The 57,067-nt window shown below is 72.9% G+C and carries 47 protein-coding genes, 3 tRNA genes and 1 pseudogene (1 of these 51 cut by a window edge); 20 read left to right on the forward strand and 31 right to left on the reverse strand.

Annotated features, from left to right (window positions below; genetic code table 11):
* Nucleotides 1-298 (reverse strand): annotated as a pseudogene (locus tag ACWEJX_RS16815) (hypothetical protein); the annotation flags it as partial.
* Between the two features lie 236 nt (nt 299-534).
* Here ACWEJX_RS16815 and ACWEJX_RS16820 point away from each other — a divergent pair.
* The gene (locus ACWEJX_RS16820) at nt 535-1,890 is read left to right on the forward strand and encodes a tetratricopeptide repeat protein (RefSeq protein WP_451608192.1); all 1,356 of its coding nucleotides are present in this window, start codon (nt 535-537) and stop codon (nt 1,888-1,890) included.
* Between the two features lie 90 nt (nt 1,891-1,980).
* Here the strand turns inward: ACWEJX_RS16820 and ACWEJX_RS16825 are convergent, their stop codons facing one another.
* Nucleotides 1,981-2,574, reverse strand: a complete 594-nt coding sequence (locus ACWEJX_RS16825) for a histidine phosphatase family protein (RefSeq protein ID WP_451608193.1) — start codon at nt 2,572-2,574, stop codon at nt 1,981-1,983.
* A 145-nt stretch (nt 2,575-2,719) separates the two neighbouring features.
* Between ACWEJX_RS16825 and ACWEJX_RS16830 the strand changes: the two genes are divergently transcribed.
* The 7 genes from ACWEJX_RS16830 to ACWEJX_RS16860 all read left to right on the forward strand — a co-directional run bounded on the left by ACWEJX_RS16830 (nt 2,720) and on the right by ACWEJX_RS16860 (nt 9,023).
* Nucleotides 2,720-3,610, forward strand: coding sequence for a phosphatase PAP2 family protein (locus ACWEJX_RS16830; protein ID WP_451608194.1), 891 nt, complete (start codon nt 2,720-2,722; stop codon nt 3,608-3,610).
* Entirely contained in the window at nt 3,528-4,727 is a 1,200-nt protein-coding gene (locus tag ACWEJX_RS16835; protein WP_451608195.1) for a hypothetical protein, read from the forward strand. Before ACWEJX_RS16830 ends, ACWEJX_RS16835 begins: the two co-directional genes overlap by 83 nt.
* Entirely contained in the window at nt 4,718-6,307 is a 1,590-nt protein-coding gene (locus ACWEJX_RS16840) for a hypothetical protein (protein ID WP_451608196.1), read from the forward strand. Before ACWEJX_RS16835 ends, ACWEJX_RS16840 begins: the two co-directional genes overlap by 10 nt.
* Nucleotides 6,304-7,632 carry an AAA domain-containing protein gene (locus tag ACWEJX_RS16845; protein ID WP_451608197.1) on the forward strand — a complete coding sequence of 443 codons (1,329 nt, stop codon included), beginning with the start codon at nt 6,304-6,306 and terminating at the stop codon, nt 7,630-7,632. The genes ACWEJX_RS16840 and ACWEJX_RS16845 overlap by 4 nt, the downstream gene beginning before the upstream one ends.
* Before the next feature lie 236 nt (nt 7,633-7,868).
* Complete coding sequence (locus ACWEJX_RS16850; RefSeq protein WP_451608198.1) at nt 7,869-8,225, forward strand: hypothetical protein; 357 nt, start codon at nt 7,869-7,871, stop codon at nt 8,223-8,225.
* 119 nt (nt 8,226-8,344) lie between these two features.
* Nucleotides 8,345-8,959 (forward strand): bifunctional DNA primase/polymerase, encoded by a 615-nt coding sequence (locus ACWEJX_RS16855; RefSeq protein WP_451608199.1) that lies wholly within the window; start codon nt 8,345-8,347, stop codon nt 8,957-8,959.
* Nucleotides 8,950-9,023: transfer RNA gene (locus tag ACWEJX_RS16860), tRNA-Lys, on the forward strand. Before ACWEJX_RS16855 ends, ACWEJX_RS16860 begins: the two co-directional genes overlap by 10 nt.
* 57 nt (nt 9,024-9,080) lie before the next feature.
* Here ACWEJX_RS16860 and ACWEJX_RS16865 read toward each other — a convergent pair.
* A complete protein-coding gene (locus ACWEJX_RS16865; RefSeq protein ID WP_451608248.1) occupies nt 9,081-10,346 on the reverse strand; it encodes a M6 family metalloprotease domain-containing protein in 1,266 nt (421 codons plus the stop codon).
* Nucleotides 10,347-10,713: 367 nt separating this feature from the next.
* On the opposite strand from ACWEJX_RS16865, the gene ACWEJX_RS16870 reads away from it, so the two are divergent.
* Nucleotides 10,714-12,672, forward strand: coding sequence for a putative bifunctional diguanylate cyclase/phosphodiesterase (locus tag ACWEJX_RS16870; protein WP_451608200.1), 1,959 nt, complete (start codon nt 10,714-10,716; stop codon nt 12,670-12,672).
* Nucleotides 12,673-12,791: 119 nt separating this feature from the next.
* Here ACWEJX_RS16870 and ACWEJX_RS16875 read toward each other — a convergent pair whose 3' ends face one another.
* Nucleotides 12,792-14,513, reverse strand: a complete 1,722-nt coding sequence (locus tag ACWEJX_RS16875; protein ID WP_451608201.1) for a glycosyl hydrolase family 18 protein — start codon at nt 14,511-14,513, stop codon at nt 12,792-12,794.
* 245 nt (nt 14,514-14,758) lie between these two features.
* Nucleotides 14,759-15,868: an LLM class flavin-dependent oxidoreductase gene (locus tag ACWEJX_RS16880; protein ID WP_451608249.1), complete on the reverse strand. Its 1,110-nt coding sequence runs from the start codon at nt 15,866-15,868 to the stop codon at nt 14,759-14,761.
* Nucleotides 15,869-16,232: 364 nt separating this feature from the next.
* On the opposite strand from ACWEJX_RS16880, the gene ACWEJX_RS16885 reads away from it, so the two are divergent.
* Both ACWEJX_RS16885 and ACWEJX_RS16890 read left to right on the forward strand, forming a co-directional pair.
* On the forward strand, nt 16,233-16,991 hold the full coding sequence (locus ACWEJX_RS16885) for an IclR family transcriptional regulator (RefSeq protein WP_403800997.1): 759 nt from the start codon (nt 16,233-16,235) through the stop codon (nt 16,989-16,991).
* Nucleotides 16,992-17,105: 114 nt separating this feature from the next.
* Nucleotides 17,106-17,179: transfer RNA gene (locus tag ACWEJX_RS16890), tRNA-Lys, on the forward strand.
* A gap of 70 nt (nt 17,180-17,249) precedes the next feature.
* Here ACWEJX_RS16890 and ACWEJX_RS16895 read toward each other — a convergent pair.
* From ACWEJX_RS16895 to ACWEJX_RS16910, 4 genes are all read right to left on the reverse strand, one after another.
* Nucleotides 17,250-18,905 carry an AMP-binding protein gene (locus ACWEJX_RS16895; protein WP_451608202.1) on the reverse strand — a complete coding sequence of 552 codons (1,656 nt, stop codon included), beginning with the start codon at nt 18,903-18,905 and terminating at the stop codon, nt 17,250-17,252.
* 77 nt (nt 18,906-18,982) lie between these two features.
* Nucleotides 18,983-19,573 carry a lytic polysaccharide monooxygenase auxiliary activity family 9 protein gene (locus ACWEJX_RS16900; RefSeq protein ID WP_451608203.1) on the reverse strand — a complete coding sequence of 197 codons (591 nt, stop codon included), beginning with the start codon at nt 19,571-19,573 and terminating at the stop codon, nt 18,983-18,985.
* Nucleotides 19,574-19,741: 168 nt separating this feature from the next.
* Complete coding sequence (locus tag ACWEJX_RS16905) at nt 19,742-21,442, reverse strand: SPFH domain-containing protein (RefSeq protein WP_451608204.1); 1,701 nt, start codon at nt 21,440-21,442, stop codon at nt 19,742-19,744.
* A 1,631-nt stretch (nt 21,443-23,073) separates the two neighbouring features.
* Nucleotides 23,074-24,540: a peptidoglycan-binding protein gene (locus ACWEJX_RS16910; RefSeq protein ID WP_451608205.1), complete on the reverse strand. Its 1,467-nt coding sequence runs from the start codon at nt 24,538-24,540 to the stop codon at nt 23,074-23,076.
* 183 nt (nt 24,541-24,723) lie between these two features.
* On the opposite strand from ACWEJX_RS16910, the gene ACWEJX_RS16915 reads away from it, so the two are divergent.
* Nucleotides 24,724-24,797, forward strand: a tRNA-Lys gene (locus tag ACWEJX_RS16915).
* Nucleotides 24,798-25,083: 286 nt separating this feature from the next.
* Here the strand turns inward: ACWEJX_RS16915 and ACWEJX_RS16920 are convergent.
* The 13 genes from ACWEJX_RS16920 to ACWEJX_RS16980 form a co-directional block, all read right to left on the reverse strand.
* Nucleotides 25,084-25,737 carry a class F sortase gene (locus ACWEJX_RS16920; protein ID WP_451608206.1) on the reverse strand — a complete coding sequence of 218 codons (654 nt, stop codon included), beginning with the start codon at nt 25,735-25,737 and terminating at the stop codon, nt 25,084-25,086.
* Between the two features lie 12 nt (nt 25,738-25,749).
* A complete protein-coding gene (locus tag ACWEJX_RS16925) occupies nt 25,750-26,505 on the reverse strand; it encodes a hypothetical protein (RefSeq protein WP_451608207.1) in 756 nt (251 codons plus the stop codon).
* A gap of 83 nt (nt 26,506-26,588) precedes the next feature.
* Nucleotides 26,589-27,368: an HAD-IIA family hydrolase gene (locus tag ACWEJX_RS16930; RefSeq protein ID WP_403800982.1), complete on the reverse strand. Its 780-nt coding sequence runs from the start codon at nt 27,366-27,368 to the stop codon at nt 26,589-26,591.
* A gap of 80 nt (nt 27,369-27,448) precedes the next feature.
* Nucleotides 27,449-28,987 carry an alkaline phosphatase family protein gene (locus ACWEJX_RS16935; protein WP_451608208.1) on the reverse strand — a complete coding sequence of 513 codons (1,539 nt, stop codon included), beginning with the start codon at nt 28,985-28,987 and terminating at the stop codon, nt 27,449-27,451.
* Nucleotides 28,988-29,180: 193 nt separating this feature from the next.
* Nucleotides 29,181-30,242, reverse strand: coding sequence for a 2-aminoethylphosphonate ABC transporter substrate-binding protein (locus ACWEJX_RS16940; RefSeq protein ID WP_451608209.1), 1,062 nt, complete (start codon nt 30,240-30,242; stop codon nt 29,181-29,183).
* 35 nt (nt 30,243-30,277) lie between these two features.
* Nucleotides 30,278-31,075: an ABC transporter permease gene (locus tag ACWEJX_RS16945; RefSeq protein ID WP_451608210.1), complete on the reverse strand. Its 798-nt coding sequence runs from the start codon at nt 31,073-31,075 to the stop codon at nt 30,278-30,280.
* Entirely contained in the window at nt 31,062-31,904 is an 843-nt protein-coding gene (locus ACWEJX_RS16950) for a 2-aminoethylphosphonate ABC transporter permease subunit (protein WP_451608211.1), read from the reverse strand. Before ACWEJX_RS16950 ends, ACWEJX_RS16945 begins: the two co-directional genes overlap by 14 nt.
* Nucleotides 31,897-33,009, reverse strand: coding sequence for an ABC transporter ATP-binding protein (locus ACWEJX_RS16955; RefSeq protein WP_451608212.1), 1,113 nt, complete (start codon nt 33,007-33,009; stop codon nt 31,897-31,899). Before ACWEJX_RS16955 ends, ACWEJX_RS16950 begins: the two co-directional genes overlap by 8 nt.
* A complete protein-coding gene (locus ACWEJX_RS16960; RefSeq protein WP_451608213.1) occupies nt 33,006-33,698 on the reverse strand; it encodes a phosphonatase-like hydrolase in 693 nt (230 codons plus the stop codon). Before ACWEJX_RS16960 ends, ACWEJX_RS16955 begins: the two co-directional genes overlap by 4 nt.
* Nucleotides 33,695-34,816, reverse strand: a complete 1,122-nt coding sequence (locus ACWEJX_RS16965; RefSeq protein ID WP_451608214.1) for a TIGR03364 family FAD-dependent oxidoreductase — start codon at nt 34,814-34,816, stop codon at nt 33,695-33,697. Before ACWEJX_RS16965 ends, ACWEJX_RS16960 begins: the two co-directional genes overlap by 4 nt.
* A gap of 135 nt (nt 34,817-34,951) precedes the next feature.
* Nucleotides 34,952-35,755, reverse strand: a complete 804-nt coding sequence (locus tag ACWEJX_RS16970) for a GntR family transcriptional regulator (protein ID WP_451608215.1) — start codon at nt 35,753-35,755, stop codon at nt 34,952-34,954.
* 19 nt (nt 35,756-35,774) lie between these two features.
* Nucleotides 35,775-36,695 carry a hypothetical protein gene (locus ACWEJX_RS16975; protein WP_451608216.1) on the reverse strand — a complete coding sequence of 307 codons (921 nt, stop codon included), beginning with the start codon at nt 36,693-36,695 and terminating at the stop codon, nt 35,775-35,777.
* A 250-nt stretch (nt 36,696-36,945) separates the two neighbouring features.
* Entirely contained in the window at nt 36,946-38,040 is a 1,095-nt protein-coding gene (locus ACWEJX_RS16980) for an ROK family transcriptional regulator (RefSeq protein WP_451608250.1), read from the reverse strand.
* A 53-nt stretch (nt 38,041-38,093) separates the two neighbouring features.
* Here ACWEJX_RS16980 and ACWEJX_RS16985 point away from each other — a divergent pair, with 53 nt between their 5' ends.
* Complete coding sequence (locus ACWEJX_RS16985; RefSeq protein ID WP_451608217.1) at nt 38,094-39,164, forward strand: Gfo/Idh/MocA family protein; 1,071 nt, start codon at nt 38,094-38,096, stop codon at nt 39,162-39,164.
* Nucleotides 39,161-39,640 carry a heme-degrading domain-containing protein gene (locus ACWEJX_RS16990; protein ID WP_451608218.1) on the forward strand — a complete coding sequence of 160 codons (480 nt, stop codon included), beginning with the start codon at nt 39,161-39,163 and terminating at the stop codon, nt 39,638-39,640. The genes ACWEJX_RS16985 and ACWEJX_RS16990 overlap by 4 nt, the downstream gene beginning before the upstream one ends.
* Here ACWEJX_RS16990 and ACWEJX_RS16995 read toward each other — a convergent pair.
* The 5 genes from ACWEJX_RS16995 to ACWEJX_RS17015 form a co-directional block, all read right to left on the reverse strand.
* The gene (locus ACWEJX_RS16995) at nt 39,633-41,009 is read right to left on the reverse strand and encodes a choice-of-anchor A family protein (RefSeq protein WP_451608219.1); all 1,377 of its coding nucleotides are present in this window, start codon (nt 41,007-41,009) and stop codon (nt 39,633-39,635) included. The genes ACWEJX_RS16990 and ACWEJX_RS16995 overlap by 8 nt on opposite strands.
* 209 nt (nt 41,010-41,218) lie before the next feature.
* Nucleotides 41,219-42,076, reverse strand: coding sequence for a fumarylacetoacetate hydrolase family protein (locus ACWEJX_RS17000; protein ID WP_403800946.1), 858 nt, complete (start codon nt 42,074-42,076; stop codon nt 41,219-41,221).
* Between the two features lie 157 nt (nt 42,077-42,233).
* Complete coding sequence (locus ACWEJX_RS17005) at nt 42,234-42,980, reverse strand: YidC/Oxa1 family membrane protein insertase (protein WP_451608220.1); 747 nt, start codon at nt 42,978-42,980, stop codon at nt 42,234-42,236.
* A 96-nt stretch (nt 42,981-43,076) separates the two neighbouring features.
* A complete protein-coding gene (locus tag ACWEJX_RS17010) occupies nt 43,077-43,388 on the reverse strand; it encodes a DUF6412 domain-containing protein (RefSeq protein WP_451608221.1) in 312 nt (103 codons plus the stop codon).
* A gap of 89 nt (nt 43,389-43,477) precedes the next feature.
* Entirely contained in the window at nt 43,478-44,011 is a 534-nt protein-coding gene (locus tag ACWEJX_RS17015; protein WP_451608222.1) for a winged helix-turn-helix transcriptional regulator, read from the reverse strand.
* Nucleotides 44,012-44,126: 115 nt separating this feature from the next.
* On the opposite strand from ACWEJX_RS17015, the gene ACWEJX_RS17020 reads away from it, so the two are divergent.
* Nucleotides 44,127-45,533: an MFS transporter gene (locus ACWEJX_RS17020; RefSeq protein WP_451608223.1), complete on the forward strand. Its 1,407-nt coding sequence runs from the start codon at nt 44,127-44,129 to the stop codon at nt 45,531-45,533.
* Here the strand turns inward: ACWEJX_RS17020 and ACWEJX_RS17025 are convergent.
* Complete coding sequence (locus ACWEJX_RS17025) at nt 45,478-46,278, reverse strand: class E sortase (RefSeq protein WP_451608224.1); 801 nt, start codon at nt 46,276-46,278, stop codon at nt 45,478-45,480. The two genes, ACWEJX_RS17020 and ACWEJX_RS17025, sit on opposite strands and share 56 nt — an antisense overlap.
* A 63-nt stretch (nt 46,279-46,341) precedes the next feature.
* On the opposite strand from ACWEJX_RS17025, the gene ACWEJX_RS17030 reads away from it, so the two are divergent.
* The 4 genes from ACWEJX_RS17030 to ACWEJX_RS17045 all read left to right on the forward strand — a co-directional run bounded on the left by ACWEJX_RS17030 (nt 46,342) and on the right by ACWEJX_RS17045 (nt 50,081).
* Nucleotides 46,342-47,346, forward strand: coding sequence for an SEC-C metal-binding domain-containing protein (locus ACWEJX_RS17030; protein ID WP_451608225.1), 1,005 nt, complete (start codon nt 46,342-46,344; stop codon nt 47,344-47,346).
* A gap of 70 nt (nt 47,347-47,416) precedes the next feature.
* Complete coding sequence (locus ACWEJX_RS17035) at nt 47,417-47,818, forward strand: very short patch repair endonuclease (protein ID WP_451608251.1); 402 nt, start codon at nt 47,417-47,419, stop codon at nt 47,816-47,818.
* On the forward strand, nt 47,815-48,786 hold the full coding sequence (locus tag ACWEJX_RS17040) for a DNA cytosine methyltransferase (RefSeq protein ID WP_451608226.1): 972 nt from the start codon (nt 47,815-47,817) through the stop codon (nt 48,784-48,786). The genes ACWEJX_RS17035 and ACWEJX_RS17040 overlap by 4 nt, the downstream gene beginning before the upstream one ends.
* A gap of 65 nt (nt 48,787-48,851) precedes the next feature.
* Nucleotides 48,852-50,081, forward strand: coding sequence for a DNA cytosine methyltransferase (locus ACWEJX_RS17045; protein ID WP_451608227.1), 1,230 nt, complete (start codon nt 48,852-48,854; stop codon nt 50,079-50,081).
* An 11-nt stretch (nt 50,082-50,092) separates the two neighbouring features.
* On the opposite strand, the gene ACWEJX_RS17050 is transcribed toward ACWEJX_RS17045, so the two are convergent.
* The 3 genes from ACWEJX_RS17050 to ACWEJX_RS17060 are packed head-to-tail and all read right to left on the reverse strand — an operon-like array spanning nt 50,093 to nt 54,080.
* Nucleotides 50,093-50,971, reverse strand: a complete 879-nt coding sequence (locus ACWEJX_RS17050) for a DUF6339 family protein (protein WP_451608228.1) — start codon at nt 50,969-50,971, stop codon at nt 50,093-50,095.
* Entirely contained in the window at nt 50,968-51,960 is a 993-nt protein-coding gene (locus ACWEJX_RS17055; protein WP_451608229.1) for a hypothetical protein, read from the reverse strand. Before ACWEJX_RS17055 ends, ACWEJX_RS17050 begins: the two co-directional genes overlap by 4 nt.
* The gene (locus ACWEJX_RS17060; protein ID WP_451608230.1) at nt 51,957-54,080 is read right to left on the reverse strand and encodes a helix-turn-helix transcriptional regulator; all 2,124 of its coding nucleotides are present in this window, start codon (nt 54,078-54,080) and stop codon (nt 51,957-51,959) included. Before ACWEJX_RS17060 ends, ACWEJX_RS17055 begins: the two co-directional genes overlap by 4 nt.
* 538 nt (nt 54,081-54,618) lie before the next feature.
* On the opposite strand from ACWEJX_RS17060, the gene ACWEJX_RS17065 reads away from it, so the two are divergent.
* Nucleotides 54,619-57,067 carry the 5' portion of a DEAD/DEAH box helicase gene (locus ACWEJX_RS17065; RefSeq protein WP_451608231.1) on the forward strand. It continues 2,306 nt past the right edge of the window, so only the first 2,449 of its 4,755 coding nucleotides appear in the window; its start codon is at nt 54,619-54,621; the stop codon falls past the right edge of the window.

Below are 57,067 nucleotides of genomic sequence, written 5' to 3' on the forward strand. Positions count from 1 at the left end.
CGGCACCGCGCTCGGCTCCGACACCCGGGGCCTGGCCACCGAGTCGTGGATGCTCAACGGCACCGGCACCGGCTTCCAGAGCACCGGCACCAAGGCGGTCGGCCCGGCGCAGGATGTCCACGGCCTCCAGCCCCTGCCGGGCCGGCACGGTCACCAGGTCGCAGGCCTGACCGGTCCCGGTGTGGGTCGCGAAGGACGCGCTGGCGTCCGGGGTGGGCGCGTGCCGCTCGGTCGACTGCGACGCGGCCGGCCCGGCGTACGGCCGGGTGACCGGCCCGATGGCTCCGGTTTCCACCATGGAACCCTCCTCGCTCCGAAGCGGGAGACGCGGTCCGGCTGCGCCGCGTCTCCACACCCTGGTTCAACGCCCGTGCGCGTCAACGGCTACGGCGGCACGCCGCCGCAAAGGATGGCAGTTCATGGCAGATCGCGGGCGAGATATCCGATTTGTTGCCAAACCCAGCGTGCGCGGCCGGTCACAGCAGGTACGTTCTTGCCGCCGGAACACCGGCAGCACCAGGAGAGGGCTCGGCCATGGCGTTGTCACGGGCAGTTCCCAACCTCGCCTTCCGCAGACTCCGCGGACAGCGTTCACCGGCGGAGTTCGCCGCGCTCGTCCGCCGGGCGGCGCGGGAGATCGGCGAGCAGGTCGCATGCGACGCCCGCTACATCGGGCGCGTGGAGGCGGGCGAGATCCGCTGCCCGAACTACGCGTACGAGCGGGTCTTCCTGCACATGTTCCCCGGACTGGGCCTTGCGGACCTGGGGTTCTCGGCGCGGGAGGCCGTTCGCGGCCGGCGGTCGGCCGCCGTGGCGGCCGGGGCACCGCCACCCCTCGCCCTCACCACCCGGAACGATGAGGAGAGCGACGTGCTGCGTCGCGCATTCATGACCGGCGGCACCGCCACCGTGGCGACCGCCTCGCTGGGCCTCTGCGGCCCGGCCGCGGCGCTCGCCGCCCCCCACGGCGGCGCCTCCAGGACCGCCGCCGTCCCCGCGGCCACCATCCCGGCGCCCCGCGGCGTCCACCGCGTCGGCGAGGCCGAGGTCCGCGCCGTCGAGGACGCCGTACGGAACATCCGGCTGCTCGACGACCGGCACGGCGCCGACGGCCTCTACCAGCGCGCCACCCAGCCGCTGCGCACCGCCTACGCCCTGCTCGACGCGGGCGTCGCCACCCGCCGCTCCACCGCCGACCGGCTGCACAACGGCGCCGGGGAACTCGCCATCTCCGTCGGCTGGCTCGCCCACGACTCGGGCCGGCTCGACGACGCCCGCTCCCACTACGCCGAGGCGCTCGCCACCGCGCGGGTGGCCGGGGACGCGGCCCTGGAGGCGCACGCCTTCTGCAACACCTCGTTCCTGGCCCGCGACTCGGGGCGCTACCGGGAAGCCGTACGGGCCGCGCAGGCCGGACTGCGCGCCGCCCAGCCGCTCGGCTCGGCCCGGCTGCTGGCGCTGCTCAGCCTGCGCGAGGCCGGGGCGTGGGCCGGGCTCGGCGACCGGTCCGCCTGCGCGCAGGCCCTCGGCCGGGCGCACACCCACTTCGCGCGGGGCGCCGCCGACGAGGACCCCGAGTGGATGTCCTTCTTCGGCGAGCCCGAGATGGAGGCCCTGGAGGCCCAGTGCTGGTCGCTGCTCGGCGACTGGACCCGCGCGGCCCGGCACGCCCAGCGCGCCGTGCTCCTCCAGGACCCGCACTTCGCCCGCAACCTGGCGCTCTACCGCGCCCAGCTGGCGACCGACCTCGCGCACGCGGGCCGACCCGACGAGGCGGCGGCGGAGGTACGGCGGGTGGAGGCGTCCCTGGACGGCGTCGAGTCCGCGCGGATCCGCCGGATGCTGTCGCAGACGCGCCGGCTCATCGCCGCGCACTCAGTCGCGCACTGAGCCACGCGCTGAGCCACGCACTCAGCCGCGCACTCAGCCGGCACTGAGCCGCGTACATCGCCGCGGACGGGCGACTCGCGCGCGAGGGGCCTACTCCAGGTGCCCGGTGTCGTTCCAGCGCTCGATCGCGGGGGCGCCGTACGCCCAGCCCAGCACCGACAGGCTGGTCGGGTCGAGGCGGATGCGGGCGGCGTAGGAGACGTCCTCGCCGAGCCAGCGGGCGCCGATCGAGCGCAGGATGTGGCCGTGCGCGAAGATCAGCACGTCCCGGTCGGCCGAGCGGGCCCACTCCACGACCTGGTCGGCACGGGCCGACAGCTCGGCCATCGTCTCCCCGTCGGGCACGCCGTCGCGCCAGATGAACCAGCCGGGCTGGAGTTTCTGGATCTCGGGCGGGGTCAGGCCCTCGTACGCGCCGTAGTCCCACTCCATCAGCGCGTCCCAGTCCGTCGCCCGCTCGCCGAAGCCGGCCAGCTCGCAGGTCTCCCTGGCCCGTACCAGGGGGCTGGTGCGCACCTCGACGCCGTCGAGTCCCTGCCACGGCCCGCGCGCGAGCCGCTCGCCGAGCAGCTTCGCACCGCGCCGGCCCTCGTCGAGCAGCGGGATGTCGGTCCTGCCGGTGTGCCGGCCGAGCAGCGACCACTCGGTCTGGCCGTGCCGGGCGAGCAGGATGCGCGGTGCCATGGAGGCTCTCCAGGTGTTCACGGGTACGGGTCCCCTTACGGGTGCCCGTCCATCATCGCCCACCCGAATTCCCGGTGACCGGCGGGCAACCTCCCGGCCCCGGACCGCGTCCTCCCACGATCAGGAACGAGTGGGGGGACCTTGCATGGCCGGGCGCAGACCACGCTGGTGGCTGGAGCTGATACTGATCGCCGCGGTGTACGCGGCCTACTCCGCCGGGCGGCTGCTCGCCGCCGGGGACGTCTCGGACGCCGTCGGCCACGGCCTCGGGATCCTGCGGACCGAGGAGTGGCTGGCGATCGACTTCGAGCACCCGCTCAACCGCCTCTTCACGGCGACCCCCGCGCTCGGCATCCCCGCCGACTTCGCCTACGCGTCCCTGCACTACCTGGTCACACCGGCCGTCCTGGTCTGGCTGTTCCGCCGCCGCCCCGCCGCCTACCTGGCCGCCCGCACCTGGCTGATGACCGCCACTCTCCTCGGCCTCGTCGGCTTCGCGCTGATGCCGACCTGCCCGCCGCGGCTGCTCGACCCGATGTACGGCTTCACCGACACGATGGCGCACTTCAGCGCGTACGGCTGGTGGGGCGGGCAGGCGAGCGCGCCGCGCGGGCTCGGCGGCCTCACCAACCAGTACGCGGCGATGCCGAGCCTGCACGTGGGCTGGGCGCTGTGGTGCGGGGTGATGCTGTGGCGGCACGGGCGGAAGCCGCTGGTCAGGGCGGCCGGCGTGGCGTATCCGCTGCTGACCGCGCTGGTGGTGATGGGCACCGCGAACCACTACTTCCTCGACGCGGTCGCGGGGGCGGCGGTGATGGGCGTGGGCCTGCTGCTCACGCCGTACGTGCGCCGGGTCGCGGACCGGATCGCAGACCGTCTCGCGGACCGGATCTTCGGGGGCGAATCCCCGCGAAACTCCCCGCTTGTCAGTGGCGGATGGGAGACTTCCGCGGGTGAGCGCATCCCTGGACAGCGGTCCGCACCGACCGCCGCAGACCACACCGCCGCAGACGACGCTCCGGCATCGGCTCGCTGAGCTGCGCGGACCGGCCACCGTGCCGCGTCCGCTCGACGCGCGCGCCCTGGCCGCCCTGGCCGCGAACCCGGGCTGCAGGCGGCGCGCGATCCTCGACGGCGCCGGAGTGGACAAGACCGCGCTCGCGGCGAAGCTGGGCGCGCCGTCGTCGTTCGGCCAGTCGCAGTACGCGATCGCCCGGGGCAACGCGTTCGAGGCGAAGGTGAAGGCCGACGGCGGCCGGGAGCTGCTCGCCCTGCTCGGCATCACGGAGCCGGGCGCCGTGGACGTGCCGGAGCTGGCGGCGGCCGGGCCCGAGGGCCGGGCGGCCCGCACGGCGCTCACGCTGCGCGAGGCGACGGCGGCGGGCCGCTGGGCGCTGCTCGACCACCCGATGCTGGCCCTGGAGGTGGCCGGCTCCCCGGTCTACCTGGAGCCGGACGCGGTCGTGGTGCACCCCGACGGGCGGTGGACGGTCGTCGAGATCAAGTCCTTCCCGATGATCGACGGCGCGGCGGACGCGTCGAAGGTCGGCGCGGCGGCTCGTCAGGCGGCCGTGTACGTGCTGGCCCTGGACCGGATCGCGGCGCACACGGAGGGCGCGACGGTGGCGCACCGGGTGCTGCTCGTCTGCCCGAAGGACTTCTCCAACCTGCCGACGGGTTCGGCGGTGGACGTGCGCAAGCAGGTCGCGGTCACCCGGCGCCAGCTGGCCCGGCTGACCCGCATCGAGGAGATCGCGGACGCGCTACCGGAGGGCGTGACCTTCGACGTCGCCGAGTGCTCGGCCGAGCAGCTGGCCTCGGCGGTGGAGTGCGTGCCGCACGCGTACGCCCCCGAGTGCCTCTCCGCGTGCGAACTGGCCTTCCACTGCCGGACCCGCGCCCGCGCGGCGGACGCGGTGACGACCCTCGGCCGTTCGGTACGCGGCGAACTCGGCGGCCTGACGACGATCGGCGCGGTCCTGGCGGCGGCGCGCGGCGAGGACGGCGACCCGGACGACCCGACGGTGGAGGCGCTGCGCAGGGCGCGCGCGCTGCGGGCCGAGGCGCTGGAGGCGGCGGGGGCCGCGGGCGGCGCGGAGGTCGCCGGGGCCACGGGAGCCACCGGCGGCGCGGAGGTGTCCGCATGTCGCTGATCTCCGTGCTCGCCCGGATGGAGGCCGTCGAGGCCGGCCGGGCCCAGCCGCTCGCCACCGTGCGGCACCGGCACCTGTCGGAACGACCCCTGGTCTTCGTGCCGTTGACGACGTCGGGCGAGGCGGGCGCACCGCTCGGGGCGTTGGTCGGCACCGACCCGGAGGAGCCGCGGCTGCTCGTCGTGCCGCAGCCGCGCGACCGGGACCTGCGCTTCGCGTTCCTCGCCGAGCTGGCCGACGAGATCCTGCCGTACGTCGACTCCTTCGCCGGTGTCGTCGAGGCGGCCGAGCGGTCCGAGACCGACCCGGAGACCGGCAAGAAGGTCAAGGTCGAGGTCGAACTGTGCGCGGACGCACCGCAGTTGGTGGTGCCGAGCCGGGCCGGCATCGAGTACGTACGCCTCCTCGGGCGGTCGACGCGCTTCCGCCGCACGGCCGAGCAGGACCCGGAGACGCCGTTCCCGGCGCCGCCCCGGGTGCCGCTGCTGGGGCGCTGGCTGACGCACTTCGGCGAGCGGGCCCGGGTGCCGGGCACCTCGCTGCTCGTGGCGGCGACGGACCTGCTGAACCGGCACTGGGCGACCGGCCAGTCGTCCCTGGAAGACCAGCACCTGGGCGCGCTGCTCGCCTGGATCGCTCCCGGCGAGGGAGAGTCCGGGGCGGAGGCGGCACTGCGCGCCGAGCTCGGACGGGACGGACAGGGGCAGTTGCTGTGCCCGCCGGCCGGGCCCGCGACCGATCCCGCCTTCGACAACCGGCTGCTCGCGCCCGCGGTCGAGGCGTACGACCGGGCCCGGCAGGCGCTCGGCGCCGCCGAGGACGGCGGCGCGGCCGAGGACGGCCTGGCCGCGCTGACGCTGGCCGAGCGGGAGATCCGGCGCCTGATCGTCTCCCAGCTGAAGCCGACCTGGTACGCGGTGTGGCGGGCGCTCGACCTGCTGCGCGAGCTGCCGGAGGGCGCGCGGGTCGCCGACCGCTGGACCCGGGACCGCTGGTCGTTCACCGGTCAGCGGGACCGCATCGCGGCGGGCGAGCCGCCGCAGCCGCGCCGTGACGACGCGGTGACGGCGGCGCAGAAGCTGGCGGCGCGCGAGCAGGCGCAGGGCCAGCTGGAGGCACAGGAGGCGCTCGACGACCCGCTGGTGATGGCGGGGCGGCGGCTGGCGGGCGAGGCGTTCGTCGCGGAGATCACGGAAGTCGTGATGGCGCGCACGGAGAAGAACCGCCCGCGTCCTCTCCTGACCGTCCGCACGGACGACCGGCCGCACCTGGCCGAGGGCGTGAAGGTGTACCGCTCGCTGGACGGCAAGCCGCAGACGGCCGAGTTCGCGTACGCGGAGGAGGACGGGTCGCTCGTGCTGCGGCTCCTGGACAAGATGGGCCGGTCGAAGGAGCCGGCGGAGGGCTCGGTGCCGGAGAAGGGCGAGCGGATCGTCTGGACGCTGTTCGAGCACGACCAGCGGCCGGGGGCGAAGCTGCCGGACCCGGAGGACACGCCGTGGACGCACGGCGGCCCCCCGCGCTCCGACGACGCCGCCGCCGAACTGCCCGACGCCGTGACCACCGAGGACATCCTGTGACCTTCGACCCCTCCGCCGAGGCCGCCCGGGCCACGGCCGAGATCCTGGCCGACACCCTGCACGGCACCGCACGTGGCGTGGTCGTGGACTCTCCGCCGGGCGCCGGCAAGTCGACGCTCGTCGTCCGCGCCGCGCTCGAACTGGCCGCTGCGGGACGCCCGTTGATGGTGGTCGCGCAGACCAACGCGCAGGTCGACGACCTGGTGCTGCGGCTCGCCGAGAAGGAGCCGGGGCTCGGCGTGGGGCGGCTGCACTCGAACGACTCGGACCCGTACGACAAGGCGCTCGACGAGCTCGAACACGTACGGAAGTCGTCGAAGCCGGCGGATCTCGCCGGGCTGCCGGTGGTGATCTCGACCGCCGCGAAGTGGGCGCACGTGAAGAACGTCGAGCCGTGGGCGCACGCGATCGTGGACGAGGCGTACCAGATGCGCTCGGACGCGCTGCTCGCCGTGGCGGGGCTGTTCGAGCGGGCGCTGTTCGTGGGCGACCCGGGCCAGCTGGACCCGTTCTCGGTGGTGGGCGCGGAGCAGTGGGCGGGGCTTTCGTACGACCCTTCGGCGTCCGCCGTCTCCACCCTCCTGGCCCACAACCCGGAGCTGCCGCAGCACCGCCTCCCGGTCTCCTGGCGGCTCCCCGCCTCGGCCGCGCCGCTCGTCTCCGACGCCTTCTACCCGTACACGCCGTTCCGCAGCGGTACGGGCCACGGCGACCGGAAGCTCTCCTTCGGCGTGGCCTCCGACGGCTCGGCCCCGGACCGGGTCCTGGACGAGGCCGCCGATTCCGGCTGGGGCCTGCTCGAACTCCCCGCCCGCCACACCCCGCGCACCGACCCGGAGGCCGTGCACGCGATCGCCCTGGTCGTCCGCCGCCTCCTCGACCGCGGCGGCGCGGCCGTCAGCGAACGGTCCCCCGCTCCCGTCCCGCTCACCCCGGACCGCATCGCCGTCGGCACCGCCCACCGCGACCAGGCGGCCGCGATCCGCGCCGCGCTCGCCGACGTGGGCGTCACGGGCGTCACGGTCGACACGGCCAACCGCCTCCAGGGCCGCGAGTACGACGTCACCGTCGTCCTCCACCCCCTCTCCGGCCGCCCCGACGCCACCGCCTTCCACCTGGAGACCGGCCGCCTCTGCGTCCTCACCTCCCGCCACCGCCACGCCTGCATCGTCGTCTGCCGCGCCGGCGTCACCGAACTCCTCGACGAACACCCGTCGACGGAACCGGTCCAGCTCGGCGTCACGGTGAAGTTCCCCGACGGCTGGGAGGCGAACCACGCGGTGCTGTCCCACCTGGCGGAGCACCGGGTGGCCTGGACGCCCTGAGGCCGTCGCCCCCAGCCACGGTGCCGCCGGACGGAGTCCGGCACGCCGCCTGAGTCGGCCGATGAATACGGCCCCCGACGGCTGGGGGGGAGGCGATCCACGCGGTGCTCTCGCACCTCGCGGAGCACCGGGTGACCTGGGCCCCTTGGGCAGGCCCCGTCGGCCCTCTTGCCAGGCGCGGGAGAATGGGAGGTGGCCCGGGTGTCCGGGCCGCGTGTGTGAGGAGGAGAGGGATCATGGCGGAATCCGCGGAGCGGGGCGGGCAGCGGCGGGTCAGGCCGGCGCCGCTGATCTTCGAACCGGCCGAGGCTGCCGCCGACCCGGAGCACTTCTTCGACCTGGAGAGGATCGAGGACCCGCGGGAGCTGCTCGCCCGGGCGACCGAGCTGACGCTGGCGTTCCGCACGGCGACGGACCGGGCGATCGAGTACCAGGCGATCGCGGCGGCACAGCTCGCCGACCCGCGCCGGTTCGACCGGCTGACGGCGGCGGACGTGGCCGAGCGGGCGGAGTGGACCGAGGACTACGCCCGCAAGATGATCGAGTTCGGTCAGGACCTGATCCGCACGGGCGGCCGCGACCCGGAGGAGTAGGCCGGGAGGCTCGACCTCCTGGCATATGCCGGGGCGCAAGATACTCCCCCGGACCCCGCCGTGTCCGGATTTTCGGCAACCCGACGAGACGGCACCGTCACGGCCGGTAGACCTCTGGCATGACGACGTGGCTGAGCGACGAGACGACGATCCTGTACGACATCTGCCGGCACCAGCCGGCGCGGGTCACCGAGGACGGCGCCGCCTGGCTCGCCTCCGCCACGTCCCGCCCGGGCCCCGCGCTCGCGACCTGGGAACGGCATCCCGCCTCCCCCGCCGTACTCCCCTGCGGCACGGCCTTCGACGTGGTGAACGTCGAGCCGACCTTCGGACGCCGGATGCTGGACCGGCTGTGGGCCGAGGGCCCGGGCTGCGGGCCCGTCGCGGTGCACCGGGGCCGGATGCTGCTCTTCGCGGCCCCGGGCACCGCCCAGCGCTTACCGTCCCTGCTCGACTGGGAGGAGTGGGGCCGGGAGGTGCCCCGGCCGCTCTGCCACGGCATCGGCGACGCCGTGACCGTCCCGCCGCTCACCCCGCACGACTCCGCCGGTCCGCGCTGGCTCGTCGCCCCCGACACCCGCAAGCCGTGGCTGCCCGGGCCGGAGGTGCTGCTGTGGGCCTGCGTGCGGGCGGCCAGGGCGGTCCGGACGGTTAGGGCGGCCGATCTGCGGGTATCGATTTTTGCTTCGGCGGATCCGGATGCTAATGTCTACGACGTCAGCAGGCGCCGCTAGCTCAGTTGGTTAGAGCAGCTGACTCTTAATCAGCGGGTCCGGGGTTCGAGTCCCTGGCGGCGCACAGACGGAAGAAGCCCCTCGCGGAAGCGAGGGGCTTCTTCGTTGTGGGGTCGCGCGGTCACCGCACCGGCTGCGGGCCGCTGATCCGCACCGTCCACACGCCCGCCTTCGTCCGCCCGTCCACCTCCACCCGTACGCCCGTGCCCGGCACCGTGTACGACTCGCCCTCGCGCAGCGGCGCATCGGCGAGCGGCGGGTAGACCGAGCGCTCCCAGCACGCCTCGGTGTGCGGGTGGGTGTCGACGACCTCGACGGGGCCGTCGCCGGAGGCCGCCTGGTTGCGGACCCGGTAGAGGAGCACGCCCTCGGTGCAGGTGTCCTTGTCGTTGCCGGTCGCCGAGCGGGCCTCGATCGCGAGGGCGCTGTCCTCACCCGTACGGACCACGGCGAGCCGGGTGCCGACGGTGCCGCCGGAGACGGGGGCGGCGGCGACCGGCTCCAGGCCGACGACGTGCGTGCCCGGGCCGCGTACGCACTTCACCTGGGAGCGGTCGAGCCAGCCCAGCTTCCACTTGTGCCAGGCGAAGAGGTCGGGCGCGAGCCCGAACTGGCTGCCCATGACGTCCCAGTCGCCGACGTAGGTGTCCCAGTCGCCCTTGCCGTCGGTCGGCCGGTGGTAGAGGTCGGGCAGGTCGAAGACGTGGCCGGTCTCGTGGGCGAGCACGTTGCGGTCCGGCGGATGGCGCTCGAAGACCGTGACGACCCGCTTGATCTCGGTGCCGTCGGCCTCCAGGGGGTGTTCGAGGTTGACCACCTTGGTGGCGTCGGAGTCCACGCCGGGCGCGTCCGGGTCGGCGACCAGATAGACGATGTCGTAGCGCGAGAAGTCGACCGAGGCGTCGGCGGCCCGGATCGCGTCGCGCAGATAGGCCGCCCGGTGCTCGGCGCTCCAGTCCCGCCGTATCGCGTACGCGGCCGAGTTCTGCGGCATCCGGGTCCAGCTCTTCTGCGGATGGACGCGCAGGCTGAAGCGGCCGTAGGAGGCGCGCTCGAAGAACTCGGAGGTGCCGGGGAAGTGGTCGGCGGCGAGTTGGGCGGGGGTGGTCATGGGGGTGGAGTCCGGGAAGGACAGGAAGATCATGACCGCGTCGAGGGCGCGGGTCGGGCGCGGGTAGGACCCGTTCCAGGTGTCGAGGCCGAGCGAGTGGTGCGCGGCGGTACGGGGCAGGGCGCAGGGGCCGGCAGAGGGCGCGGCGACGGCCGGGCCGGCGACCAGGCCGGTCGCGGCGAGCGCGGCGAGGGAGGTGAAGGCGGCCGCGCCGGCCCGCAGGCGCGAGCGGCGTACCGGCCCGTGCACTCGCCCGGGTGGCTGCTGACCCTTCACGTGACCCCTCACGTGGACCTCCCGCTCCGGAATGTGCGACACCTCACCCACCTTGTGGTGGTTTGCCAGGTTTCGCACCTTTCCGCTGCCCCGGTCGGGTGAGCGGGACCCACCGGGTCGACGCGACACGTGCACGCGTCAGCTCACGGAAAGTCACATTCGGTCAGGCCCTCGTCGACCCGTGTCAGACCCGCGCAGAAACGATCGGGCGGAGGGTCCGGGTGGGCAGCCTCACAGCCCGCCGAAGGCCCGCGACGGGCCTCGGAGCTGGAACGGCGCCCCGGCCAGCCTCTATGATCGGCACACTTTCCTTGGCCGACCATTCCGACCACATCTGTACGGCCCGAACGCACTACGGGAGCGAGCGGTGAGCGGAACCCCCGAAGGACCAGTGCACCCGTCGGCTGAGCCGACGCTCACGGAGAGTCACCCCCCGGCAGCGGAATCCGACCTCCGGGACCCGCGCGACTCCCGACTCCGCGACCCCGGCCACCGCGACCCCGAACTCCGGGACTCCGGGCCCCGCGACTCCGAACTCCGCGACTACCGCGCCGCGTTCAACGCCGCCCGGATCGCCATGGCCATGGTCGACCGGGACGGCATCGTCCTCGCCGCCAACGACTCCTTCGGCACCCTGCTCGGCACCGACGCCGCCGCCCTGCGCGAGCAGGCCGCCGCCGACCTCGTCGACCTCGGCTCCGACGGCCGCACCTGGCACGCCTACCGCGAGGTGCTGAGCGGCCGGCGCTCCCGCTTCCGCTGCACCCGCCGGCTCAAGCACCCCGACGGACGCTCCCTGTGGGCCGAGGTGACCGTGGCACCCGTACCCGACAGCGGCCGCGTGCTGCTGTCGGTCGCGGACATCAGCGACCGGCGCGAGCTCCAGGCCCGGCTGCGCCACCTCCAGATGCACGACCCGGTCACCCGGCTGCCCAACCGCACCCTGTTCTTCGAGCGGTTGACCGCGGCCATCGAGAACGCCGCCGTCGAGAGCGCCGCGCCCGGCGGTCCGGAACCGGCTCCCGACCGGTCGTACGAGTCGTACCAGTCGTACGGGCATGGCAGAACAGGGCGGATCGGCATCGTCTACCTGGACCTGGACGGCTTCAAGGCGGTCAACGACACCCTCGGCCACCGGGTCGGCGACCGGCTGCTCGCCGCCGTCGCCGGCCGGCTCACCGAGTGCGCGGACGGCTACGGATACACCCGCAACGGCGGCCATCTGGTGGCCCGGCTCGGCGGCGACGAGTTCGCGATCCTGGTCGAGGACTCCACCGGCACCGAGCAGTTGGCCGATCTCGCGCAGTCCGCGCTGACCGCGCTCCAGGAGCCCTTCGACCTGTCCGGGCAGCGGCTCTCGGTCTCCGCCTCCATCGGCGTCGTCGAACGCCCGGCCCAGGGCTCCTCCGCCACCTGCCTGATGCAGGCCGCCGACACCACGCTCTACTGGGCCAAGGCCGACGGCAAGTCCCGCTGGACCCTCTTCGACCCCGAGCGCAACGCCCACCGGATGACCAGGCAGGCGCTCTCCTCCACCCTCCGACCGGCCGTCGAGCGGGACGAGTTCACGCTCGAGTACCAGCCGCTCGTCGACCTCGCCGACGGCTCGGTGCGGGGCGTCGAGGCCCTGGTGCGCTGGCACCACCCGCAGTTCGGGGTGCTGACGCCGAATCGGTTCGTCGGCATCGCCGAGGAGGACGGCTCCATCGTCGAGCTCGGCCGCTGGGTGCTGCGGACCGCGTGCCGGCAGGCCCGGCAGTGGCAGAAGGACCACCCGGGTGACCGGCCGATCTTCGTCAGCGTCAACGTGGCGGTCCGCCAGGTCTGGGACTCCGACCTGGTGGCCGACGTCGCCGGCATCCTCGCCGAGACCGGGCTCGCGCCCCATCTGCTCCAGCTCGAACTCACCGAGTCCGCCGTCATGGGCTCGGCCGGCCGGCCGCTCCAGGCCCTCCAGGCGCTCAGCGACATGGGCGTGCGGATCGCCATCGACGACTTCGGCACCGGCTACTCCAACCTCGCCTACCTCAGCCGCCTCCCGGTCTCCGTCCTCAAGCTCGACGGCTCCTTCGTCCGCGGCTTCCAGGACGAGGCGCACGCCAACCCGGCCGACGAGCTGATCGTCGAGGCGCTCGTCCAGCTCGCCCACCGGCTCGGGCTCACGGTCACCGCCGAGTGCGTGGAGACCTCGGGCCAGGCCGCCCGGCTGCGCCGGATCGGCTGCGACACCGGACAGGGCTGGCTCTACTCGCGGGCGGTGGCCCCGGAGCGCATCGCCGACCTGATCGGCGTCGCGCCCCTGCCCGTGGAACCGCTCCCGGCGTAGCCCGCACCCGCACTCGCACCTGTACGCGTGCCCGTACCCGTACCGCAGGCATGGAACTGCCCCCGGCCGGAGGGACATTCCGGGCGGGGGCAGTGGCTCTCACGGAGCCGGTACGAGGGTCAGCAGGCGCCGAGGTCCTGCCAGACGCCCCACTCGCCGGTCGTGCCCGGCTCCTCGTTCTGCGTCCACCACTTGGCCTTCCAGTTGTGGCCCTTGTGGGAGACGGTCTGGCCGCCGGTGTAGACCTGGCCGGCCACGTACGCCGGGGCGGTACAGGTGCCACCCGTCGGCGTGGGCGTCGGGGTCGGGGTCGTGGTGGTCGGGGACGGCGTCGGCTGCGTGGTGGGCGGCGTCGTCGGGGTGGTCGGCGAGGAGCCGACGGCGTCGACGATCTGGTTGAAGAGCGTGGCGTTGGCGTCGAGGCCGAGCAGCGAGTACATCATCGCGCCGGCGAGGCCGCGCTGGTGGGCGTAGTCGGCGCGGGCCTGGATGGTGCGCTTGTCCAGACCGGTGAAGAACTCGCCGTCCTTGTAGAAGTAGGCGGACTTGGCCTGGTCGTCCCAGAAGGTGGTCGCCGGGTTGTCGACGATGCCGCCGAGTTCCTTGTAGTACGCGATGCCGGCCGCCTGGCTGAGCGGGCGGGCGTTCGAGCCGCCGGTGGCGGTCTGGGCGAGGCCGTTGGTGGTGCCGGCCGGGACGCCCTTCCAGCCGCGGTAGTAGAACTCGTAGCCGAGGGTCAGTTTGTCGGCCGGGAAGCCGCCGGTGATGCCGTAGGCGGGCTTGCCGTCCAGCCAGGAGTCGATCGCGTTGTCGATCGAGTACTTCTCGGTGCCCGGCTTGATGACGTCGGTCGGGTCGTTGCTGCCGGAGTACAGCGGGGACTGGTGGTACGTCGGCCCGTCGCCGTCCCAGGCGCCGTGCATGTCGTACGTCATGATGTTCGCGTAGTCGAGGTACGCGCCGATCTTGTCCGTCTCGATGTTCTTGATCTTGTCCTGGCCGGCCGGCAGCGCGGCGGTCAGCAGGTACTTCTTGCCGCCGTGCGCGGCGCCGTACTCGTCGAGCTGCTTGCGGAACTCGGCGAGGAGCAGCGTGAAGTTCTGCTTGTCCTCGGGGGCGTAGTGGTTGCCGAGGTGGCCGTCGGGCGAGCCGGGGTACTCCCAGTCGATGTCGATGCCGTCGAAGATGCCGGCGGCGGTGCCGGCGCCGCCGAAGCCGCCCTCGACCGGCAGGTCACCCTGGATGTACTGCTTGATGCAGGAGGCGACGAACTTCTTGCGGCTGGCGTCCGTCTTGGCCGCGTCCGAGAAGTACTTGGAGTAGGTCCAGCCGCCGATCGAGATGTTGATCTTCAGGTTGGGGTGCTTCGCCTTCAGTTCCTTGAACTGGTTGAAGACACCCACGATCGGCTGGTCCCACTTGTCGGCCACGCCGTCGACGCTGTCCGCGGCCGAGAAGGACTTCTGGTAGTCGGCGTACGAGTCGCCCGCACCGTCGCCGGCGCTGGGGTTGGCGTCGTCGCCCGCGGCCTTGTTGGCCTCGAAACAGGTGAGGTCGGTCGGGTGGATGTTCCCGAACGAGTAGTTGATGACGTCCAGCTTGGCCGCGATGCCCCGCTCGTCGAGCTGCTTGGGGTAGAAGGCGTTCCCGTACACGCTCCACTGGTCGTAGTACGCGATCTTGACGCCGCCGGTGGACGGCGCGGCGGCGGTGTCGGCGGCCTGCGCGGAGCCGAGGCCGGCGGTCGCGGCGAGGGCGCCGGCGGCGAGGGCCGAGCTGAGCAGGGCGGCGAGAAGTGGTGTGCGGGGGTTGCGGCGAGCGCGGGGGTTGCGGGGGTGCACGTGCGGCCTCCGGGAGGGGTGGCGGTACGGAAGTTGGAGCAGTGATATCCGCCGCGTGAACAGCGCGTCAATGGTCTGAACCAGATTGAGGACTAGACCAATTGCCGGAAGAAAGCCCTTGTCAGAGACGTGCAGCACAACGAAGAACCGCTCGCCACCATGCGTGACGAGCGGTTTAAGGTTCACTTAGGCTTCCCCGGCCGGTCGGTTCGAAGCTGAACCAACGGGCCGGGAAATTCCGCCTCCTACGACTCCGGCGTGAGCTCCGGCAGCCCGTACGCGTCGGCGATCAGCTCGTAACTCCGCAGCCGCGCCTCCGCGCCGTGCGCGTTCGCCGTGAGCATCAGCTCGTCGGCGCCGGTGCGCTTCTGCAGTGCGTCGAGGCCCTCCCGCACCTCGTCCGCCGTGCCGTGCACGACGTTCCCCAGCCAGTCGTTGACGAACTCGCGCTCCGCGAGGCTGAATTCGTACGCCTCGGCCTCCTCCGGCGTGGGAATGAGTCCGGGCCGGCCGGTGCGCAGCCGCAGCATCGACAGGGCGCCGGTGAGCACCTGCCGGCGGGCCTCCGCGGCCTCGTCGGCGGCGAGCGCGGAGACGCCGATCAGCGCGTACGGCGCGTCGAGCACCGCCGAGGGGCGGAAGGACTCCCGGTAGAGGTCGAGGGCCGGGATGGTGTTGCGGGCCGAGAAGTGGTGGGCGAAGGCGAAGGGCAGGCCGAGCAGGCCGGCGAGCCGGGCGCTGAAGCCGGAGGAGCCGAGCAGCCAGACCGGCGGGCGGCCCTTCGGACCCTGCACCGGGCCGGGCACGGCGTGGATCCGGGCGTACGGATGACCGTCCGGGAAGTCGTCGTCGAGGAAGCGGGTCAGCTCGGCGAGCTGCTCCGGAAAATCGTCGGCACCCTCGTGGAGCGTCTGGGTCCGGCGCAGGGCGGCGGCGGTGGCGCCGTCGGTGCCGGGGGCGCGGCCGAGGCCCAGGTCGATCCGGCCCGGGGCGAGGGCCTCCAGGGTGCCGAACTGCTCGGCGATCACCAGCGGGGCGTGGTTCGGCAGCATCACGCCGCCGGAGCCGAGCCGGATGCGGTGGGTGTGGGCGGCGAGGTGGGCCAGGATCACGGCGGGCGAGGAGGAGGCGACGCCGGGCATGGAGTGGTGCTCGGCCACCCAGTGCCGGTGGAAACCGCGGCGCTCGGCGAGCCGGCTGAGCTCGACGCTGGTGGCGAGCGCCTGGCTCGCGGTCCGCCCCTTGCCGACGGTGACCAGGTCCAGCACGGACAGCGGTACGGGCGCGGTGCCGCGCACCTCGCCTCGGATCGCGTCTCCTCGGATCGCGTCTCCGGGAATCGCGTCTCCGGGAATCGCGTCTCGCGTCGTGTCGTCGCTCACCGTGGGGCCTTTCAGACATCAGTGGACGGGGTGGGAGCCGGCGGGATCCGGTGAACGGGGTCAACTGGAGGCTGACTCCGGTTATTCCCTCCGAGCCGCTCCGCCGAAAAAATCTTCACGTCCGGAACGGCATCGAACGGCCGTCCGGACGGCCTCCCGCACGGCCCTGACCTCACCCTCTCCGGCAGGGCTGTGACCATGGCATATGCCAGAGTGGCGCACCCCAGCCCAGGGCCCCTGAGCACCGAATCAATCTCGCCAACAGCCGCCCCGTGGCGGGGGCTTGGCGGCTATCGTGGTACGGAAGCTTGCGGTCACAACCTGGTAGGGGGAAACCGTGGCGCTGAAGCCCGAGCCCACCGCGCCGTTCCACTCGGTGCAATACGCCCTGCGCGTGCTTGAGACGGTCTCACGGCACGGTGGCGGCGTGACGGACGTGCAGATCGCGCGGGAGACCGGCCTGCCCGTCGCCCATCTGTCGTCCATGCTCCTGATGCTCCGGCGCGAGGGATACGTGGAGCAGGTCTCCGACGGCGCCTACGTCATCGGCGACTCCCTGGTCCTCCTCGGTTCCGGCGTCACCCGCCGCGAGGCCCTGGAGCGCAAGCTCCAGGAGACGCTCACCGAGCTGCGCGACTCGGTCGGCGCCGCCGTCTACATCAGCCGGTACATCGACGGCGAGGTGAAGATCACCCAGTTCGCCGACGGCCCGCGCACCCCGAAGGTCAACGAGTGGGTGGACTTCCGCTCGGCCGCCCACGCCAGCGCGGTCGGCAAGTGCCTGCTCACCCAGCTCGACCAGAACGGGCGCCGCGACCACCTCGCCCGCCACAAGATCGCCCGGCTGACCTCCCGGACGATCACCAACGAGAAGATCCTCTTCTCCAAGCTGGACAGCCAGCCGCCGACCGTCCCGATGCTCGACCTCCAGGAGTACGCGGTGGGCACGGTCTGCGCGGCGGTGCCGCTGACGGCGGGCTCGACCGTGGGCTGCCTGGCCCTGTCGCTGCCGATCGAGCACGCGCACCGGCTGCGCTCGGCGGCCGACACGCTGAACCGGCGGGCGGCGCCGGTGGTGCTGTCGCTGGCGATCTAGGGCGATCCGATCCGCAGGGCCGTCCGCAAGGAGATCCACCGGGCGATCCGGGGGCTGACGGCGAGGTGGTCACGAGCACCCCTCGGGACCAGGTAGTATTTTCTCTGTCAGCAGGCGCCGCTAGCTCAGTTGGTTAGAGCAGCTGACTCTTAATCAGCGGGTCCGGGGTTCGAGTCCCTGGCGGCGCACAGACAGAGGAAGCCCTCTCGCGAAAGCGAGAGGGCTTCCTTGTTTTCCGCCCAGGTCATGCGGGTCGGGTCAGCCGGGGAAGGGGCGGTCGTGCTCCTCGTAGGCACGGCGGAGCGTCTCGCGAGCGGTATCGGTGAGGAGCTCGTACGGGGCGGAGGGCGCCGGTCGCCACCAGACCGGGTCGGGGCAGCCGAGGCCGGCGCGGCGCAGGGCGACCCGGTGGATCTTGTTCGTCGCGGTCAGGGGCAGCTCCGGGACGACCCGGACGAAGGCCGGGGGCATCTTGGTGCCCAGGTCGCTCTGGTCGCCCAGGAAGGCGGCGAAGGCGGCCGGGTCGAAGACCGCGCCGGGGCGCAGGGCCAGCGCGGCCATCACCCGGTCGCCGGAGACGGGGTCGGGCACGGCGTAGACGGCGACGCCCGCCGCGCGCTCCCAGCGGGCCAGGATGTTCTCGATCATGGCGGCGGCGAGGTTCTCGCTGTCGACGCGCAGCCGGTCGTCGGTGCGGCCCGCGAAGTAGAGGTATCCGTCGGCGTCCCGGTAGAAGAGGTCGCCGGTCCAGTACCAGCCGTCGCGCAGGCGCGCGGCCTGGGCCTCGGGGTTGCGCCAGTAGCCCTCGAAGGGGCTGCGACCTCGGTTGACCAGCTCGCCGACGGCCTCGTCGGCGTTCAGCAGCACACCCGTGGCCGAGAACCGGGCCGGCGGGCACTCGCGCCGGGTGGCCGGGTCCACCACGGCGAGGTCGTCGCCGGGCGCGGCCCGCCCGATCGCCCCGGCCGGTGTGCCGGGGCTCCGCTGGATCGCGGCCCCGCCCTCGGAGGAGCCGTATCCCTCGACGAGCCGCACCCCGAACCGCGCCTCGAAGCGGGCCGCGTCCACCGCGCCCGCCTCCGTGCCGAAGCCGAGCCGGAGGCGGTGGTCGCGGTCGTGGGCGCTCTCCGGGGTGGCGAGCAGGTACTGGACGGCGCGGCCCACGTAGGTGAAGTAGGTGGCGCCGAAGCGGCGCACGTCGGGCAGGAAGCGCGAGGCCGAGAAGCGGGCGCGCAGCGCGATCCCGGCGCCGGCGGCGAGCGCGGGGGCCCAGTCGGCGATCACGGCGTTGCCGTGGAACATCGGCATGCAGATGTAGTGGGTGTCCTCCGGCCGTATCGAGAAGTGCGCCACGAGCGAGTCGCCGGCGGCGGCGAGCCGGCCCTGGCTGCACACGGCGGCCTTGGGCGCGCCGGTGGAGCCGGAGGTGAAGGAGAGGAGGAAGCGGCTGTCGGGGCGGGCGGGCCGGAGGAAGCGGTCGTCGGGCGTGGCGGTCCCGTAGGGGGCGAGCAGGGCCTCGTACGCGTCGGTGTCGGTCACCAGGATCCGTACGCCGGGCAGCGGCAGCCCGTCGAGGAGCGGGAGGTGGGCGCGCTGGGTGACCAGGAGCCGGCAGTCGGTGTGCCGGATGTCCCGGGCCAGCTCGGCGCCGCGCCGGGTGGGGTTGATCCCGGCGACGGCGGCCCCGGCGAGGGCCGCCGCGCCGAGCCAGAGCGGGTACTCCGGAGTGTTGTCGAGCAGCAGACCGAGGTGCGGCTCGCGCCCCGGCCGGTCGGGCATCAGCTCCGTGAGCAGGGCGGCGCGGGCGGCGGCGCCGGCGGCGACCTGGTGGTGGGTGAGGGTGGTGCGCTCGTCCCTCAGTCCGGTCCGGTGGTCGTGCCACTGGCGTCGTACGAGTTCCGCGACGGTCCTCATGGGGCCGGATGCTAGCTGACGTCACGTCAGATGAGGAGGCCCTGGAACCGGCCTCGGAACCTGCCTCGGAAGCGGCCTCAGAACTGGACGTCCGAGCACGCGTAGAAGGCGTTCCCGGTGTCCGCGATCGTCCACACCGCGAGGATCAGGTGACGGCCGGTCTTGCCCGCCGGGACGGTCCCCGTGTGCGAGAGCGTGGAGGGTGGCTGCTGGCCGCCGTAGGGGACGACCAGGAAGGGCTGGGGGTCCAGGTCGGCCCTGGTCAGGGCCCTGGTACCGGTCCAGCCGTTCCTGGTGATGTAGTAGCGGAAGTCCGTGGTCGCGTGGCGGGCCGTGAACTGCCAGCGGAAGGTGTAGCTCTGGCCCGCGGTGAGCCTGGTGGTGGGCCAGGCGCCGCCCCGGGCGTCGTCGAGCTGCGCGAAGCGGGAGTTCCCGCCCGCGCAGATCCTCCCGTCGGCGGGCCCGGCGGCCGGGAAGCCCTTGGGCCCCTCGACCGACTGCGGCTCCCACTGGATGTCGCCGCAGTTGGTCACGGTGCCGTTGGCGCAGAGCTTCTGCCGGCTGATCGGCGAGTCGGTGTAGCCGTGGCCGCTCGCGCTGGTGGTGGCGAGGAGGGAGGCGGCGGCGACGCCGAGCGCCACGGCCGCGATCCCTGTCTTCTTTCGCATGCTGTCGCTCCAGGAGAACGTGGGGAGTTCTGTTGGGCTGTGCTGCACGCGTGCGGGTGGGGGTTTCGAGCCGTCGGCTCTAGGTCTAGACCAAGCTCCAAGGTAGGGACGGAAGTTGGCCATGTCCATACCGACGGCGGCGGTACGGGAGCGGGACGCGCCCCCGCGTCAGGCACCCTCCCCGGGGGCGCTACGGCCCGTGTAGAACGCCACGGTCAGGTCCTTCACCAGCGCCTTCTTCTCGTAGTCGTCCAGCTCGACCAGACCACGGGAGGTCAGCCGGTGGACCACGTCGTCCACCGCATCCACGACCGAGGTCAGCACGCTGTCCCGGTGCTTCGCGTCGAGCGCCGCGATCCGGCGGCGCTGCATCGCCGCGGCGACCTCGGGCGCGTACTCGATCCGCGTCGGCTGCGCCGAGAACACGTCGATCCCGACCGGCGCGCACTCCGCCGACAGCATCCGCGTCAGGGCCTCGCCGACCGCCTCCGAGTCCCGCAGCGTCGGCGCGTCCTCGTGGAACGCGTCCGCCGGCAGCTGCGAGAGGACCCGCGCCATCGCCGCCTCCACCTGCTCCCGCAGGTACTCCTCGTGCCGGTCCACGCCGAGCGCCGCCCGGACGGTGTCCCGGATCCGCCACACGACGAGGACGACGACGTTCAGCGCGGTGCCCTTCGCGTCCACGGCGGGCAGCGGCTCACTGCGCCAGTGCCGCAGCCGTACGTCGACCCGGCGGCGGAGCAGCAGCGGGCTCACCCAGAGCAGCCCCGTGCGGCGCACGGTGCCGCGGTAGTCGCCGAAGAGCGTCAGCACGAGCGCGTATCCGACCCGGCCGCGGCCGAGACCGCCCAGGAAGAACAGCGCCATGACGACGCCGAGCGCGAGGAGCGCCCACTGTCCGAGCGGGATCCCGTTGTACGGCCGCGCCGGCAGCCGCAGCATCCGCGCGAGCTCACCGGGCACGGCCCCGGCCCACCACACGAGCGCGGCACACCCGAGCAGCGCGACCATCCCACCCACCACCCCGACCCACCCGGCCAGCACCGGCCCCGGCCGCTCGACGAGCTTGGGATCGGCGGTGGGCGCGGGACGGTTGCCGGGGGCGGGGGTCGGCCGCGTGGGCGCGGGAATGCCGGGCTTCTTCGGCGGCGTCGACGTCGCCGTCGCCGTCGTCTTGGGTACGGGCACGGTGGCCGGCCCCCCGTCGTCGCCGCCCTCCGCCTCGTCCCGGAACAGCAGATGCACCGGGATCGAGCCCGTGCCCTCGGTACCGATGACGGTGCGGCGCCGGGGCTGGGGCTGGGGCTGAGCAGTCGCGCTCGCGCCGGTCGGCAACTCGGCGGCCGCGGAGCCGGGAACACCGGCGATCCACCCGAGGTCGACGGCATCGTCGGGGACGGGGTCGGCGGCGGCCGCGCCTTCCGGGCCTGTGGCGATGGAGGCTGCGGGGTGGCGGAGGTCAGGGGCGAGAGCCTGGGCTGCGGTGCCCGACGCCGCCGGACGGCCGGAGCCGGAGGCGGACGCCTGGCCGGCGGTGACGGACGCCGCGGGGCGGCTGGGGCCGGGGGCGGACGCCTGGTCGGCGGTGACGGACGCCGCCGCGCGGCTGGAGCCGGGCGCGGGAGGCTGGCCTGCGGCGGCGGGCGCGGCCGGACGGCCGGGACCAGAGACGGACGCCTGGCCTGCGGTGACGGACGCCGCGGGGCGGCTGGGGCCGGGGGCGGACGCCTCGGCAGCGGCGGCGGGCGCGGCCGGACGGCCGGGGCCGGAGGAGTCTGCGGGCGCGGGATCCGTGCCCTGCGACGCGGAAGCAGCGGAAGTCGGGCCCGGCGTCGCCGAAGCGCGGGCCGGTGCCGGGTCGGTGGCCATCGGGGTGCGCTCTGGGGCGGCTGCTGCGCCTGCCAGGCGGGGCGCCTGCGGAGAACCGGGTGCGGCTCCATGGTCGCGGCCGGGGGTGACACCGGTCGGCGAGCCCATGGCGGACGGCGCACCAGGGCCGCGAGCCGGGGCAGCGGACGCCGCAGCGGGAGCCGGATCGGTGGACACTGACGGACGCCCGGCGGTGCCTGCGCCCGGCGGACGATGCGCCTGAGCCGGACCGGAAGCAGCTCCCTGGTCACGCGCAGGGCCGGCTTCGGACGCCGAGCCCTCGGCAGTGGAAGCCGGCGGCCGACCCGAGGCGGCTGCGCCTGCCGGGCGGTGTGCCTGCGGCGAACCAGGAGCGGCTCCGTGGTCGCGCGCGGGGCTGACGCCGGTCGCCGAGCCCGCGGCGGACGGCGCCTCAGCGGTGCGAACCGGACCCGCGGAGGGCGCCTGAGGCGCATCGGAACTGGCGGGCGGGGGCGCGGAGCGCCCGAGGTCGGTACCAGCGGAAGGAGCGCTCGCGGGGCGAGGGCCCTCTGGGGGCGCCTGCGGCGACCTTGCACCGTCCGCGCCGGCGCGCGTCGGACCGGGGTTCTGCGGTACCGGCCGGACGGCGGCGCCGGCAGGGGCGGGTGCGTTGCCTGAGCCTTCCCCGGCCGTGGCCGGAGCCGTAGGCCCTGAGCCACTACGGACCGCCGTACCCGCACCGGACGGCCCCCTGACGGCCTGGTCCGCCGCGGGCCCGAGGCTGGACGAGCCGGGGACCACCCCGCCGGATCCGGCGGTACGCCCCGGCCCGGCCGCCGAGCCAGCGCCAGGGTGGGCGGCCGGGCGGCCGGAGGCAACCGAACCAGAGCCCGCGCCCGCTGCGGGCACGGAAGTCTGCCCTGGGTGGGACGCGAGACCGGGACCGCCCGGCCCGGCACCGGCAGGGGCCGAGCGACCGACGTCAGGCGAGCCCTGCGCTGCGGCGGACACGGCCGCAGGCCCCGGGTGGGACGCGAGACCGGGACCGACCTGCCCGGATGCGGTCGGAGCCGTCGGCCCGGTGCCGGCGCCGGCCACCGGTCCCGCGCCCGACGGCCCACTGACGGTCCGGGCCGCCGAGGGCCCGGGGCCGGGTGCGGGGCCAGGGTCCTGTCCGGCGCCGGCCGGCGCCGGGTGACCGAGCCCGGACGAACCGAGCGGCTGCGCCGCCGAGCCGTCGGCCGAGCCGGCCTGCGACCCGGCGTCGTGCCCCACGGTGGGCCCGCCCGTGCCAGAGGTTCCGCCGGGCGCGGGGCCGGGCCCCGTCGGCACGGCCGCAGAACCGGCGGCCGGAGCCGTCGGGTGGCCGGGGCCTGCCTCGACCGCCCCTCCTCCCCCGGTCGCTGACGACACGGCAGACGCCCCGCCCGGAACCGCCGGTGCACCGGCACCGGGCTGAACGCCCGTCCCACCCGCGCCCGCCGGCGTGCCGGCACCGTCCACCGTGGTGGGCGCGCCCGCCCCCACACCCGGCGGCCCCGCAGGGCGTAGGCGGCCGTCGGTGAGGCGGCGGGCGGTGCGGGCTGCGTCGCGGGTGGCGGCGGGGCCGGAGTCGGAGGGGGTCGGGGGGGTCGATGGCGTCATTCGGTCGTCACCTCATGTTCTCGGGGTCATCGGAAAAGGCGCCGCCAGGTCTCCGGGCCCGGGTAGCCGTCGGCCGCGCCGCCGCGCCAGCCCTGGGCCCGCTGGAAGGACTCGACGTTGCGGCGGTCCGCCTCCGTCCACCGCGGACCGGGGCCCGACGTGTAGTGCTTGCCGTAGCCCCGCTTCACCAGTTGTTTGCCCAGCTTCTCCACATATGCGTTGGATTGGCCGGGACGGAAGTAGCCACGCCCGGGGAACCCGCTCGCAGATGCGCTCGATCCGCCCGAACCACTCGAACCGCCGATGTCCCTGCCCTGCCCCGTCACGAGCAGCGCCCAGGTCTGCGGCCCCGGCAGCCCGTCCGCCGCGGCGCCCTGCCAGCCCTGCGCGAGCTGGAACGCCTGCGTGGCGCGCCGGTCCGCCTCGCCCCAGCGCGGTCCGGGGCCCTGGCTGTAGAACTTCGCGCCGCCGCGCGCGACGAGCAGCCGGCCGAGCTGGGTGACGTACGCGTTGTTCGCGCCCGGCCCGAACATCGCCGCCCCCGGGAACGGGGTCGACACCGCCCCGGACCCCGACCCGGACCCGGACCCGCCCCCGCCGCTCACCACGCCCTTGTAGCGGTACGCGAGGTAGCGGTCCGAGTTCTCCCAGTACGCGAGCGGCGTCGCCTGCTTCCGTGTGTGGGGCTTGGTCTGCTCGTACGCGATGTACGAGGCGTGCGTGTAGTCCGTCCACCCGCCGAAGATCGTCACGTGCGAGCCGCGCGTCGGGTTGTCAGGGTTGTGGAAGAGCAGGATGTCGCCGGGCTGCAGGTCGGCGCGGTCGATCCGGTCGGCGAAGCGGTCGAGGCTGCCGGTCCACTCGTTGGAGCGGAGGTTCCAGGCCATCGAGATGTAGCCGGAGCAGTCCTGGCGGTAGCCGTCCGCCCAGTACCGCTCCATCGAGTACGGGACCGCCGCCGTGACCCACGTCTTCGCGCGGTTGATGATCTCCGCCCGGGTGGTCTTCCGCAGGGACTCGGCGGAGATCTGACTGGTCGTCGGGTTCGCTCCCGGGGAGGGTGCCGATCCCGGTCCGGGCGACCCGTGGAGGGGGCCCCGGCCGCCCTGCGGGGTCTCGGGCCCGGGCCCGGTGGCGTTCTCCGAGAGGGCGCGGCCCACCCCGGCCTCGGTCGCTACGGCCACCGCGCCCACCGCTTCCGCCTCCGCCGCCCCTATCGCCCTCGCCGCTTCCGCCGCCCCTACCGCTCCCGCCTCTCTCGCCCCCTCCACCGCTCCCGCCACTTCCGCCGCCCCCGCCGCTCCCGCGCCCCCGGCCCCCAGGGCCACCCCCGCCGCCGTCACCAGGACCAGCGCCCTGCGTGCGCCATGGGCCGCAGGGTGGCCGCCCGCGCGCACCGGCAGGCCGAGGGCGAGGTCGCGCCGCTGCCGGGCGCAGCCCGCGCAACCGCAGTCGGCCGCGGGTTCGATTTCTTCGAAGACCGGCACACTCATGCGTTCCCCTCCACACTCGTCAAGATCTTTTGGCGCTCCTGCACGGGCGCCAGTGTCTCAACTGTCTGGACAAATCGCATTTTGACGGATCGAAGGCCCAATACGACCATCCGACAGGCCGGGCGGGACCGGAAATGGTCAGGAGCACGGTCCGGGGTCCTGTAGAGTTATCTCTGTCAGCAGGCGCCGCTAGCTCAGTTGGTTAGAGCAGCTGACTCTTAATCAGCGGGTCCGGGGTTCGAGTCCCTGGCGGCGCACGCGAAGACTGAGGCCCTTCACCATCAGGTGAAGGGCCTCAGTCGTGTCCGGTCTTCCTTTACAGTGAGCGGAACCCGACCTCCCGCAGCGGCTCCGGGCTCCTCCCGCGGTCCGTGAGCCCGCGGTCGAGGACCGGACCCGGCCGGCGGCCGGTGGGTTCCGCCCCCGCCTGCCGGGTCCGGGTCGCTCAGCCCCGCCGGACGCCGCCGGACCTGCCTCTGAGCCCCGCCGGACGCCGCCGGGCCTGTCTCTCAGCCCCGCCGGGCGTCTCTCGACCCGCGTCGCTCACTCCCCTACGCCGGTCACGCCGGTCAGATACGCCGACACCACCACGTTCGCCGTGTACGCGCCCGACGTCCGGTCGAAGCTGCCGCCGCAGGTGACGAGCCGCAGCTCGGCGCGGTCCGGCAGGCGCTGCCCGTACGCCCGGCGCGCGTCGAAGCCGTCCCGCGGCAGGACCTGGACGTCGTCGACCGTGAATTGCGCGACGCTTCCGTCCGAACGGGTCACGGCCACCGTCGCGCCCGGGCGGACCGCGCTCAGGCCGTAGAAGACGGCGCGGCGGGTCGCGGTGTCGACGTGGCCGACGAGGAGGGCGGCCCCGGAGGCGCCGGGGCGGGGGCCGGCGCCGTACCAGCCGACCGTGTGCGGCATGTCGTACGGCGGCGGGTCGATCGCCCCGTCCGCGTCCAGGCCGCGCGCGACGACCGGCGCGGAGATGCCGAGCGACGGGATCTCGACCCGGCTCGGCTCGGCCGCCGCGGCCGACGGCGGGTGCGCCGGGGGCAGCGGGGCGGCGGGCGGGCGGCCGACGGCAGCGATGTCGCCGGTGGCCGGCGCCGGGCCGGCCGGCGGCTCGCCGGTGTCCCGGCCCCACACCCACAGGCCCAGGACCAGGAGTGCCCAGGCCGTCCCGGTCAGCGCCCGCCCGGACGTCACGGGCTTGGTCCCTCAGTCCGAGCCGGGCCCGGATCCGGAGCCGGATGCGGATCCGGAGCCACCATGGCGGCGGGCGCTGCGGAAGGCGACGGCCACCGCGGCGAGGGCGGCCATGCCGAAGCCCAGGAGGGTGTACGGGGTGCCCAGGCCCTCCTCGCTCGCCGTCTGCGCCATGCCGGGCGCGGCCGGGGCGGCGAAGGCGGCCGCCCCGCCGCCGCCCGCGCGGACCGGCGCGACCGGGGAGGCGTGGCGGGTGGGCTGCTGCCGGTCCGCCTGGTGCTGGTCCGCCTGGTGCTGGTCCGCCTGCTGCTGGTTCGCCTGGTGCTGCGCGGGTTCACGCTCCGCGGGCTGCTGCTGCTGCGTCGCGGGCCGGTTCGTCGGCTGCCCGGTCGGCCGGCCCGTCGGCTTCTGGTGGCGCCCGACCTTGATCGTGCCGACGCCGGCGTGGTCGTGGCCGTCGCAGGTCACGCTGACCTCGTACGCCCCCTCCTCCACCCCCGACCGCACCCTCGCGCCGCCGGACAGCGGGTTCTTGCCGCCACCCGCCCCGGAGAGCTCCGCGTCCGCGACGAACGCCGGGGACTTGGCGGCGCCTGTGGCGCCCTCGCAGCCGGTGACCCGGACGTCGATGTCGCCGCCGGGTGCCGCGGCGGACGGGCCGACGGTGACCTGGACCCCGTCGTGGGCGAGGGCCGTGCCCGCCGAGGGCGCGAGCACCAGCACCAAGGCCGCCCCCGCGGCACGCAGAGCGATGGGACCTGAACGCATGGTGACCTCCTGGTACTGGCAGGTTCGCCCCGTTCGGGTCATTTCGCATCCGCAGGGGGCAGACCGGGCCCCCACCTGCCGTTTCAGATCCGCTCGACGAGGTCCGCGATCGACTTCACGATCTTCGACGGGCGGAACGGGTACCGGTCCACCTCCGCCTCCGTCGTCAGGCCCGTGAGCACCAGGAACGTCTGCATGCCCGCCTCAAGACCGGCCAGGATGTCCGTGTCCATCCGGTCGCCGATCATCGCGCTGGACTCGGAGTGTGCGCCGATCGCGTTCAGGCCGGTGCGCATCATCAGCGGGTTCGGCTTGCCCGCGAAGTACGGCTCCTTGCCCGTCGCCTTGGTGATCAGCGCGGCGACCGAACCGGTGGCCGGCAGCGGGCCCTCCAGGGAGGGGCCGGTCTCGTCCGGGTTGGTGCAGATGAAGCGGGCACCGGCGTTGATGAGGCGGACCGCCTTGGTCATGGCCTCGAAGGAGTACGTACGGGTCTCGCCGAGGACCACGTAGTCGGGGTCGTGGTCGGTGAGCACGTAACCGATGTCGTGCAGCGCGGTGGTCAGGCCCGCCTCGCCGATCACGTACGCCGTGCCGCCGGGGCGCTGGTCGTCGAGGAACTGGGCGGTGGCGAGCGCCGAGGTCCAGATGTTCTCGACGGGCACGTGGAGGCCCATGCGGGCGAGCCGGGCGTGCAGGTCGCGGGCGGTGTAGATCGAGTTGTTGGTGAGGACCAGGAAGGGCTTCCCGGTGTCCCGCAGCTTCGTGATGAACGCGTCGGCACCGGGGATCGGCACGCCCTCGTGGATGAGGACGCCGTCCATGTCGGTGAGCCAGGATTCGATCGGCTTGCGCTCTGCCATGGGTGCGGGACTCCTGCCGTACGGACCTGCGGTGTACTGGGGGCGACGCGACGACGCTGTGGCGACGCCCCCAGCCTAGGTCAGGAAGCCGTGACCTTGACCCCGTCGATCACCCAGTACCAGTTGTTGGACCCCGTGTAACGGAAGCGGAAACTGACGTTCGACGCCCCGGCCGGCACGGGGAGCGTCAACGACTGGGGCTGCGAGACGACGTCGGCCGTGTAGCTCCTGACGACCGTCGGCGTGCCGCCGTTGAAGCTCGCGAGGACCTGGGCGGTCTGGGCGCCCTCCTGACGGTAGAAGGTCGTGAAGTCCAGGGTCACGCGGGCGGCGCCGGTGACCGCGTACGCCGGGCTGACCAGCGTGGAGTCGTACGTGCCCGAGAAGGTCTTGTCGGCCCACTCGTCGGAGTCGGCGACGGCGAACACGCCCCGGGCGCGCACGTTCAGCTCGCGCCACTGGTCGCGCTGGGCCCGGGACCAGAACTCGTCGGTCGCGAAGGACCAGCCGCGCCACTCGGTGACTCCGCCCGTGCCCATGGCGTTGTTGACGACCGACCAGCCGGTGGGCGCGGTGTGGGTGAAGCCGAGGACGCCCGCCGGGATGCCGGTCTCGTCCACGCGGCCGGTCAGCGATCCGTACAGGGCGTCGAAGGGGTCCGTGGACCGCTCCTGGATAGGCTTGCCGTCCAGGCCCCAGGCCGGGTCGGGGGTGATGCCGAGCTGGCGGAAGACGGTGGCGGCGACGTCGACGAGCCGGGTGTCGACCGGCCGTGCGCCCGCCGCGATGCCGGGGCCCTGGGCGAGCACGAAGGTGCGCCGCTCCTCGATGGTGGAGCCGCCGTGGCCGCCGGTGTCGAGGTGGCCGTGGTCGGTGGCGACGATGACGGTCCAGCGCTCGTCGGCGTAGGTCGGCCGGGCCTCGACGGCGGCGAGGAGGCGGCCGAGGTAGCCGTCCTGGACGTCGATGGCGTCGGTGTACCTGGAGCTGGCGGCGCCGTAGGTGTGGCCGATCTCGTCGGTCTCGCCGAAGTAGACGAAGAGGACGTCCGGGTTCTGGTTGCGCAGGACGTCCTCGGTGATGTCGGTGATCGCGAGGTCGTTGACCGCGTAGTCGTTGTCGTAGACGAGCTTGGCGTCGGCGCCGGCGGTGACCGTGCCGTACGTGTCGAGTTCGGGCCAGTCGACGGCGGCGAAGAGGGAGAGGTCCGGGCGCACCTGGTTCAGGCGGGCGAGGAAGCCGGGGTAGGTGGCGTAGTCGCGGCCGGTGAAGGTGTTGTCCTTCACGCCGTGCTTGTCGGGCCAGACGCCGGTGGAGATGGTCGACCAGCCGGGGCCGGAGAGGGTGCCGGCCATCGGGTTGGCGTAGAGGAGCGAGAGGCCGTAGGTCCCGTTCGCCATCAGGGACTTGAGGTGGGGGGCCTTGGCGGCGTCGATGCGGTCGTACCGCAGGCCGTCCATGCCGACGAAGAGCACCTTGTCCTGGCTGGTGCCGTCGGGGAGAAGGGGGGCGGTCACCGCGTGGGCGCGGGGGGCGGTGGCCAGACCGGTGGCGGCGAGGGCGGTGGTGGCACCGGCGGCGGCGAGCACGGTGCGGCGGGATATGCCGTTGACGGGCATGTCGGGGTCCTCCGTGATGCGTTGGCGAGGGGCGCGGGCACGGCAACGCCCCTGAGCTTTCAGGGGCGTTGGGCTCGGAAGGTTTGGGCGCGAGCTTTGGTCCGTACCCGTTATCTCTTCGCGACAATCGGGCGCGGGAAAAGGGTCGTGCGGTGAACTCTCGGGGGCGGGCCTGCCGCGGGTCGGCCGCGGCTCAGCTGCCGGTCGCCGACTTCCACGCGTCCACGTACGACGCCAGGTTCTTGTCGACGTCCGCCCAGTCCGGCTCGAACACCTCGACGCCCGTCATCAGCTTCGCCAGCTCGATCGCGTTCGCGTCCGTCGGCTTCACGTCCTTGCGGGCCGGGAAGCCGCCGCCGATGGCGCTGACCTCGCGCTGGGCCTGCTCGCTCAGCATGAAGTCGAGGAGCTTCCTGCCGTTCTCGCCGTGCGGGGCGTTGTTCACCAGGCCGGCGGCGTACGGCAGCGCGAAGGTGGTGGGCTTGCCGCCTTCCCTGGCCGGGAACCAGATGCCGAGGTTCGGCATGGACTTGGCCTGCGCGAAGTTCATCTGGACGTCGCCGTTGGCGACCAGGATCTCGCCCTTGTCGACCTTCGGGGCGAGCTTGGAGGTGGAGGAGGACGGGCCGACGTTGTTGGCCTGGAGCTTCTTCAGGTACTCCATGGCCTGGTCCTTGCCGCCGAAGTCGTGCATGGCCTTGATGACCACGGCGGTGCCGTCGCCCGCGACTCCCGGGGTGGAGTACTGCACCTTGTTCTTGAACTTCGCGTCGAGCAGCTGCTCCCAGGTGGTGGGCGCCGGGGTCAGCTCCTTCTTGTTGTGGACGAAGCCGAAGTAGTTGTTGACGACGGAGACCCACCTGCCGTCGCTCGCCTTGTCGGCGCCGTCGACCTGGTCGGAGCCCTGCGGCGCGTACGCCTGCAGCAGCCCCTTGGAGTCGGCCTGCTGGATGAACGGCGGCAGGGTCACGAGGATGTCGGCCTGCGTGTTGCTCTTCTCGCGGGCGGCGCGCTGGACCATCTCGCCGGAGCCGCCCTCGACGTACTCGACCTTGATGCCGGTCTGCTTCTCGAAGTCCTTGAAGACCTTGTCGTACCAGCCGTCGCCCGCCTCGCCCTTGAGGCCGTCGGCGCTGTAGACGGTGACGACCTTCTCGCCGGCGGCGGCGCCGGAGCCGCCGTCGCAGGCGGTGAGGGTGGCGGCGAGGGCGAGGCTGCCGGTGACGGCGGCGAGCGGCTTGATGTACGTACGCATGACGTCGTTCTCTCCAGGGAGGGTTACGGGCCGGGTTATCTGTACGAGGCCTTGGTGCGGATGCGGGAGACGGCGAGCAGGACGAGGAGCGTCGCCGCCATGAGGACCACCGCGAGCGCGGAGCCCGTGAAGAGCGAGCCGCGGTCGGTGGCGGTGAAGACGAGCACGGGCAGCGGCAGCCAGTCCGGTGGGTAGAGCATCATCGTGGCGCTCAGCTCGCCCATGGACAGGGCGAAGCAGAGCCCCGCCGCCGCGTTCAGCGACGGCAGCAGGAGGGGCAGCCGGACCTTGAGCAGGACGTACGAGGGGCGGGCGCCGAGGCTGGCGGCCGCCTGCTCGTACATCGGGTCGAGACGCAGGATGGCGGCCGAGACCGACTGGTGGGCGAACGCCGTGACGAGAACGGTGTGCGCGAGGATCACGATCCAGCGCGTGCCGTTCAGGAGCAACGGCGGCTGCGAGAAGGCGACCAGGACGGCGAGCCCGACGACCACGGACGGCACCGCGACCGGCAGCATGAACAGCGCGTCGAGGATCCGCCGGCCCCGCTTGCGCAGCGCGGCGGCGGCGAGCGCGGCCCAGGTGCCGACGGTCAGCGCGAGCAGACTCGCGGTGAGGGCGGTGACCAGGCTGGTGGTGAGCGCCTGGAGCGACTCGCCGCGCACGGCGGCGGCGTAGTGGGCGGTGGTCGGCCCGGAGGGGAGGGCGCCGGACCAGTGGGTGGAGAACGAGGCGGCGAGGATGACGAGGAGGGGCAGGGCGAAGAGCGGCACGAAGAGGACCGCGAAGAGGGCCCAGACGGCCCACCTGCCCGTACGGCTATGCACCAGCACGTCGGCTCACCACCCGGTAGAGGGCGTAGAGGCCCACGGAGATCAGGACGTTGACGACGGCGACCACGCACGCGGCCGCGTAGTCGGATTCGAGGATGGCCTTGCCGTAGACGAGCATCGGCAGGGTCGTGACGCCCTTGGCGCCGGTGAAGAGCACGATGCCGAACTCGTTGAGGCACATGACGAGGACGAGGCTGCCGCCGGCGGCGAGGGCCGGGAGCGCCTCGGGCAGGATCACCCGGCGCACGATCCGCAGCGGGCGGGCGCCGAGCGAGGACGCCACCTCCAGCTGCGCGGTGTCGAGCTGCGAGAACGCGGCGAGCAGCGGCCGCATCACGAACGGCGTGAAGTACGTGATCTCGGCGAGCAGCACGCCCCACGGCGTGGTCAGGAACCGGAACGGGCCGTCGGCGGCGCCGGTGACGTCCGTCCACAGGCCGTTGGCCATGCCGACGGTGCCGTAGAGGAAGAGCAGCGCGAGCGTGATCAGGAAGGACGGGAAGGAGAGGAAGACGTCGATGAACCTCGCGACCGCCCGCCCGCCGGGGAACGGCACGAAGGCGATGACGAGCGCGAGGACGAGGCCGAGGACCAGGCAGCCGACGGTCGCGGCCGCGGCCAGCCAGACGGTGGTGACGAGCGCGTCCCGGAAGGAGGCGGAGGCGAGGACCTGGGCGTACGCGCCGGGTGCGAGGGACTCGCGGACGACGAGCGCGAGGGGGTAGAGGAAGACGACGGCGAGGGCGAGGACGGGCGGGAGGGCCCACAGGACCGGTGCGGCGGCGGCCCCGCGCCGTCCGCCTCTCACCGAGAGAGCGGGGCTAGCCATCGGTCACTCCCGCGCCGAGGAGTACGGCGTCCTCCGGCGCGAAGTGCAGCGTCACCTCGTCGCCGAGCGCCGGCGTCTCGCGCAGCTCCCGCACGTCCGCCTTCACGCGCTGGCCGGATCCCACCTCGACGTACAGGCGGTGGGTGGCGCCCCGCCACTGGACCTCGGCGATGCGGCCGGTGAGGGCGTTGGGGCCGGGGCCGAGGCCGACGAGGTGCGGGCGTACGCAGAGGGTGGCGGCGGCGCCCGGGGCCGCGTCCTCGACCGGGACCTTGAGGGCGACACCGTCGGTGCCGTCGAGGGTGACGCCGTCCGGGCCGACCGTCACCGGCAGCAGGTTGGCGTTGCCGACGAAGGAGGCGGTGAACCCGGTGCGGGGCCTGCGGTACAGCTCCTGCGGGGTGCCGCAGTCCTGGAGCCGGGCGCGGTCCATGACGGCGATGCGGTCGGCGAGGGTGAGCGCCTCGACCTGGTCGTGGGTCACGTACAGGATGGAGACGTCGGGCAGCTCGCGGTGAAGCCGGGCCAGTTCGGAGAGCATGCCCGAGCGCAGCTGGGCGTCGAGCGCGGACAGCGGCTCGTCGAGGAGCAGGACGTTCGGCCGGACGGCGAGGGCGCGGGCGATGGCGACGCGCTGCTGCTGGCCGCCGGAGAGCTCGCGCGGGTAGCGCTTGGCGTAGGCCGCCATCCCGGTCATCTCCAGGGCCTCGGCGACGCGGCCGGGGATCTCGCCCTTGGGCGCCTTCCGGGCCTTGAGGCCGAAGGCGACGTTGTCGTCGACCCGCATGTGCGGGAAGAGCGCGTACTGCTGCACGACCATGCCGATCCCCCGCTGGTACGGCGGGAGTCCGGTGACGTCGCGGTCGCCGATGAACACCCGCCCGGCGACCGGCCGGACGAATCCGGCGACGGCGCGCAGGGCGGTGGTCTTGCCGGAGCCGGAGGGGCCGAGCAGGGCCATGACCTCGCCGGGCTCGACGGTGAGGTCGAGGTGGTCGAGGACGGTGTGGCCGTTGTACGCGACGGAGACGCCGTCGAAGCGGATGCCGCTGGTCAGGCCGCCGGGCACGCCGTTGATCAGGCCGGTGGTCATGCCGGTCGTCATGCCTCGTACTCCCCTATCAGTGCGGGGAGTTCGGCGACGGACGCCAGGACGTGGGTGGCGCCGTGGTCCTTCAGCGCCGGCTCGTCGTGGGCGCCGGTGAGGACGCCGGCGACGATCCCGGCGCCGGAGCGGACGCCGCTGAGCATGTCGTACGAGGTGTCGCCGGCGACCACGACCCGGCGGACGTCGTCGACGGCGCCGGTGCGCAGGAACGCGGCGAGCACCATGTCCGGGTACGGGCGACCGCGGCCGCCGGCGTCGGCCGGGCAGAGGGTGAGGTCGACCAGGGCGCGCCAGCCGAGGGCGTCGAGGATGGCGTCCTGGGTGGCCCGGGCGAAGCCGGTGGTCAGGACGACGGTCCGGCCCTGCTCCTTGAGCGTGGCGACGGCCTCGGCGGCGCCGGGGACGGGGGCGATGCGGCCTGCGGCGACCAGCTCTCCGTACGCCTCCTCGAAGGCCACGTTGGCCTGCCGGGCGCGCTGTTCGTCACCGTCGAAGAGGTGGCGGAAGACGGAGATCTTGGACTCGCCCATGGTGGCGCGGACGTAGTCGATCATCGTGGCGGGGTCCTCGCCGAGGCGCTCGGCGGCGGCGGTGAAGGCCTGCTCGACGAGGCCGCCGTCGGCGACGGTGGTGCCGGCCATGTCCAGGACGATCAGGTTCTTGTCGGTGTTGTGCACGGTCTTCACCAGCCCAGTTCGTTCGCGGTGGTCTCGGCGATGGCGGGCGAGCAGGTCATGCCGCGGCCGCCGGGCCCGGTCACCAGCCAGACGGCGTCCTGCACCTGCTGGCGGTGGACGACCCTGCTGGTGTCGGTGCACTGCGCGTACACGCCGGCCCAGCGGCGCCGGATGCGCGGCAGCGGGCGGCCGAGCAGGGACTCGACGACGCGGACGAGGTGCTCGTAGGGCTCTTCGACGGTGTCGAAGGCGAAGGGGTGCTCGTACTCGTGGGTGTCGCCGATGGTCAGCCCGCCGTCGAGACGCTGCACCATGAGCAGCTGCATCCGGTGCGCGGCGGCGGTCGGGTCCTGCGCCTGGCCCGAGTTGAGCGCGTCCAGGGCAGGGGACGCGTAGGCCGGGTAGTAGCGGAACGAGTCGGCGTCGGCGACGGAGGTGGTGAGCGGCTCGCCCAGCGGGTCGGTCTGCATCATCTGGAGCCGGACCCGGCGGACCGGTATCTCGCCGGCGACCTCGCGGACCAGGCCGGAGAGCGAGGCGCCGGTGCACAGGACGACGGCGTCGCCGGTGTGGACGTCGCCGTGGTCGTCGCGGACCGCGTTCCGGCCGACGACCTCGCGCACCTCGCGGTTCGGGAGGAACGCGTAGCGGCCGGAGGCCAGGAGGGCCTGACGCAGGGCGAGTTGGGCGGTGCGCGGTTCGACGGCGGCGTCCCGCTCGCACCACAGGGCGGCGTCGAACTCACCGCGCAGGGCCGGGTTGACCGCCCGCGCCTCGGCCGGGGTGAGCAGCTTGTAGCCGCGGGCGGCGGCGTCCTCGCGGGCCACGGCGGCCTCGGCGACGGCGAGTTCGAGCGCGCCGCGGACCGGGGTCAGCGAGCCGATCGCCCGGAAGCCCAGGTCGGGCACGCGGGCCCCGATGCCCTCCCACAACTCCCGGGCGCGCAGGGCGGTGTCGAGCTCCTCGCCGCCCGCCCGGCCGCTGACCCAGATCTGGCCGAAATTGCGGAGCGAAGCGCCGCGCGCCTCCGCCTCGCGCTCGATGTGGACGACCTCATGGCCGCGTTCGACTGCCTGCCAGGCGTGCATGGTGCCCACGACGCCCGCTCCTACGACGATCACCTTCATGGCGAATACGGTCGGGGCGACGGGTGACCCGGGCCGGACCGGTTGGCGACGGGCCGGTGAACGGCCCGCCAAGCTTGGACCAGACCCGTTATCTTCTCGCGATCTCCATAGCGACTCGAACAGGGACGTAACGGGTCAGTCCTGGCGGCCCAGGTGCGCGGTGAAGCTGAACCGGTCGCCGCGGTAGAGCGTGCGCACCCGTTCCAGCGGGCGGCCGTCGGTGTCGCGCGAGACGCGGTGGATGAGCAGCATCGGCAGCGCGGGCGGCGTGCCGACGAGCAGCGCCTCGCGCGGGGTCGCGAGCACCGTCTCGATCCGCTCGTCGGCGTCCCCGAAGACCACGCCGAGGCGGTCGTGGAGATAGGCGTAGAAGGAGGAGTCCGGGTCGAACTCGGTGTCCAGGCGCGGGGCGCGGGCCTCGGAGACGTACGTGGACTCCAGGCCGACCCGCTCGTCGTCGGCGAGCAGCACCCGCTCCATGTGCCAGACGGCCTCACCGGGCGCCACGCCGACCTCGGGGGCCAGCGCCTCGGGGCAGGGGAAGCGGTCGAGGGAGATCAGCGCACGGCCGGGGCGGCGGCCCTGGCGGCGCACGCCCTCGGTGTAGCTGGCGAGCGACAGCGGCTGCTCCAGCTTGGGCCCGGCCACCACGGTCCCGCGTCCCTGCCGCCGCAGCCGCCCCTCCAGGAGCAGTTCGCGCAGGGCCTGCCGGACGGTCTCCCGCGACACCTCGTACCGCACGGCGAGGTCCCGCTCGGTCGGCAGCAGTCCGCCCTCGCCCAACTCGGTGATGAGCGCGGCGACTTTGGCCTTGACCGCGTAGTACTTGGGGATGCGGCCGTGCTCCGGGATGCCGGAACGGACGGGGGCGCCGGGGGCGTTGCCGGGGTTGTTGCCGGCGTTGTTGCCGCGGTTCTTCTCGTTGTCCACGTTCTCCACGCGGTGATCGTCGCAGACGTCAATGAACGGGAGGGTGTACGGAGCGTGACCCGCGGGTGCGCCGGCGTCGGGCGAGCAGCACGAGCGCGGCGCCGGTCGCGAGGAGCGCGGCGGAGACGGGGGCGAGCCGGAGGGCGTACTGACGTCCCGTGTGGGCGAGTTCGGGAAGGCCGGGGAGTCCGGTGAGGCCCGGAGTGGTGCCGGTGCCCTTCCCCGTGCCGGGGTCGGCGGGGCCGGCGGAGGACGAGGGGCGCGGCGCCCCGGTCGGAGTCGGGTCGGCGCGCGGGACGGTCGGGAAGGTCTCGTCGTGCGGGTCGGCGGGGCCGATCGTCAGCCGGTAGTCGCCCGACTCGCCCACCCAGTCGCCGTCGTCGCCCCGCTTCTGCACGACCGCCGCGTTGACCACGACCTCGTCGGGCGCGGTGTCGGCACTGAACGAGAGCCGTACGGGGACGGTGAGCGTACGGCCCGCGGGCACCGCGAAGCCGGGGAAGGCGGGCGTCCCGTCGAGGCCGGTCCGGCTCGCGTCGAACACGCCGACGCTCTCGGCCTGGTCGGTGCTCTCGAAGGCCACCGGCCGCCACACCCGGGCCTCCGCGTCGTAGAACTCGGCCCTGATCTGCGTCGGCAGCAGCGCCCGGTCGCGGTCGGTGAGGACGAGCACCGGGTGGATGTCCCGGCAGGCCCGGGCCGTGGTGTTCGTCAGGTCCAGGTTCCAGGTGCGGAAGGCGCCGCCCGCCGGGTAGGCGTCGGGGCCGCCGTGGATCCGGGTGGCCAGCGGAAAGTCCGGCGCGTTCACCGCCCCGCACGCGGGCGCCACGGCGACGGCCGCCGCCTGCGCCTGGGTGGCGGGCGCCACCAGCAGGGCGACGGCCGTGGTGGCGGCGGCCGTGGTGGCGGCGAGGGCCAGGGCGTTGCGCGGTCGCAAGGGGGCTCGCATGAGGGCTCGCATGAGGGGCCGGTGCCTTTGCTGCTCGCGGACGTGCGGATCGCCCGCGACGCTGCCACGCGGGGCGGGTCGGGTCGGGGAGTGACGCGGCCGGGCCGTCCGTACGCGCTCCGGATTCCGCCCGATCAGCCTATTTCCCGATGAGATGACCACTCGGAGGGCTGGGACGGGGCCGGGGAGACCGGGGCGGAGCCGGGAGGCCGGGACGGGCCCGAGGCCCCCAGAGGCCCGGGGCCCCGGGTCACTTGCCGAACAACGGCGCCAGGATCAGTTGCGCCGCGCCCTCCGCGACCGCGTACGCGCCCGTCGCCACCGCCACGTCCGCCGGGAGGCCGAGGCCCTTCAGGACTTCGCGCGCGCCGCGTGCGTACGTCTCCGGGGCGGCAAGGACCGCGCGGCCGCCGAGGAGTACGCGCTCGATGTCGAGGAGGCGGACCAGGTTGGCGGCGCCGGTGCCCAGGACGCGGGCGGCCTCGGCTTGGTCGCCGCGCGCGAGGGCGCCCAGGCAGAGCACCTCCAGGCAGCCGCGCCCGCCGCACCCGCAGGGCGGTCCGTCGAGCTGGACGGTCTGGTGGCCGAGCTCCCCGGCCCCGGTCCTGCCGCCGCGCAGCACCGCGCCGCCGAGGACGAGGCCCGCGCCCAGGCCCGTACCGAGGTGGACGTAGGCGAAGGAGTCCGGCGCGCCGGGGCGCAGGGCGAGGCCGAGGGCGGCGGCGTTGGTGTCCTTGTCGAGGGCGACGGGCAGTCCGAGCCGCCGGGCCAGTTCCTCGCGGAGCGGGAAGCCGTCCCACTCGGGAAAGCCGGTGACACGGCCGGGCGTGCCGGTCCGGTGGTCCAGCGGCCCCGGCATCGCGACCCCGACGCCGAGGATGCCACCGCCCTCCGCGTGGGTGAGGGCGGCCAGGGCGGTCAGCGCGGCGACCTCGGCGTGGGCCGCCGCGAGGACCGCTTCGGCGCCGGCGCCCAGGTCGAGCGGCGCGTGACGGGCGGCGACCCGCTCGCCCGCGAGGTCGAGCAGGACGGCGGTGAGCTCGTCGCGGTCGAGCTGGAGCCCGATCGCGTACGCCGCCTCCGGCACGAGCCGCAGCACGGTGGCCGGCTTTCCGCCGGTGGAGGCGCGGCGCCCGGCCTCGGCGGCCAGACCCTCGGCGCGCAGCCGTGCGGTGATCTTGCTGACGGCCTGCGGGGTGAGGCCGGTGCGGGCGGCGAGTTCGAGGCGGCTGATGCCCGCCTCCCCCGCCGTGCGCAGCAGATCGAGCACCAGCGCCGCGTTGTGGCTGCGCAGCGCCGGCAGGTTCGCGCCGCCGCCTGCTCCACCGTTGTCCCTCTTCACCAGGCCATTGTGCCCGTCGCTTGCACTTCGGCAACAGCGTTGCCAAAGTGGAGGGCATGACTTCCCCGCTCCGGGTCGGACTCGTCGGCTACGGCCTCGCCGGTTCCGTCTTCCACGCCCCGCTGATCGCCGCCTCCCCCGACCTCGTCCTCGACACGGTCACCACCGGCAACGCCGAGCGCGCCGCCCAGGCCCGCGCCGAGCACCCCGGCGTGCGGGTGGCCGCTTCGGCCGATGAGCTGCTCGCGCGGGCGGACGAGCTCGACCTGGTCGTCGTCGCCTCCCCCAACAAGACCCACGTCCCGGTCGCCACCGCCGCCCTGCGGGCCGGCCTGCCCGTCGTCGTCGACAAGCCACTCGCCGCCACCGCCGCCGAGGCCCGCGCCCTGGCCGCCCTCGCCGACGAGCGCGGCCTGCTGCTCTCCGTCTTCCAGAACCGGCGCTGGGACAACGACTTCCGTACGCTCCGGGCCCTGCTCGCCGACGGCGCCCTCGGCGAGGTGCAGCGGTTCGAGTCCCGCTTCGAGCGCTGGCGCCCGCAGCCCAAGGGCGGCTGGCGCGAGTCCGGCGCCCCGGAGGAGATCGGCGGGCTCCTCTACGACCTCGGCAGCCACGTCGTCGACCAGGCGCTCGTGCTCTTCGGCCCGGCCGTCCGCGTGTACGCCGAGTCCGACGTCCGCCGCCCCGGCGCCGAGGCCGACGACGACACCTTCGTCGCGATCACGCACGCCGGCGGCGTCCACTCCCACCTGTGGGTGTCCGCCACCACCGCCCAGCTCGGCCCCCGCTTCCGGGTCCTGGGCCGGAAGGCCGGCTACGTGAAGTACGGGCTCGACCCGCAGGAGGCCGCCCTGCGCGAGGGCCTGCGCCCCGAGCCCGGCACCGCCTGGGGCGTCGAGCCCGAGGAGCTGTGGGGCCGGCTCGGCGCGGGAGAGTCCCCGGTCACCGGCGGCGGCACCCCCGTCGAGACCCTGCCCGGCGCCTACCCCGCCTTCTACGCCGCCGTCGCCGCCGCCCTGCGCGGCACCGGCCCGAACCCGGTGCCCGCGTACGAGGCCGCCGCCGCGCTCGACGTCCTGGAGGCGGCGCGGAAGTCCGCGCGCGAGGGCGGGGCGGTGACCCTGTGAGTTCCGTCGACGAGTTGGCGGAGTTGACGGCCCAGGAGGCCCGCCTCGTCCTGCCCCGCTTCACGTACGAGGACGCCTGGACGCTCGGCACGATCCTGGTCGACCTCGCACGCGAGCGCCGGGCCCCGGTCGCGATCGACGTACGGCGCGGCGCCCAGCAGCTCTTCCACTGCGCGCTGCCCGGCTCCAGCGCCGACAACGACGCCTGGATCGACCGGAAGCGGCGGGTCGTGGAGCGGTACGGGGTGAGCTCGCTGCTCGTCGGCACCCGCTTCCGCGCAAAGGGCACGACCTTCGAGGAGTCGTCCCGCCTGGACCCCGACCGGTTCGCGGCGCACGGCGGCTCGTTCCCGATCGCGGTGGCCGGCACCGGGGTCGTCGGCGCGGTCACGGTCTCGGGTCTGCCGCAGGTCGAGGACCATGCGCTGGTGGTCCTCGGCCTGGAGCGGCTGCTCGACGCGTACGGCGTCAGATAGCCCGTCGCCGGCGGCGGCGGGCGACCGACACGAGGACGCCGCCGCTGACGGTGAGGGCGAGGGCCATGGCGCCCATGACGACCTTGCCGGCGGCGGATCCGGAGCCGGCGCGGGGGAGTTGGCCGCTGCGGGTGGCGCTGCGGCCGGTGGCGCCGTGGCCGCCCATGACCACGGCACCGCCGCCGAGCGACCCCTTGGCGTCGTCCGTCGGTGTCGAGACCGTGGTGGGAGTCGGGGGCGGAGTCGGGGTCGGAGTCGGTGTCGGGGTCGGGGTCGGTGGCGGCGTCGTCCCGGGTTCCGCGCAGTCGGGCAGTTCGCCGTCGAACGGGTACGCGTGCAGCTGCTGCCCGCCGCTTCCGCCGATCCGCGAGGTGTGGGTGAGCGAACCGCTCGTGAAGAAGCGCCCGTTCATGCCGGGGACGGTCACCGTCGCCATGCTGTTCCGCTCACCGATCAGCACGCTGCCGTCGAGCGGGCCGGTCCCCTCGAACGTCACCGCGGACGCGTCGGGGAAGTTCCACAGCAGCCGCTCGCGCAGCCCGCTAGGAAAGCCGCCGACGCCGGTGCCGACGCCGGTGTCGACGGTCCGGTTCGCGCCGCGGACGTTGACCAGGACGGTCGCGTCGGCCGGGACGCCGGTGAACCGGATGCCCTGCCGGCCACCGCTCTTCGACTCCAGGTCGAAGTCGACGTCGAACACCTGGAGCGCGGACGTGCCGTCGCCGGTGAAGAGCGTCTCGCCGCCGCGGTTGACGGCGGTGCCGGTCGCGGTGCGCGGCTTGCCCGCCACGTACGCGTAGCAGCGGCTGGCGGTGCTCAGCCGGTCGCGCAGCTTCTTGTACGGGTCGGCCGCGCCGGGATCGGCCACCGCGGCGGGGCTGACCGTGCCGGTGAGGCCGCCCCCGCTCCGTACGACTCCGTGCGCCGTGCCCTCCTCGGCGAGCAGGCGCTGGCCGGGGGCGACCGTGACGTCGCCGCCGGTGGTGAGGAAGGCGGTGCCGTTGTCGGGCGGGACGCGCGAACCGACGCCCGCGGCGCCGACGTTGTAGACCTGCGGAACGCCCGGCCGCTTGTCCATGTCGAAGCCGCCGAGGACCACGACCTTGCCCTCGGCCCCGGCCGCCGCCTCGCGGACGCGGAAGTCGCCGCCGACGAAGACGTTGATGTTGTCGTCGCGGCCGGCGACGGAGCCGTTGCCGGCGTCCGGGTAGGGGGAAGGGCAGCTGCCCGGCAGGCAGGGGCCGAGGCCGCCGGGGAGCGGGTCGGCGAGGGCGGGGAGGGCGAGCGGGCCGGTGAGTGCGGCGGGACCGGCAAGTGCGGCGGCTGCCACCCACACCAGAGGTGACCGATTCATTACATGTGCGCGCATATGCGGCAATATGCAGAACGCCACCGCCCGAGGCGACGCCCCACGCGCACCGCACGCCCGGCGTCGCCCGAACGACTCAGAAGCCCTTCGCCCTCAGACGCCCTTCGCCTCGGACGCTCTTGCCCCTCAGGCGCCCTTCACCTCGGACGCTCTTGCCCCTCAGGCGCCCTTCGTCCCCAGACGACCTCACCCTCGGACGCCCTTCACCCTCAGGCGTCCTTCAGCTCCTGGCGCTGCCGGCCCAGGCCCTCGACCTCCAGCTCGACGACGTCGCCGGCGCGCAGGTACGGCTTGGGCTCGGGCTGCCCCATGGCGACGCCCGCCGGCGTGCCGGTGTTGATGATGTCGCCCGGGTAGAGGGTCATGAACCGGCTGACGTAGCGGACGACCTGCGCGACCGGGAAGATCTGGTCGGAGGTGTGGCCGTCCTGCTTGAGCTCGCCGTTGACCCACAGCTTGAGCCCGAGGGCCTGCGGGTCCGGGACCTCGTCGGCGGTGACGAGCCAGGGGCCGAGCGGGTTGAAGGTCTCGCAGTTCTTGCCCTTGTCCCAGGTGCCGCCGCGCTCCAGCTGGAACTCGCGCTCGGAGACGTCGTGGGCGACCGCGTAACCGGCGACGGAGGCGAGGGCCTCCTCGTCGGTCTCCAGGTAGCGGGCGGTGCGGCCGATGACGACCGCGAGCTCGACCTCCCAGTCGGTGCGGGTCGAGCCGCGCGGTACGAGCACGGTGTCGTCCGGGCCGACGACGGTGTCGGCGGCCTTGAGGAAGACGACCGGCTCGGCGGGGGTGGCCTGGCCGGTCTCGGCGGCGTGGCCGTGGTAGTTCAGCCCGATGCACACGACCTTGCCGATGCGGGCGACCGGCGCACCGATCCGCAGCCCGGCCGGGTCGAGCGCGGGCAGCACGCCCGCGCCGAGCGCGGCCCGGATCCGGTCGAGGGCGGCACCGTCGGAGAGCAGCCCGCCGTCGATGTCGTCCACGAGGGCGGACAGGTCGCGCAGCGTCCCGTCCTGGTCCAGGAGGGCGGGACGCTCGGCACCCGCCGGACCGACACGCAGCAGCTTCATGGTCTTCTCCTCTGGTTCCTCTGGTCGAGGTGGCCCGTCGGCAGGTCGCCGCGCGGGCCGTGGTGAGCCCCGGCCGATGGAGTGCGGCCATCGGAGGATTGGCCGATCCTCCAAGAGAACGGGTCAGTCTGCAAGACCCCGTTCACACCCTGGACCCTTACGCGGCGGTAACAAGGTGCTGCGCGGTGGGCATGTCCCGGTAGAGGAAGGCGCGCTCGACGGCGGTCCAGGTGGTGCTGGTGACGATGTAGAGCGCGGCGGCGAGCGGGACGACGGCGACCGAGATGAGGGTCGCGAAGGAGAGCAGCGGCAGGTACTTGGTCATGGCCGCGGCGGCCCCGGCGCCGGGCTGGCCGGCGGCGACGGGGGCGACCGGATTGAGGGCCTGCTGCCGCTTCGTACGCAGGTAGGTGTACGTGGCGACGGCGCCGACGATCGCGAAGAGGGCGACGTAGACGAGGCCGGCCGAGCCGAGCAGGCCGCCCTTCCCGAGCGCGTCGGCGAAACGGCCGCCGAGCGGGGCGCCGAGGAGGCTGTGGTCGGCCATCCGCCCGCTGGAGAAGACGTGGAACATCAGGAAGAACGCGGGCGCCTGGAGCAGGCTCGGCAGGCAGCCGGCGAACGGCGAGACCTTCTCCTCGGCGTGCAGCGCCATGACCGCCTTCTGCAGCTGCTCGGGGTTCTTGGCGTGCTTCTTGCGCAGTTCGGCGAGTTGCGGAGCGAGCCGGGTGCGGGCCTTCTGGCCGCGGGCGGCGGCGCGGGAGAGCGGGTGGACGGCGAGCCGTACGGCCATTGTGAACAGGACGATGGCGGCGGCGGTGGAGGCTCCGGCGAAGAGCGGGTCGAGGAGGTCGGCGAGGTGCTCGACCAGGTTGGCGAAGCCGTCGAAAAGGGACTGGAACATGGGAGCCCTCCGTGGGGTCTCGTCGTGCCGGGGAAAGGTGCATATCGGCAGGACGGAGCGCGTGGAGGGGCGGGACGGACCGGGGTCCGGGTGCCTCTACGCGGCCGTCGGGAGGGGACGGCCGGGTGCCCGGGGCCTGCGGCGGCCCGCGGCGTCGGGGTCGCGTTGCGGCAGGAAGGCGGTGCGCCGGGCGCGTTCGCGCAGGGCGGTGCGGACCCGGGTGGGCGGTACGGGCAGGGCCGTACGGGCACCGACGGTGAAGGCGCAGAGGAAGGCGGTGGCGGCGACGGCGAACGCGGCGGAAAGGCCGCCGCCCATGCCGCCGGCGCTGTCGGAAAGCAGCAGATCGGCGAGGGCGAGGAGGAAGAGGAGCGGCGCGAGGACGCGCAGCAGGAACTCGCGATTCACACCTTCCTCCTTCCATGCCGCTCGAAGCGTGCCGCTCGAAGCCTGCCGCTCGAATGTCGTACAAGCCGTTATACAGGACGCCTCTGGGGCTACGAGAGTTCCGCGGGCTCCAGGGGGACGAGGAGCCGGCGCGGCCTGAGGAGGGCGCGGCTGACCGGGTCGACGGGGTCCGGGTCGACGCCGGCGCCGGGCCGCATCTCGATGTCGGCGGGGTGGACGGGGATCCGGCAGGCCGGGCACTCGCCGTACGAGCCGAGCTCGGCGCCGCAGTCGACGTGGTGGAAGTGGCGTACGGGCACGGCGCCGGACAGCTCCTCGCGCCCCCACCGCCCGAGTGAGCGCAGGACGGGCCACAGGGCGATGCCGCGCTCGGTGAGCACGTACTCGTCGCGCGGCGGCGACTCCTGGTAGCGCCGCTTGTCCAGGATCCCGGCCTCGACGAGGGCCTGGAGGCGGGCGGCGAGGACGGCGCGGGGGGCGCCGAGGTGGACGAGGAAGTCGTTGTAGCGACGCACGCCGTAGAAGGCGTCGCGCACGACGAGGAGGGTCCAGCGCTCGCCGATGACTTCGAGGGCGCGAGCGATGGAGCACTGCTGGGTCGCGTAGTCCTTGCCGAGGGCCATGGGTACGAGTGTACCGGGGTGGGTTCAGTGATTGAACCTGTGCTGCTACGGTGGTGCTCCACTCAAGGTTCAGTGAACGAACCTAGGATGCTCTACGGAAGCCTGAGGTCCTGCCATGCCCGAGCTCGCCGCGCGGACCACCGAGTCCGTGGCCTCCTCAGTGAGAGGCCCGAAAGCGCACCGCCCCGGCGCGACCCTGGCCGTCACCAGCGCCGCCACCGCGCTCACGCTGATGAACTACACGGCCCCGATGCTCACCCTGCCCGGCATGACCCGGGCCTTCGGCACCCCCGCCTCCGCGCAGGCATGGCTGCTCAACGGCACCCCGCTCGGCCTCGCCGTCCTCCTCCTCGTCGCCGGCAGCCTCGCCGACGACCACGGGCGTCGCCGGGTCTTCCTGCTCGGCACGCTCGCCCTCGGCCTCACCACCGCCCTCGGCGGCTTCGCCGGCTCCACGCTGACCTTCACCCTCGCCCGCGTGGCGCAGGGCGCGGCGAGCGCCGCCGTGCTCGCCGCGAGCCTGGGGCTGCTGGCCCACGCGTACCCGGCCGGCGCGGACCGGATCCGGGCGACCGGGGTGTGGGGCGCGTTCGTCAGCGCGGGCATCGCGCTCGGCCCGCTGCTCGCGGCGGGCCTGAGCAGCCTGGCCGACTGGCGGCTCACGTACGAGGTCCTGGCCGCGGGCACCCTGCTGGCCGCCGCGCTCGGCACCCGTACCCTCGCCGAGTCCCGCGCCCCGCGCGCGGGCCGCCCGGACATCGCGGGCGCGCTCACCCTGGGCCTGGCCCTGGCGGCCGCGCTGACGGCGCTGACCCTGGGCAGGGACGGCTGGCTGAGGCTTCCGGTGGGTGCGCTCGCCGTCGCGGCCGTGCTGCTCACCGCCGTCTTCGTCGTGGTCGAGCGACGGAGCCGGACCCCGATGATCGACCTGTCCCTCTTCCGCCGGCCGGCGTTCCGGGCGGCGACGGCGGGCGCGCTCTTCACCGGCCTGGCCGTGATCGGCTTCTTCAGCGTGCTGCCGGCGCTGCTCCAGCGGGGTGCCGGGCTCGCGCCGCTCGCGACGGCGTGGCTGTTCCTGCTGTGGTCGGGCACGGCGTTCGTGGTGGCGCTGCAGACGCGACGGCTCGCGGGGCGGATCTCGGCGACGTACCAACTGGCGCTGGGGTTCGTGCTGTCGACGGCGGGCGTGCTGGGTCTGTTCGGCGCCGTGGAGGGCGGTTCGATCGTCCGTCTGCTGCCCGGTCTGGTGGTGGCGGGGGCGGGCAGCGGCCTGCTGAACGCGGCGCTGCCGCGCCTCGCCGTCGATTCCGTGCCGCAGGAGCGCGCGGCGATGGGCTCGGGCGCCAACAACACCGCCCGCTACATCGGCTCCTCGGCGGGCGTGGCCCTCGCCCTGGCGCTGTCGACGACGGGCGCGGACACGGCGCTGGTGGTGTCGGCGGTGCTCGGGGTGGCCGGGGCGGCGGTCACGCTCTGGGCGGGAGCAGCTTCGCCCACACGACGAGCCGGTAGCGGGAGGTGAACTCGGGCGTGCAGGTGGTGAGGGTGAGGTAGGCGCCGGCCTGGTCGTACCCGTAGGCGGGCCGGTAGAGGGAGCGGGGCACGGGGGCGATGACGCCGGTGTCGCGGGGCGAGGTCTCCGGGAGGATCCGGTCGACGCGGTACTCGTACGTCCCCTCGCGGGTGCGGACGGAGACGGTGTCGCCGGGCCGGAGCCGGTCGAGATGGCGGAAGGGCTCGCCGTGGGTGTTGCGGTGCCCGGCGAGGGCGAAGTTCCCGGTACGGCCGGGGGCGCCGGTGCCGGGGTAGTGCCCGACGTAGCCGTGGTCGAGGACGGAGCGCTTGCCGACGCCGGGGGCGATGGGGACGGTGAGGGAGAGACGGGGGATGCGGAGGACGGCGTAGGGCCCGGGACCGGGTTGAGGGGTGCCGGAGGACTCGGGAGCGGGTGCCGGCACGGGGGCCGGAGACGACACCGGCGCTGAGGACGCCGCCGGATCCTGGGACGGGACCGGGGTGCGGGGCGGAACCGGGGGTGAGGAGTCCCACTCCCGCTCAAGGTTGCGTACCTGCTCCACGGCCTGGGCGCGGGCCTGCTGGTTGGTCCACCAGAGCTGCTGGACGACGAAGAGCAGAAGTACGACTCCGCAGGTCACGAGGGCTTCGGCGGAGGTGACGAGCACACGGGCGACCGGCCCGCGCCGGCGCCGCACCCCGCCGCGCACCTGGACGAGGACCGGAGCCGGGCCACGCACGTTCGCTCGCACGGCGGGCACGATAAGTGCTGACGCGCCAACTCTCCAGGGGAGTACCGCAGTACGGTAAAAGGCATGCGCCCCGACACGCCTGCCGATCACACCACCGAAGCCGAGCGCCTGCTCCGCACCGCGGGGCGGTACCCGGAGGACCGCGAACCGCTGCTGCTGCGCGCGGCGGCGCATCTGGAGCTTGCGGGCGACCGCGAGCGAGCGACGGGTCTGTACGACGACCTGCTCGCCGGGGAGCCCGGCGACCCGCTCCTCATCAGGTCCCTGAAGGCGTCGAACCTGTGGGAGTACGGCCACGAGGCGGAGGCGCGGGCGATCATCGAGGGCGTGCGGAGCGCCCGCCCGGCGGAGCCGGCACCGTGGGAGATCGTGGCGGAGACGCTGGAGGCCCACGACGAGCTGGAGGAGGCGGAGGCGACGTTCACGGAGGCGGCGCGCCTGCTGGTGCCGTCTTGCGACGCGGACGACATCTCGTACGCCCTCCAGTCCCTCCTCACCAGCCGCCACCGGGTCCGCCGCCTGCTGGCGCTCCCGCACGACACGTGGGACACCCTCGCGGACCGCCTCCACACGGCGGACGTCCCCCTGGACGAGCTGCACGACCCCAAGCGCCTGTGGTCCCTCGGCTCCTCCGACCCGGCCGAACTCCAGGCCGAGATCACCCGCCTCCGCTCCGAACTCGGCTCCTACCGCACCGCGCTCTCCCGCCCCTTCCCGGTCGCCGTCCTCCACTGGCCGGAGGCGGAACTCGACGAGCTCCTCGCCGCGTACCCCGAGCTGGAGTCCGAGTACCCCACCTACCGGGCCCACCTCACCGACATCGAAGCCTCCCTCCGCGAACTCGCCGCCTCGGGCACCCCCAACCTCGGCATCGTCCCCGCCACCGTCCCCTCGTACGAAGCCTTCGCCGCCTCAGAATCCTCCTCCCCCGCCAACGCGGACCTCCTCCCCCAGTACGCCACGACCCTGGCGGCCCGAGGACGAGCGACGGCGTGGCCGCCGGCGCGGGGGGCGGAGTGCTGGTGCGGGTCGGGGAGGACGTACGGGGAGTGCCACGGAGGGGAGTGAAACCCGACCGGTCCGGCAGAATGCAGATGTGACCGAAGCAGTTCCGTCTTCCCCCGGCGTATCGGCCCGCATGCGCCGGCAGGCCAGCAAGGACACGGCCGCCGAGCTCGCGGTCCGGCGCCTGCTCCACGCGGCCGGACTGCGCTACCGCGTCGAGTACCCGGTGCCCGGGATGGCCCGCAGAAGGATCGACGTGGCTTTCACCTCGGTCAAGGTGGCGGTGCTGATCGACGGCTGCTTCTGGCACGGCTGTCCCGAGCACGCGACCCATCCGAAGGCGAATGCGGACTGGTGGCGGCAGAAGCTCGACCGCAACATGGCCCGCGACCGAGAGACGACCGAGCACCTCACGGCGTCCGGTTGGGAGGTACTCCGCTTCTGGGAGCACGAAGAGCCGAAGGACGTGGCCCTGCGCGTCGCCGCCGCGGTGAAGCGCCGAAGAGCCTCAGCGGAAGGGAGAGGAAGACGATGAGCGGGCTGACGTTCGTCGATGTCTGTGCGGGTGCGGGCGGGCTCGCCCTGGGGCTTGAGCGGGCCGGCTTCACACCGACCCTGCTGCTCGACGAGGACGCGGACGCCTGCCGAACCCTCCGGGCCAACCGACCGTATTGGAACGTCCTCCAGGCGGATCTTCGGGACTTCGACCCGAGCGAGCACCCGGAGAGCCACGACGTGGACCTGTTGTCCGCGGGGCTACCACGGGTGAAGTCCAACGCCACGACCACCCGAGCCGGATCGAGCGAGGAAGAACAGTTGCTGCGGGCCACCGTCTATCTCGCCCACGCGGTGCGGCCCCGGGCCTTGATTGTCGAGAACGTGCCGACGCTGATCGACCCGGACGGTTTCCGCGACTTCCACGAGTTCGCCCGCGCAGAGCTGCACCATCTCGGGTACGAGTTCAGTTGGTTCCTCCTCAACGCCGCCGACTTCGGCGTGCCCCAGGACCGTAAACAAGGGGTCCTCGTGGCGATCGAGGAGAAGTCGTTCAAGGCGTTCCGGCCCCCGGCTCCTACTGTGACGGACCACGTGTCCGTCGGTGAGGCGCTTGCGCCGTCCATGCGTTCGCGAGGGTGGAAGGACGCCGACCGCTGGGCGGCACAGGCGATCACGGTGGCTCCCACCCTGGTCGGCGGGTCGAAGAACCGCGGTGGAGCGGACCTCGGACCGACCGGGTCCAAGCGAAAGTGGGAAAGGGTGGGCGTGAACGCCCACACGTTGGGCGACGAGCTTCCGGGGGCGGACTTCGTCTGGGACCCGAGCCTCGGCCGAGAGGGCCTGGTGAAGATCACTGTGGGCCAGGCGGCCTTGCTCCAGGGATTCCCGGAGCGCTGGCAGATCACCGGCAGGAAGACGGCCCGCTATCGGCAGGTCGGCCACGCCTCGCCGCCGCCGGTGGGCGAGGCCCTCGGACGTGCCGTGGCCCGCGCACTTCGCTCCTGAGCATCCACAGCAGATCCTGCAGACCGGGCGATGATCATCTCCGGCCGGCTACACTGCCCCTCATCATGAGCTCAGCACCCCACCTGCGCAATACAGACAAAGCGCCCTATATTGTCGACCTTTTCGCAGGTCCAGGCGGTCTGGACATCGCGGCCGAAATGCTCGACCTGCCCACGATCGGGGTGGAGTGGGAGCAGTCGACCCGCGAAACCCGGCGAGCCGCCGGCCTCCGCACCACAGCGATCCGCGACGTGGCGAAGGTGAATCCGCTCGACCCTGAAGTGGCCTCGGCCCGCGTGCTCACCGGAGGACCGCCGTGCCAGACCTACTCCGTGGCCGGCAACCGCGAGGGCCACAAGGCCCTCGACGAGGTGAAGGACCTGGCCGAGCTGGTCGGGCTGAGCAAGACGGTCGGAGAACTGGAGAAGGCCTGGGCCATGGTCGAGGAGCGGGCACGCGTCCTCGAGTGGACCGATGAACGCACTGGACTCGTGCTGCAGCCGCTCCGATGGATCGTCGAGAAGCGGCTCAAGAGCGAGCCCTACGACGCGGTGGTGCTGGAACAGGTTCCGACGGTCCTGCCCGTGTGGGAGACGTACCGCGACATCCTCCGAGAGCTCGGCTACGACGCGGAGCGCGGCATCCTGCACACCGAGGAGTACGGCGTGCCGCAGACCCGGCGGCGAGCGGTGCTGATCGCCCGCCGTCGAGGCGGCACGGGGCAGAGCCTCGACTTCCCGGAAGCAACCCACCAGCGCTATCGCAAGGGAGCGCAGCGGCTCCCTGTACAGGACCCTGCGGATCAGAATCGTGAGGATCCACAGAACTCTCTCTTCGAGGTCGACGGACGAGAGCGCCCGAAACAGCCTTCGGGATGGGTCTCCATGGGTGACGCGCTCCGGGAGTCGCGGACCACCGACTTTGTCGTCCGCTCCAACTACGGATCGGGGGGCGACCCCTCGAAACGGGGCATCCGCACCTCGGAGATGCCGTCCGCCACCGTCACCGGCAAGGTGCGCCGGAACAAGGTGTTCACGCTCAAGCGTGTACACAAGAACGGTGATGTCGAGCTGGGTTCCGAGCAGGAGCGTTTCACACCGCGCGAAGCCGGTCTGCTGCAGACCTTCCCAGCCGATTATCCCTGGCAGGGCACCGACATCGCGCAGCAGATCGGCAACGCGATTCCGCCGCGCCTGGCTGTCCACATCCTGTGCACGGCACTGAAGCTGGACGAGACCAGGAAGCAGCGGGCCATCGATGCCTTGAAGGCCTGGGTTCCTCCGCGCCGCCCATAGGAGGAGGACGGTCAGTCGGTCTCCTTCTCCTCGTCCTCTTTCCTGCCTCGGACCGGGGCGTCGACGAACAGCTCCTCGAAGGTGTTCGCCAGGAGCTCCACCGCATGTTCGGGGGCGGGTTCTTCGGACGGACCCGCAGGAAGAGGGCGGTGATGAACGGTGAGCCCGGCCTCTCCCTCGTCGATCCACATCCGCACTGCGCCTTCGTCTCGCGGCACGTCCGGTGCGATCACGTCGTAAAGCACGGTCGCGGCCGCCGTGTTGACCACCTTTGCCAGGGCGTTCGCATCCCGCCCCGTCCGTACAACGCCCCTCTGCAACAGCCGGACCAGGGCCTGGGCCGTGGGGCGGTGGTCGATGACATCCAGCCTCAACACCGTGTTGAGCATGTCCTGATTGCCGCAGGCGACGACGACCGGCTCATAGTCGGGCCCGTTCCGGAACAGTTCGGCGGACCACCAGAGCCGGGCGAATGCCTGCTTGTAGTGAGGTCCCTTGAAGTACTGGGCATTGACGACCTTGGACGTCTCGGACCGATGCCTCCAGACCACGAAATCGGGGGCGACCCCCAGAGCCAGATAGTTCCACAGCGCAGGGTCCGCGGCTTCGGCGCGCGTCAGACGAAGGATCGCGTGCAGACGGGGGGCCAGCCAGGCGTCAGCCTGCGTCGGCCGCTCGTCACGGTGGATGTACATCGCGTCGTCGACAAGATCGCGGATGGCGCGGAGACGCCGGCGCGGACTCTCGGGCATCGGCTCGGTCGCCTGGTTGAGGGCGATGGAGGGGACATTGTCCTTCCCGGCGAGCAGGCCGTCCGTGATGAACCGGGCGGCCTCCTCGTCGGCGAGCCGAGCCAGATGCTCCGGCAGGTGATCGGGCTTCTCCGTCATGCCTCGTCCTCACGATTGAGCTTGTCCAGGCCGCGCACGGTCTCCGACAGCACCCGTGGCACCTCCGCCCTGCGCATCGCGGCGTACTGGATCCGCGGTTGCAGCTCGGTCCATCCTGGGGCACCCATCCGTCGACGGTGCACCTCGCGCAACGCGTCCTCGACGGTCCGCTCGGGCACCACGTCCGGCAGCATCTCGCGGAGGACCTCGCCCTGCCAGCCATGCGGGAAGAGCGGGGTGCCGTCGTCCTCGATCTCCAGGTCACCGATGGCCGAGTGGAACACGGCCGTCCACACCTCGGCGGCCATCTGGGAGACCAGCATGGCATTGACCAGGCCTTCGGGCCTTCCTCCCTCAGCTCCGAGGACATCGACCATGCCTTCGAAGTCCGTGTTGATGTGGACGGTGGGCACGGCCCCCGAGGCGTTCACGATCCATGGTGCCTCGCTGAAGCTCTGCAGCCAGCGCGGTCCCTTGGCGAACCCGACCTCCCTGATGTCGAAGCTCTGCTCCCGGGTCGGGACGTCGCTGCGCACATCGACGATCCAGTCCTCGGTGGCTTCCCCGACGATACGTCCGGGCACCCCGTCGACCGTGGCGATCACCTGCACTGTCAACACGGCACGGTCGTGGAGGTCACAGCGCAGCAGCGGCAGCTCACCGCGCCAGTCCCGACCGTCCTCCGTCTCCCGAGCCAACATCGACGTGACACGAGTATTGGTCGTCCGGTCCGTCAGCACCGCCACCACCACGACCTCGGACCATGGCCCTTCCGGATCAGTGGCCTTCGCGGGAATCGTCGCCGACACGGTGAGCGTGGCGGTCTCCCAGTCATCCGTTTCTGCGGCACCGAGCGCCACGACCCGTTCGATCACGGATCGCGCACGGGAGTCGAGCTGTTCACGAGGCTGGGCCGGGGCCTTCACCCGCGCGGAATCGACCCGAAGGGATACCGCGCCTCGCAGACGAGGGTAGGGGAATACCTTCACGACGACTCCCCTTCTCCGGTGCGCAGTTCGACGACGAGGCCACTCAGGCTCGTTCTGACGGCATGTGTGGCGGGGTCGGTCACGCCGCGGAACGTCGCCGAGCGGGCGCCGTCGGCGAAGCGCAAAGTACCGTCCACCACCTGGCAGTTGTCCACACCCACGACCTCGGCCCATCCGATCGCGGGGCGAGGGCCTGATCGCACGTCGAACTTGGCGACCGGGACGAGCCTCCATTCCTGACCACCGGGAGGAATCCTGATCTCCCCTATCACCTGCCAGGCTCCGCCTTCGACGACCTGCGCGTCGAGTTCCTCCAGGACCGGCATGCTCACCACGGACAGGCGACGCTTCTTCCTCCCCGAGCCGATGGTCAGCTTCGGGGCCAGCCGACCGCCTCCCTGCTTGGCCCCCTGCCGGGGACGTACCACCAGCGACTTGATCGCCGCGTTGGTCTCCCGGGTGAGCCCGTTGATCCGCCGATACGCCGAGGGCGAATAGGTGAGTGTCAGTTCCTCGGTCTGCCCCCACTTGTTGTGCTCAGGAGGTTCGGCAGCACGCAGGAACTCCTCGGCCTCGGCAGCGAACGGAGCCTGCGCACCGGCAGCGGTACCGGCGAGCAGCACGGCCTGGAAGGGGTTGGCGGGCGAGAGCCCGGGGACCACGGTGTCTCGAACCGTCATACGGTTGCCGCGCATCGTCACGACGCGATTGAGCTTGCCGTCCGCATCCTCGGCGTCCGTCACCAGGAGCACCGCACGATGCTCCCCGAGAGAGGAGCGTCCGCCGCCCTGCGTGGGCAGGTTGAGGGGCACGGTGACGGCGGCGACCTGCCCGGACTCGGTGAGCCGCTCCACGGTCGTTCCGTCGAGGAACGCCTTCAGGGCCCGCGTCCGGGAGGGCTGCGCGACCGCGGGGTCGACACGCTCCTCCGGGACGACCACGACACCGTTGCGCAGGGTCCTCACGGATGCCTCCAGAAGCGGCAGTCGGTCCCCGCCCCCCGTCATCGCGGCCCAGAAGTTCCTGCCCAGTGCCCTTACAAGCCTGTGGTGCATTCGCTGGATGCTGTCGTCGTCCTCGCCCTCGTCTCCGTCGGGCGTGGCGGTGTCGTCCGCGAGACTCGCCACATCATGGGCGCCCACGATGAGGAACGACGTCCCCGGCTCGTTGCTCTCACGCGTCAGGTGGAGGGAGTCGACCGTCTCCTCGTCCGCCCACCACGAGCGTGCCACTTCGGCGCCGGGCGAGTCGGGGTCGGGGCGCCCCAACCAGGCCGGCCCCGCCCATGCCTCGTCGTTCACCCGGCGCCACGGCAGATCGAGGCGCCCGACGAGGCGACGTTCGGTCCGCCCCTCGTGCGGCTCGGACAGGGTGGAGTTGATGAGGACCAGCCCGAGCCGGCTGGTCGCCCACAGGGTCGCCTTGCCCAGGCCGTACGAACCACCGGCGGTGCTACCGGACTTGTGGCTGTCGAGCTGGCGCCTCACGACGGCGGCGAACCGGCCGTCGTCGTAGTCGTCACCGGTGAGGCCGGCCGCGTTGTAGTCGTCCACCCTCAGCAGTACGAGGCGGTCGCGTTCGTACATGTCGCGCAGTCCTGCGTCGACGACCCTTCCGACCTTCTGCTTCTGCTCCCGAACCACCTCGTAGTGCGGATAGAGGCTGTCCCACTGAATTGCCTCGCGGAAGCGGGCGAGTTCTTCTCCGGTCAGTTCGTGCAGTGTGTAACGCACACGCACAGGCTGCCCGTTGGCGGCGATCCGCTCGTCGAGGCTGTTCTGACAGGTCTCACGAGCCAGGACCGAGACATCGGCATCGAAGGCGAAAGCCGCCGCATTGCCCAACTCCCTGCCGCCGTCCGCGTGTCCGCGACGGTGATACCAGACGACGGGCAGGCCGGCCTGGGTGTCGGTGGTGCGAGTGTGCATCGTGGCCAGATCCGTTTTCAAGGCGCGGGCGATGCGCTCGATCGCCTCTGGCCGCGGGGTCGCCCTGCCGGTGATCCAGGCCGAGACAGCCGCACGCGTCACATCCACGGCCAGGGCCAGCTCGGTCTGCGTCATGTCGGCGAGCTTCAACTGCCGTGCCAACCATGGACCGAAGTCCTCGCCTGCTTCCACGGCCACCTGCTCTCGGAACCCGATCCAACTGTCCTGCCCAGCGCCTCTCACCCTACTCGGTCCTTTGACAACACGCCTTGTGTCAAACAGCCTTTGACACTGCTCCGAGGCCGATACCCTGGTCGACCGGAGGAACGATTCACCTGGTTTCATTCCGTTCGCCATGTTCCGCGACATTCGGACCCGCCCAAGTGTGCGTCCAACTCCCTTGCACCTCCTCGGCGCTGGCGAGTAGGTTCACCTCAGCGGCCCCACCCGCCTCGGAAGAAATGTCTCTCCGACGCCCTGGTAGAAGTGTGCCGCCTTCCTGTTCTGGCTCCTTTCGGCGGCAGCACATGCGATGACGCCCCGGACCCGTCGTGCGGCGCCAAATTTTCGCCCCCTTTCACGACGTTCCGCTGCCCCTGCGAAGCACTCGGCATCTGGCCGAAACCGTCCTCGTCGGCACGACGTCTACGCCACCATCCGTAGAACGCCGCTTTTTGCTGACGTTGCCTCACCACGCGCTGCCAGGCCACCTCTTCCGGATCGGAGTCCTGTGTCCCTCGAACCGAACCCTGTGCTCAAAACCGTGATCGAGCAGTCCTCGCGTGTGCTCCAGACGTACGCCGTCGACCCCGGCCTCATTCCGGAGCACGCGAACGGCGAAAGGCGCATCACTCAGGGCGGATACGGCGACCGGCAACTCTTCGAACTCGTGCAGAATGCTGCGGACGAAATCGCCGCGGAACCGGGGGGTTCCGTCCATGTAGTCCTCACGGACACCCATCTCTACTGCGCGAACGAGGGCAGCCCCGTAACCCCCGAGGGTGCCGAGACGATTCTCCGGATGAGCATGTCGCGCAAGCGCGGAGGACAGATCGGGCGCTTCGGCGTGGGAGTGAAATCCGTACTCGTCGTGACGGACGCCCCTCAGTTCTTCAGCAGCACAGGTTCCTTCGGTTTTGACCGGGAATGGGCCTACTCGCAGATCCGTTCCGTCGCCGGGGTCACGGCTCGTCTGGGCGAGGAGTTCGAGGCTCCCGTGCTCCGGATGGCCCGCCCGTTGGACGACGCCGCCGAGCGTGCCGCCGATCCCGTCCTCGACGAGCTCCTCCGCTGGGCCACCACCGTCGTACGTCTGCCGCTGCTCCGAGGGACCGCAGAGCGTCTCGGGCAGGACATGCACGGCGGCTCCCCGGCCGGTGGTCGGGAAGAGTTCCCCGTCGGCTTCCAGCTCTTCTCCCCGCACGTCACCAAGGTGGTCCTCGAAGACCGCCGTCCGCGCCCCGTCATTCGTCGGACCCTGCTCGTCGAACGTGACCGTGAGCTGCACACCGTTCGGGAGGAGCGTCCCGGACAGCACTCCACGAACAACAAGTGGCGGGTGTTCACGCTCACGCACGAACCCACCGCCGCCGCCCGTTCCAGCGCGGGCGAGTTGCACGACCGGATCGCCCTCGACATCTCCTGGGCCGTGCCCGAGTACGAGAAGGACGCCACCGGTCTCCTCTCCTCCCCCAAGGGAAGGGGTCGCTTCTGGTCGTTCTTCCCGACCAAGTACGAGATGACGCTGAGCGGAATCCTCAACGGCGCCTGGAAGACCAACGAGGACCGACAGAACCTGCTGGACTCCTCGCCCTTCAACCAGGAGATGATCCGCATGGCGGCCCGGCTGGTGGTCGAGTCGCTGCCCGAGCTGGCTCCCGCCGAGGATCCTGCCGCGTACCTCCCGCTCCTCCCCGGCCGGCCGCGGGAGTCCGAGACTGTCAGCTGGGCGGACCGGTACCTCACCGAGCAGATCTGGGAGGCCACCGCCCAGCGTCCCTCGCTGCCGGACCAGGACGGCCGGCTGCAGGTACCGCGCGATCTGAACATCCACCCGGCCCTGGGCAAGGACAACAAGTCGACAGCCGGCTGGCTGACCCTGTGGAACTCCTACCCCGGCCGCCCCGCGAACTGGCTGCACCCGTCGGCGGAGGTCGACACCCTCCGTGCCGGCAAGACCGATCACATCCTCAAGGCAGCCAAGCGCGAGCGCGCCTCGGTACGGGAATGGCTGGAGGCCCTGGTCGCCGATGGCACCGCCGCGGCGTCCGCCACCGCCGTCCGCATCGTCGCAAGCATGATCCAGGCGTCCTCGCCGTACGCGACCGAGGCTCGGGAGGCGCGGATCGTACTGACCGAGGAGCACGGCATGGTCGCCCCGGTCATCGGCAAGGTGTTTCGCCGTACCGACCAGGACGGCCTGCGCGAGTCCCTCGTCTACGTCGACGCTGCCCTGTCCGACGACCTTTCGCTCACGAGCGCCCTCACCACCCTGGGCATCCGTGAAGCCGACGTCCGCGGGCGCTTCGTCAGTGTCCTGGAGCGCGGTTTCGACGCGTACGGACCGCAGGAGTGGACCCGGTTCTGGGAGCTGTTCCACCAGGCCGGCAGCAGTCACATGTCGCACGAGGTGCTCCAGCGGGTACCGGACCCGCACGCCACCCTGCACGTGCGCACCGCGGCCGGACGCTTCCGGCCGATGCGGAACTGCCTGCTGCCCGGTCCGGTCGTGACCCCGGAGTCGGACCCCACCATCGCCGTGGACACCGGCTTCCACTCCGACGACATGGTCTTCTTCCGCGAGGTGAGGTTGCGTGACCGGCCCACAGGGGGACACCGCCCCGAGGAGGAGGCGTGGTTCGAGCAGTACCGGGAGTCCCTGCACAGGTCGTACTGCGCGGGTCTGCCCGACCAGGCCGCCCGCCCGACCCTCGCAAGGATCAAGCTGGAGGGCGCGGCGGTCGGCGGCCCCCTGCATCTGCTCCCTGAGCTCTCCGACGAGGCCCGTGCTCGCTACCTGAAGGTGCTGCCCGAGGACGCTCTTGTCGACAACTGGACCCTTCAGGTCGGGGCGCAGGTCAGCACCCGACAGGCTGCGGCCTCCCCGATCCGCTGGATGCTCATGCGGCACGGTCTCGTCCCGACTTCTCAGGGCCTGCGCCGCGTCGGTGAGGCGGTCG

The sequence above is a fragment of the Streptomyces sp. NPDC004788 genome (assembly GCF_053601115.1).

Coding starts and splice junctions, on each gene's coding strand:
- ACWEJX_RS16820 (WP_451608192.1), top strand. CDS start 535: ATGGCGTTGTCACGGGCAGTTCCCAACCTCGCCTTCCGCAGACTCCGC.
- ACWEJX_RS16825 (WP_451608193.1), bottom strand. CDS start 2,574: ATGGCACCGCGCATCCTGCTCGCCCGGCACGGCCAGACCGAGTGGTCG.
- ACWEJX_RS16830 (WP_451608194.1), top strand. CDS start 2,720: ATGGCCGGGCGCAGACCACGCTGGTGGCTGGAGCTGATACTGATCGCC.
- ACWEJX_RS16840 (WP_451608196.1), top strand. CDS start 4,718: ATGTCGCTGATCTCCGTGCTCGCCCGGATGGAGGCCGTCGAGGCCGGC.
- ACWEJX_RS16850 (WP_451608198.1), top strand. CDS start 7,869: ATGGCGGAATCCGCGGAGCGGGGCGGGCAGCGGCGGGTCAGGCCGGCG.
- ACWEJX_RS16855 (WP_451608199.1), top strand. CDS start 8,345: ATGACGACGTGGCTGAGCGACGAGACGACGATCCTGTACGACATCTGC.
- ACWEJX_RS16895 (WP_451608202.1), bottom strand. CDS start 18,905: ATGAGGACCGTCGCGGAACTCGTACGACGCCAGTGGCACGACCACCGG.
- ACWEJX_RS16900 (WP_451608203.1), bottom strand. CDS start 19,573: ATGCGAAAGAAGACAGGGATCGCGGCCGTGGCGCTCGGCGTCGCCGCC.
- ACWEJX_RS16905 (WP_451608204.1), bottom strand. CDS start 21,442: ATGGCCACCGACCCGGCACCGGCCCGCGCTTCGGCGACGCCGGGCCCG.
- ACWEJX_RS16910 (WP_451608205.1), bottom strand. CDS start 24,540: ATGAGTGTGCCGGTCTTCGAAGAAATCGAACCCGCGGCCGACTGCGGT.
- ACWEJX_RS16925 (WP_451608207.1), bottom strand. CDS start 26,505: ATGCGTTCAGGTCCCATCGCTCTGCGTGCCGCGGGGGCGGCCTTGGTG.
- ACWEJX_RS16930 (WP_403800982.1), bottom strand. CDS start 27,368: ATGGCAGAGCGCAAGCCGATCGAATCCTGGCTCACCGACATGGACGGC.
- ACWEJX_RS16935 (WP_451608208.1), bottom strand. CDS start 28,987: ATGCCCGTCAACGGCATATCCCGCCGCACCGTGCTCGCCGCCGCCGGT.
- ACWEJX_RS16940 (WP_451608209.1), bottom strand. CDS start 30,242: ATGCGTACGTACATCAAGCCGCTCGCCGCCGTCACCGGCAGCCTCGCC.
- ACWEJX_RS16950 (WP_451608211.1), bottom strand. CDS start 31,904: ATGGCTAGCCCCGCTCTCTCGGTGAGAGGCGGACGGCGCGGGGCCGCC.
- ACWEJX_RS16955 (WP_451608212.1), bottom strand. CDS start 33,009: ATGACGACCGGCATGACCACCGGCCTGATCAACGGCGTGCCCGGCGGC.
- ACWEJX_RS16965 (WP_451608214.1), bottom strand. CDS start 34,816: ATGAAGGTGATCGTCGTAGGAGCGGGCGTCGTGGGCACCATGCACGCC.
- ACWEJX_RS16975 (WP_451608216.1), bottom strand. CDS start 36,695: ATGCGAGCCCCCTTGCGACCGCGCAACGCCCTGGCCCTCGCCGCCACC.
- ACWEJX_RS16985 (WP_451608217.1), top strand. CDS start 38,094: ATGACTTCCCCGCTCCGGGTCGGACTCGTCGGCTACGGCCTCGCCGGT.
- ACWEJX_RS16995 (WP_451608219.1), bottom strand. CDS start 41,009: ATGCGCGCACATGTAATGAATCGGTCACCTCTGGTGTGGGTGGCAGCC.
- ACWEJX_RS17000 (WP_403800946.1), bottom strand. CDS start 42,076: ATGAAGCTGCTGCGTGTCGGTCCGGCGGGTGCCGAGCGTCCCGCCCTC.
- ACWEJX_RS17005 (WP_451608220.1), bottom strand. CDS start 42,980: ATGTTCCAGTCCCTTTTCGACGGCTTCGCCAACCTGGTCGAGCACCTC.
- ACWEJX_RS17015 (WP_451608222.1), bottom strand. CDS start 44,011: ATGGCCCTCGGCAAGGACTACGCGACCCAGCAGTGCTCCATCGCTCGC.
- ACWEJX_RS17020 (WP_451608223.1), top strand. CDS start 44,127: ATGCCCGAGCTCGCCGCGCGGACCACCGAGTCCGTGGCCTCCTCAGTG.
- ACWEJX_RS17030 (WP_451608225.1), top strand. CDS start 46,342: ATGCGCCCCGACACGCCTGCCGATCACACCACCGAAGCCGAGCGCCTG.
- ACWEJX_RS17035 (WP_451608251.1), top strand. CDS start 47,417: ATGCGCCGGCAGGCCAGCAAGGACACGGCCGCCGAGCTCGCGGTCCGG.
- ACWEJX_RS17040 (WP_451608226.1), top strand. CDS start 47,815: ATGAGCGGGCTGACGTTCGTCGATGTCTGTGCGGGTGCGGGCGGGCTC.
- ACWEJX_RS17045 (WP_451608227.1), top strand. CDS start 48,852: ATGAGCTCAGCACCCCACCTGCGCAATACAGACAAAGCGCCCTATATT.
- ACWEJX_RS17050 (WP_451608228.1), bottom strand. CDS start 50,971: ATGACGGAGAAGCCCGATCACCTGCCGGAGCATCTGGCTCGGCTCGCC.